The sequence below is a fragment of the Corallococcus macrosporus genome, from assembly GCF_017302985.1.
Taxonomy (GTDB): domain Bacteria; phylum Myxococcota; class Myxococcia; order Myxococcales; family Myxococcaceae; genus Corallococcus; species Corallococcus macrosporus_A.
In genome coordinates, this window is the sequence record NZ_JAFIMU010000005.1 from 1 (window position 1) to 57,671 (window position 57,671).

A 57,671-nucleotide genomic window follows, 5' to 3' on the forward strand; every position below is an offset into this window, starting at 1 on the left:
CTGGAACGAAGGCGCACCCATGGCACCCTCGTTGAGGTTCGCGGCGATGCCCCAGCCCAGCAGCGTGTAGACGACACCCATGAACGCGCCGAACCACGGGTTGAGCACCGGGAACAGCAGGTTGCGCCAGGTCATCCGCCGCGACGTCCGCTTCGGCGGGAAGCACTCCTTCAGCTCGAAGCCGCCCGGCGACTGGTCCTTCTTCGGCAGGTGCGTGGGGTGCAGGAAGGCCCCTCCCCCACCCGCGACAATCTTCTGCCGCCCAGCCGCGTCCTGGTGCCGGCGGTAGTGGTGCAGGTCTCCCGCGAGGAAGACGCTCACACTCTTGCCCAACACCCTGCGCTCCAGGAAGTCGATGTTGTTGTCCAGGAAGCCTCGGCCCGCGTGGGGCGTCACCTGCTGTTTGATCCACGCCGGCTCCGCGTTGCAGAGGATGATGCGATCCGTGGGTGCCATCTTCTTCCGGGCCACCTTCTGGAAGAACCTCACCTGCGGCAGGTCCAGGTCGGATTGCAGCTGCATGTCCGTGCCCAGCAGCCACCAGCCGTGCGGCAGCTTCAGCGCGAAGTAGCTGCGCCGCTGCCGCGTGTGCCAGCCCTTGGAGTGGCGGCCCTGGCAGAACAGGCGCGTGAAGGACACCAGCCCGTCGTACCAGTCATGGTTGCCGGGCACCGCGAACAGGTGCGGCCGGGGACGCCGCCTGTTCAAGGCGGCCTCGTAGGGCACCACCGTGCGCGCCTGGTACTCCTCCACGCTCGCGGTCGGATAGACCTCATCCCCACCGAACACGAGCACGTCACCGCCCTCCGTGGAGTGCGTCTTCCCGCAGGCGTCCGTCAGCTCGAGCTTCGGCGCCATCACCGTGGAGGCCACCGCGTAGGTGGAGTCCCAGCCGTCGCCCAGGTCCGACACGTAGTCCAGCCACAGCTCGTCGCGCGGGTGCTCCGTGTTCGTCTCCGAGTAGTCGAAACACAGCGGCTGGGGCTGCGACACGGCGTCCAGCAACCGCCGGTCCGCCTGCCGTCCGAACGTCCCCGACAGCAGCGCCTTCACGCCGGACTTCGCGAGCACGGCCGGGTCGAACCACGACACCATCGGCTTGCCCGGAGGCGTCCGCGGCTGGGGCGCGGGCTCCGTGCGCCGGCCCGGCATGCGGCTCACATCGGAGGCGCGGACGGCCATGTTCCCTCCTCGGGTGCCCGCGACGCATGTCCCCGCGTGGCACGGTGGTGCGAATCAATGAGCGCATCCGCGAAGCGGTCCGCGAGCGCCGCGATGGTGAGGCTCGGGTTGGGCCCGGTGGGGCCGGGCATCATCGAACCGTCGGCGACGTACAGTCCCGGGTGGCCGAAGGCCTGGCCCGTCGCGTCCACCACGCCCGTCTCCGGCCCGTGCCCCATGGGGCAGCCGCCCAGCGGGTGCACGGTGATGACCCGGCTCAGGTAGCTGAGCGGGTTCTGCACCAGCTTCCCCTCCAGCGTGCGGGCGATGTCCGCCATCGACTGGCGCAGCTCATCGAAGTACTCGCGCGAGCTGCCCATCCGCCAGTCGATGTCCAGCATCCCGTCCGCTGTCAGCCGCATGTGGCCATTGGGGATGTCGCGCCCCATGCCCAGCAGCGGCAGCGAAGTCGCGGAGCCCAGGCAGTCGCCCAGCAGCTCGGAGATCTCCTCGCTCACGTCGGAGTCGCGCGTGAGTCCCGTCCACCCGCGGATGAGGCGCCACGCCAGCTGCAGGCCCCGCTTCATCAGCGGCACCTGGTGCGCGCCCTCGTAGAGCCAGTTGACGAACTCCGGGTAGCCCGCGTCCTCGATGTAGTAGCCCCGGCCCGTGCCGCCCTCCTCCCTGGCCCGGAAGTGCAGCGCGCTGGTGATGACCGGGCCGTGCCCGCCGTCCAGGATGCGCGGCAGCTGCTTGCCGGTGCTCGAGTCATGGCACTGGCGCATGAAGCCCAGCAGGTCCCCGTTGCCGCAGAAGCGCGTGCCCAATTGTCCGCTCAGCCCGGGGAAGTGCCGCCGGTTCTTCAGGAGCAGATACGGGGTGCCGAACGTGCCCGCCGCCAGCACCAGCCGGTCCGCCGTCACGGTGGTCCGCGGCAACATGGACCGGGGACCTTCGCGCGGCACGTCCTCCGGGGTGTCCGAGTGGTCCAGGTACTGCACCACGTAGCCGCCCCCTTCCGCGGGCCACATCTCGGTCACCTCCGCGCGAGTGCGCAGCACCGCCTCGGCGTCTTTCGCCGCGGACAGGTACGTGTAATCGAGCGTGTTCTTGCTGCCCGTGTTGCAGCCGATGTCGCACTCACCACACAGGTGACAGGTGGTGCGCTTGCGGCCGTGGAGGTTGAGAAGTTCCTCGCGGATGGGCTCGCCGGGGACAGGCACCTCGCCCGGGTTGCCGAACGTCACCGCCAGCGGCGGCAGCTGCCAGTCCCCCGCGCGGCCCAGGCGCTCGGCCGCGAGCTTCATGGCCAGCGTCTTCGCCGTCGTCGAATAGGGCGCGTGCTCCAGCGGGTAGCGCTGCACGCGCATCATCCGCTCCACGGCGTCGTAGTGCGTCTCCAGGTCGGCGCGGGTGACGGGCCAGTCCTCGTAGCCGCCGCGCCGCAGGTCCTCGTGGATGAAGGTCTTCTCGTCCTTGCGCAGGAGCACGTTGGCGTAGATGAGCGACCCGCCGCCCAGCCCCGCGGACACCACGCCGCCCAGCCCCTTGAAGGACCAGAGGTTGAACAGGCCGTGCATGCCCTTGCTCGGGTCCCAGAAGTTGCGGCGCATGGCGTGCGGGCTGCGAGGGAAGGAGCCCGGCGGATACGCCTTGCCCCGCTCCAGCACGCACACCCGCAGGCCCGCGTCCGCCAGCCGCCACGCCATCACCGATCCGCCGAAGCCGGACCCCACGATGACGACGTCGAAGTGCTCAGCCCTCGTGGCCATGCGTGGCCTCCCCTTCCCGCTCGCGCACCGGCGCCTCCGGCGCGTAGAGGTCCCAGAGCGCTCCCAGGAACAGGTGGCCGAAGCGGGCCACCATGCCCGCGCCCTCCACGCCCCCGCGCGACGAGCGCATGCTGGAGACCAGGTGCAAGAGCTCCCGCATGCCCAGCACCAGCACGCCCGCGCCCACCACCGGGCCGCGCGCGTCCGGGCCCTCGTGCAGGTAGCTGTAGAGGCGCGTGGTGTCGCGCCAGAGGTCGGGCCCCGGGTCGTCATGCAGCGTCTTCGTGCCGTCCAGGTAGTAGTCCTGGCCGTTGGCCTGGAAGCGCAGGCCGTAGGTCATGATCTTCGTGCGCGGATCATCCGTGGAGCGGAAGAGGTTGAAGCGCCCCTCGCGCACCGGCAGGTCCATGCCCAGCGGCTTGTATTGCACGTGCGCCACCAGCCGGGCCGAGTGGTCGGCGTCGCGGATGAACGCCTCCATGTCGTCGATGGTGATGGTGCAGTGCATGGTGAAGGGCGTGGAGCGCCCGTCATGCGCGCCAGCCTCCGGGTCGGTGGTGCCCATCGCGAGGGGGCCGGACATGGTCTCGCGGAAGGTCAGGTCATTGGCGGGTTCGGTCATCTGGGTGATCTCCGGGGTGAGGGGCAGGCCCTGGGCGCCCGCCACCGTCAGGTAGCGCCAGGCGTCCGAGTAGCCCTGGTCGATGAGGGTCGCGGCCGTGACGTGGCCCGCGTAGAAGTCCGGGTCCAGGGGCAGCGGGTGCTCCGGCTTGATGAGGTGCACGGTGATGGGCCGCGCGTGTCCCGGCACGTGCTCGCCCGCGAGGATGCGCGCGTTGAGCTCGCGCACCTGCTCCAGCTCCGCGAAGAGCGCGCCGTTCGCGCTCAACTCGATCATGTGGACGTACTGCCGGAAGAAGCCGTCGTGGTAGCGGGGCGTGTTGCCGATGCACCAGACGATCCACACCTCGTCCGCGCCCCGGCGCACGGCCTCCATCACGTTGGCGTCCTGGATCCACACCGAGTCCAGGTACAGGTGGCCGTCCCTCGCCACGGGGGGCATGAAGAGCGGCAGGGAGACGCCCGCCACCAGCAGGTCTCGGTCCACGTCCGTGTGGGGGATGACCTCGTTCGTCTTCCGGGCGAAGTCGCAGACGTTGAAGGTGCCCGCGCGCTCGCGGTTCGCGCGGATGGCGTCCACGTCCACGCCCAGGTGCGGGAAGACGTGCTCGATGATGCCGTCCGCGTCCCCCATCGCGTGGAGCCTCCAGGGGCGCGTGTAGTCGTCCAGCGGCATCAGCGACACGAAGTCCTTCACGTCCAGCGTCCGCCACCGCTCGCACATCTCCGCGGGGGACAGGCCGGACAGCCACATCGCCAGCGTGATGATGCCGCCTGACGTGCCGTCCGCGTGGCTGAAGGAGAGCCGCGCGTCCGTCAGCGCGCGCAGCACGCCCGCCTGCCACGCGACGCGCATGCCACCGCCCGCGAGCACCAGCGAGCGCCGGGGTGCCTCCGCCGGCGAAGCCTGGACGCCGTGATTCTCCCCGAGCGCCCGGAGCGGCCGGCCCAACGGCTTGGGCTCGCGGGTCGCGTCCGCCACGCGCAGCGTGCTGACGGAGGGGCTGGTGGATTCCGGAGACGGTTCGTCCACCGTCTGGGGCTTGAGCACGGAGATGATCTGCTCGCGCTGGCGCAGCGAAGCGTAGAACCCCAGCACCAGCGCGGCGCTCAGCGCGTCGAACGCCGCCACGCCCAGCGCCAGCGGTGACAGCAGGCCGCGGCCCACGCCGATCGCCACCATCGCGCAGGCCCCCACCTTCTGGAGGCCCGTCCACAGGAAGGCGGCCGGGTTCGCGCGGGGCTCGTGCAGGCCGTGCAGGAGCAGGCCGCCGAACAGCACCATGAACATGCCCACGATGCGGAAGAAGTGCGCGGGCGCGGCGGACGCATCCGCGCGCAGCAGGCGCAGCTCCACCCCCGGCAGGAGCATCTGCGCCGCGCCGGTCACCAGGGTGATCCACCCGATGGCCGCGAGCGTCCAGCGCCAGGGACGCCCGTTGACGCGGGCCTGGCGCTCCAGCCATCGCGAAGCGGCCGGGCTCATGCGTGGGCCTCCCGGCGCGGCGGCACGGCCAGCCCGTAGCGCACGCGCGCCCCCGCCGGCTGCTCCGCGCGCAGCACCCGGTGCACGAAGTAGCCCAGCGTCAGCAGCCACTGCACCGTCCACAGCCCCACGCGGACGCGGTTCATCCGCATCCACGCGCCCAGCACCTCGCCCAGCCGCTCAGGCGACGTGATGCCGGCCGCCATCTCGTCGTTGTACGGAAAGATGTAGATGCGCGTGAGCAGCGTGGCCGCCACCACCGCCAGCAGCACGCCCAGCGGATACCAGCGCAGGGACGTCTTGCGCTCCCGCCACGCCAGCACCCCGGACGACAGCAGCATCACCGCCGTCATCCAGGTGAAGAACCGCGTGGCCGCCTGCACCTGAGGCACGAACTGCAGGGAGTAGTTGTCCACCGTGAGCTGGGGCGCGATGGGGAACGAGAACAGGATGAGCGACCAGCCCGTGCCCAGGTACATGGACGTGCACAGCAACAGCAGGCACGCATTCACCAGGTCGAAGAGGCCGCCGCGCTTCATGGCCGGGCTTCCTCGCGCGAGCGCACCTCGTGGACCGGCAGGGCCTCCTGGAGCGTCCCCGCCAGCGCGCCGTCGGACTCCGGGGGCGGCATGGGCGTCTGGTCCTGGCCCAGGTCCACCACGCTCTCCAGCCCCTCCGGGTACGTGGCCTCCGGGAGCGTGGGCTGGGTGAGGAACCACGCCTCGAAGTGGTCATCCAGCACACCGCTGGACGACGGGAAGAAGCCGGTGAAGAACGCGCGCGGGGAGATGCCCAGGTCCCTCAGCATCTGGATGCGCGGATGGTCCCCCAGCTCCAGCGTGCCCCACGCGCGCTTGCCCAGCCGGAAGCCGAACCGGCCCCGGAAGTAGATGGTGGACTTCATCAACATGCCCCGGAAGGCGCAGTAGTTCACCGCCGCCATCCGCAGCGGCAGCCACGCGAACCTCGGGCGCTCGATGCGCACGCGCACCGCCTGCTGGCCGCCCTCCTCGTAGCGGCTGCTCACGGAGCCGTCCTCCATCCGGAAGTCCAGCCGGGCCAGGTGCTTGGGCATGCCCCAGATGCCCTTGCCGCCCTTCACGGACACCTCCGTGTTCACCGGCAGGTCCACCACGTACTGCCCCACGCCGAAGTGCTTCTGGAGCAGCAGCGGCAGGAGCGGCGGCGCGGGCCGGCGCCCGTGCGTGCACGCCAGCGCGATGCTGAACTCGATGTACGCGCCGATGTCCGTCTGCTTGTAGTCGATGACGGAGATGAGCAGCACGGCCCGGTCGCGCGACACGCGCAGCGGGTGCAGCTCGTTGCCGGGCAGCAGGTTGGCCGCGCGGCGGGCGTCCACCGTGAAGGCGGCCATCAGCGCCGGGGCGCCTTTTGAATCCACCGGCAGTGCGTACGGGATGCCGTCCACGCGCGAGTAGCGGCCGGTCTGTCGCTGGATGCGTCGGGGGAGGAACATGGCATTGCCTTTCGTCAGTGCGGCAGCGAGCGATCCAGCTCGGAGAGGATGAGGGGGAAGACGTCCTGGGACGCGCGCTTGCCCATGAAGACGTCCAGGTGGCCGTAGCCCGGCAGGAGGTGCAGCGCGTGCCGGCCCGGGTGGAAGCGCTCCAGGTGCTCGAAGCTGCGGCGCTGGCTCTCCGCGAGGAAGCAGCGGTTCTCCTCGCCCGCGAAGAAGACGAAGCGCGCGTCCGTCTGGGGCTCGCGCTCGCCCAGGTCCTCCGGCAGCGCGCGGAAGCCCTCCACCGGCACCAGGTGGCCCGCGCGCACGCACTCCTCCATCTGGCGGAAGAACGTGAAGGGCACGGGGCCGAACTCGTGCTGGAGCCAGTCGTGCGTCCGGGCGTTGAGGTTCTCGTGCCGCCACAGCACGGGGAAGCCCGTGCCGTAGGTGAAGCTCGTCCAGCGGCAGACGAGATTGTCGCACTCGTGATGCGTCGCCTTCACCACGCGCGTCAGCACGCGCGCCGTGCGCGTGGGGCCGCCGTAGGCCCACTGCGGATCCAGGTACGGCGTGAAGCTGGAGACGAGCGGGACGGCGTAGCGCAGCTTCAGCTTCGCGGTCGCGGGCACCACCGGGTGCAGGGACACGGCGTTGGTGAGGATGAGGTCCACCTGGGGCAGCAGCCCCGCCACCGCGGCCATGGTGAAGCTGGTGGAGCCCTGGCAGTGGATGATGGCCTTGACCTTGTCCGCCCCCGTCTTCTCCACCACGGTGCGGATGGCGGGTGGGTGGTCCAGGACGGCGGCCTGGTCCAACGTCCACTCGCCCGGCTCCACGTCGATGCTGGCGCGCCAGTTCTCCAGCCACACGTCGTAGCCGTCCGCAATCAGCGCATCCACCACCGTCTGGCGCACCGGGGCGCGGAAGATGTTCCCGCGCACTCCCGCCCCATGCACCAGCACCACCGGCCCCTTGTCCGCCTTCTCGACGCCGCGCAGGTGCACCAGGTGCAGCGCGCGGCCGTCGCCCGCGAGGAAGGGCACGATCTCCTCGGAGTAACGCGGCTCATGGATTGTTTCCGCGGACATGACGGCATCCCCCCACACCGCAAACGTTGGTCGGTGCGGAAGGGGCGACAACCGGCGTGCAACCCCACGCCAGGCGCCGCTCCCCCCGCCTGACAGGAGCCACGGGCAACGGCGCTGCGCCTCCCTGTCACTCCGCCCGGGTCAGCCTCCGGAGTGCTATGCGTGAGGCCATGCACGCGGACACGGGTTGGAGCGACTACGAGGGCGGCGCGACGCTCGGGGGCATGGGCAGCCAGGGCGGCACCATCGTGCGGGACGAGGGCTTCCGCGGCCTCCTGCGCCTCACCTACGAAGCGGACGACTCGCGCTCCTTCCACGTCGTCACCTGCGGCGTGTCTGGCTGGCTGTCGCATCCGCGCTTCTTCGACAACGCGGCGGACGCGCTCCACGCCTTCGAGTCCATGAAGCCCGCGCTGGAGGAACTGGGCGCGGCGCTCCCGGAAGGTGGGCCCAGGTCCACCGCGGACGGCTGGGCAGCGGGCCCGCTGCTCGCCGCCTTCCGCGTGCGCTTTTCCTGAGTCGCGGTCTTCCCGCGCAAGGATTGCTTAAGGTTCTCCCGCGATAACCCGGTTCACCGTCCATCAGCCCCGGACGGTCCTCGAGCGGCACCCCCGCCGCTCCTGGCTCCGCAGCTCCCGGAGGAACCCCGGATGAAGAGCGAATCCCCCCAGGACCCTTCCCCCAAGGTCATCACGCGCCGGAGCATCCTGCGCGGCATTGGCCTGTCGCTGGCCGCGGTTCCCGTGGCGAAGCTGCTCGTGGCCTGTGGCGACGACACGACCGGCGGCGACACCGGCGCCGACGCGGGCACGGTGACGGACACGGGCACGGACTCCGGAGTGGTGGATCCGGGTGTCTGGGCCACGGGAGGCACCGCGGCGATGACGGCCGCCGCCACGTACCCGGATCCGTTCGCCTCGGGCATCGGCACCGTATGCAACCTCACCTGCGAGGCCACGCTGGGCCCCTGTTACGCGACCACGGTGGACCGCAAGGACATCAGCGAGGGCCATGACGGCCTGCCGGTGCGCCTGGCGTTCCTCATCGTCAACGAGTCGTGCGCGCCCGTCCCGAACGCCACGGTGGACATCTGGCACGCCGCGCCGGAAGGCCTGTACTCCGGCGAGGACGCGAGCGACTTCTGCACCTCCGGTGACGCGACAGCCCGCGCGGCGCGCTGGTTCCGAGGCGTGCAGACCACGGACGCCAACGGGCGCGTGGACTTCGACACCTGCTTCCCCGGTTGGTACAGCAGCCGCACCATCCACATCCACTTCACGGTGCGCGTGAACGGCCAGGAGTTCGTCACGTCGCAACTGTTCTTCGACGACACGACGAGCGACGACATCGTCAACCACCAGCCGCTCTACAACACGCGCGGCGCGCGCGACACGACCAACGCCAACGACACGGTCATCTCGGCGGACTCCGTGGGCAACTACCTCTTCGCCACGCAGCGCATGTCGGACGGCGCGATGCTGGCGTCCAAGACGCTGGTCATCCGCTCCTCGCGGGAGAGCGCGTCGTGCGCCGTGCCGGGAGGCAGCGGCGGTGGTGGCCCTGGAGGTCCCCCGCCGGGCGGCGACGGTGGCATGGGTCCCCCGCCTGGCTGGGATGGCGGCATGGGGCCTCCGCCGCCAAGCTTCGACGGCGGCATGCCCTGAACTAGGGTGGCGTGTCCGAAGGGAGGCATGGCGCATGGGCGAGCGCATCCTGCTGGTGGAGGATGACGACCAGCTCGGGTCCCAGATTGTCGGGCACCTGAGGGGCGCGGGCTTCGAGCCCGTGTGGTGGCGCGAGGGCCGCCTGCTGGTGTCCGGCGACCTGCCGGACGTGAGCCTCGTGGTGTTGGACCTGATGCTGCCCGGCACCTATGGCCTGGACATGCTCAAGGCGCTGCGGACCTTCTCGGAGGTCCCGGTGCTCATCCTGAGCGCGCGCAACGACACGCTGGACAAGGTCCGTGCGCTGAAGCTGGGCGCGGACGACTACATGACCAAGCCCTTCTGGCCGGAGGAGCTGGTGGAGCGAGTGCGCGCGCGCCTGCGCCGCCCCACCCTCCAGAAGGAGCAGGTGGTGGTGGAGGTGGGCCCGCTGCGCATCGACCTGCAGGGGCACACCGTGCAGGTGCAGGGGCGGCCGGTGGAGCTCACACGGGTGGAGTTCGAACTGCTCGCGGCACTGGCGCGCAGGCGCCAGGAGGCGGTGACGCGGCAGTGGCTGGTGGAGCACGTATTGGACCCGGAGCGTGAGGGCACGGAGCGCACGCTGGACGTCCACGTGTCGAGGCTGCGGCGCAAGCTGGGACCGGTGAAGTGCGTGGAGACGGTCTGGGGCGTCGGCTACCGGCTGGTGCCCGGGGAGGATGCGTGAAGCTGCGGTTGCGCCTGGCGCTCACGGCGGTGGCGGTGACGGTGCCTGCGGTGTTCGCGCTGGTGCAGGTGGAGCACTCGGTGCGCCGCCGCACGACGGACGAAGTCATCATCGAGTCCACGCTGTCGCAGATGCAGTCCGGCGGCCGCGAGCGCTGCGAGGCCGCGCCGGAAACCTGGATGGTCCGCACCCGCGCCCAGCGCCCGCCCTGGGAGCGCGAGGGCCTGCCGGACGGCAGCGGAGGGCCGCCATCGGGCACCGTCGCACCGAACGAACCCCCAGGCAGCGGGCCCGGCCCTGGAGGCCCCAGGCCCGGGGATGAAGGCCCGCCGCGAATGGGAAGCCAAGGTCCGCTGGGACGGCGCCTGCCACCGGTGAACCTCTATCCGTTCGACGGACAATTCGCCTCACGCAACCCGCAGGCACCGGCGTTGGACGACGAGCTTCGCAAGGGCGTGCTGGAAGACGGAGTGGGCGTACGCCGCTACTCGAAGACGGACGGCGCGCTGGTGCAGGACCTGCTGATGCGCATGCCCTGGGACGGAGGCCCATGTGAGTACGTGCTCGCGCGTCGCGTGGAGCCCGCGGAGTCGCCAGAGGTAGGGCTTCCGCCGCTATACGTCTGGGGCGTGCCCACGCTGCTCCTCCTGTCCGCGATGGTGGTGGCGCTCGGACCGGTCGTGCAGCGCCTGCGCCGTCTGACAGAGGAGGTACGGGCCTCGTCGCGCAGCGGCTACGAGCAACCCGTCACGGTGAACGGCAGCGACGAGATCGCGGAGCTGGCCCGGGCCTTCCAGCAAGCGAGAGCGGAGATTCAAGCGCAGATGGCGCACCAGCAAGCGCGCGAGCAGACGCTGCGAGACTTCCTGGCGAACACGACGCACGACGTGATGACGCCGCTCACGGTGTTGCAGGGCCACCTGGCCGCGATGCAGCAGCGAATGCGCACGGGAGAGCCGCTGGAGTCGGGCCTGATGTTGTCTGCGATGAGCGAGGCGCACTACATGGCCTCACTGGTGCACAACCTGGGAGCGGCGGCGAGGCTGGAGGCAGGAGCACCGCAGGTGCAGCACGCACCGGTGGACCTGAATGCGCTGGTGTCACGGGTGCTCGGCCGTCACCAGCCCATCGCGAGGCCGCAGCGCATCGCACTGGAAAGTGGAGTGCCAGCGACGCCCACATGGGTGATGGGCGACGAGACGCTGCTCGAGCAGGCAGTGAGCAACGTGGTGCTCAACGGCATCCGCTACGGGCGCGAGGACGGCCACGTAGCGGTCGTGCTGGAGACGACGCGACAGCAGACCTTCAGCCTGCGAGTCATCGACGACGGCCCCGGCATCTCCGAGGAGGAGCGCTCAAGAATCCTGGAGCGCCGCTTCCGGGGTAACGCGGCCCGGACGAGGGAGCCGCAAGGCCAGGGCCTGGGCCTCCACATCGTGCACAACGTGGTGGAGCTGCACGGCTGGAAGATGACCCTGGCACCGTCGGAGTACGGAGGCCTGGAGGTCGCATTCACCGGCCCGCTGGCATCGCCACCAGGGTGACGGAGAAAGAGGTGATGCAGCGCGCGTCACCACATTCTGGACCGTCGCCAGCTGACGCGCGGGCTCGAACCGCTCGACCACAGCCATCCCCAATGCGCGTGGCCAGGACCTGCGCATGCTCCGCTTCCCAACCAGGTCGTCAGACGCTCGTCAGCAAATCCCGTGCCCTGAATCCCCCCGCGAAGACCCACGTCGTGCGAGGCGCAACGGTAGGCCGCGACGCCATGCACGCGAGGGCGGCGACGCGAGACCAGGGACAGAGGTGCCGTCGGGTGCCGTCTTCCACAAACCTGTCCGACTGTCGGACAGGTTTGTGGCGTGGGGCACCCAGGGGTGGACGGCCACGAGGGCCTCGGTCCCACGAGTCCATGTCAGACCCCTCTGGTTGGATGCGCGTGGCGTGGGCGAGGAGGAGGACGGTGATGGAGCGGGTGGGACGCGTGGCGTACGTGGAGGAGCAACTCGAGCGCTACATTTCGCTGGGGATGCTGCCGCGGGGGCAGTTCGCCTCGGAAGAGAAGCTGGCGGGTGAGTTCAACTGCTGCCGGGGCACCGTGCGTGAGGCGTTCCGGCGACTGGCGGCGCGAGGCCTGGTGGTGCAACACCCCGGTCGAAAGACGCGCGCGGTGGCGCTGGATGAGTCGCTGACGCTGGAGAACCTGGGCCTGGCGCTGCATCACCGGCACACCGAGGCCGGCCGGCGGCTCTTGGAGGGCTTCTTCAGTCTCAGGCGGCAGGTGCTGGTGGACCTGCTGGCCGAATGCTGCACGAAGGCCTCCGCGTCACAGGTGGACCGGTTGGAGTCCGTCTGTTACGCGCTCTCGGACGCGGCGCGCTGGGAGCCCGGTGCCCGCTGCGCGCAGTTGGAATTCGAGTTGCTGCGGCTGGCGGCCCACACGGCTTCACGTCCCGGGCACATGCTCCTCGTCCAGTCGCTGCAACGGGCCATGAGGGGCAATGCGATCCGGCTGCTATCCCTCATGGGTGGCGAGTCGCTGAGTGCATGGGCCAGGTGCGCGATGCACGCCCTCAACGAGCGGGATGTGCGGACGATCCAGCACCAACTGCCGGCGCTGCTGGAGGCGTGCGATGAGGGCTTGTTGGACGCCTTCTCTCCTGCCACTCGGAAGCATTCATCACCCGCTACCGGACCGGATTCCGCGCGGGACGCACGCAACTGCATGGCGGAGCACGGTCCCGGTGGCCTCACGCCAGCTGAGGAGGAACACAAAACGTTTGAGGTTCCACCCGCCCCTCATGCGGAGGCTGTCCCCGTGGAAACGGAGACAGTCAGCGATGCGCTGTTGGCTCCCACCGTCGTGAGCGAATCCCCTGATGACAATGGTGGGGAGCGCGTCACAGGGAACGTGCCGGGAAACCTGCTCGACGGGCGGACCCGTGCGTGCGGCTTGTCAGCGGAGGCAGACCTGAAGCCCGAGCATCCACCCGCTAGAGACTACGGACGTCCCGGCGGGTTCGTGCGCGAAGAGGACGAGCCGCGTCATGTCCCCTTGGACACTCCCACCACCTCGCCACCGGACTGAGCATCGGATTGCCCGTGCCCATGGGGTGGGACGAAACTCGACGTGCGCATCTTCTGAACTCGCGAACATCGCGCCCCCGACCCGCGCCCATCCCCACCGTGTCCGCCCTGACGCAGGGCGGACACAGTCCAGCTCCCCTCCCCTCGCCGGATCACGAGCTGGACGCGGTCCGGCTTCCCTCCTCCGAAAAGGAGCTACCGCGTCGCGGTTCGACGCGTCGGCATCCGCGTCTTCGTGGTCCGGTGCGCCTGCGTCTTCATCCCCGGCATGCGACGGGGCGTGTTCGCACGCGCCTTCATCCCCGGTATGCGACGGGGCTTGTGCGTCCGCGTCTTCACCGGCCCCCGGCGCGCGTAGCCCGCGGGCTGCATCGCCTTCTTGGACGTGATCGCCTTCTTGCGCGTCACCGGAGTGGTACGGGCCGCGGGCCGCATTGCCTTCTTCGCCGTGGGACGCTTGCGCATCGTGGGCCTCGCCTTGCGCGCGGGCGCCTTCTCCATCCGGCTCAGTTGAGCTTCGAAGCGCGTCAGCGCCGTGCGGAACAGCGCCGCCTTGCGCCGCGTGTCCAGGCTCCCGCCCATCATGCGGCTTCCCATGGGGACGCGCCTGGCCTCACGGCGCAGCCGGTCCGCCAGCTTTTCGTACTGGGTCACCATGCCGCGCGCGCGCCGCACCATCCCCATCAGCTCGCGCCGCGACAGCTCCATCAGGTTGCGCGGCGCACTGGCCAGCACCAGCCGCATCTCCCGCGCGTTCATCAACGCCGTCCCCGTCTCCCGCATCTTGCGCATGTCCGCCCCCTCCCTCGGGTTCGCCAAACAGACGCAAGGTTTGGGGGCCCACCGGGTGACGGCAAGGCGGACACGGGCCAAGCCTGCTTCACCGCCCATCCCCTCGGAACAGGGCCACTGTCCTGCACTCAGCCGGATGCGCTTTCGGGCCGCGCTTCCAGCAGCAGCGACAGCTTCTCCAACGCCAGCCGCGCACGCGTCTTCACCGTGCCCAGTGGCTGGCCCGTCTTCTGCGAAATCTCGCTCTGGGACAGCCCGTCGAAGTACGCGAGCAACACCACCTCGCGCTGCTCCGGCGGCAGCTGGGCCATCGCCGCTCGCACCCGCGCCTGGTCCTGCGCCGCGGAGGCGGAGTCGTCCGGCGAAGGCGGCGTCGCGCTCACCGGCGGGGGCTGCTGGGCCACGCCCTCCACCATGCGCGACACCGTGCCCAATGAGCGCAGCCGGTCGATGGCCCGCGTGCGCGCGATGGTCGTGACCCACGTCTCCAGCCCGCCGCGCGCCGGATCGAAATCTCGCGCGCGGCGCCAGACCTCCAGGAAGGTCTCCTGCAGCACCTCTTCCGCGTCCGCACGCGTGGGCAGCAGCCGCACCATGATGGCGAACGCTCGCGCCGAGCACCGCGCGTAGACATCCCGCATGGCCGCCGCATTGCCGAGCGCCACCTGCTTCAGCAGGTCGCGATCGGCCGACAGGTCACTCGCTTGCTGAGCAGCGGAGTCGGTTGGCGCCATGTTCGTCCCGGATACCGCAACCGGAGGGGCGGATCCCAGCTTCAACTATCGGGAGCCATCCACCCAGCCCGTCGGGGTGGGCGACCGCTCACTCCGTTCCTAACGTTGACAGGCCAACGCGACCGGGCGGTCGCCATCTTCAATCCACCACACCCGCACATTGCCGCCTGGAGCCACTGACTCAGAGTCCTATAAGGGGCCGCCAGCCGATATGACCGAACGACTCGGAAGCGTGTTCATCGAGAACGTCCAGCCGGAGCTGGACGCGGGGCGCTACGCCATCAAGCGCGTCGCCGGAGAGAGCCTCACCGTCCGGGCGGACATCTTCAAGGAAGGCCATGACGTGCTCGTGGCCGTCGCCCGCTGGCGTCAGGTGACTCCCGCCGCCCAGAAGACCGAATGGGCCGAGGTCCCCCTCACCTTCAAGAACAACGACGCCTGGGAAGGCTCCATCCCCCTCGCGAACAATGGCCGATACGAATTCACGATTGAAGCCTGGCCGGATCTCTTCCGCACCTGGGCGCATGAGCTGAAGCGCAAGGTGGACGCCGGCCGCGACGTGAAGAGCGAGCTGCTGGAAGGCGCCGCGCTGCTGGAGGGCGCCGCGGCTCGCGCCAAGGGCAAGTCCGCGGAGGACCACCGCGTGCTCGCCGAGGCCGGGGCCCGCCTGCGCACGCCGCCCACGCCGGACCACCTCCTCGCCGCGCTGTCCCCCGACCTGGCGGACGCGGCGTCACGTCATCCGGACCGCACGCTCGCTCGCACGTACGACAAGGTGCTGGAGGTGTTCGCGGACCGGGAGAAGGCGCGCACCGCCGCCTGGTACGAGTTCTTCCCGCGTTCAGCGAAGCGCGACGGCAAGACGCACGGCACGTTCAAGGACGCACAGGGCTGGCTGCCCTACGTGCAGAAGCTCGGCTTCGACACCGTCTACCTTCCGCCCATCCACCCCATTGGCCGCACCGCGCGCAAGGGCAAGAACAACAGCCTGCGCGCGGAGCCCGGTGACGTGGGCAGCCCGTGGGCCATTGGCGCCGCGGAGGGTGGCCACAAGGCGGTGCACCCGGAGCTGGGCACGCTCGCGGACTTCCGCGCGTTCGTGGACTCGGCGAAGGCGCATGGCATTGAAGTGGCGCTGGACCTGGCCTTCCAGTGCTCGCCGGACCACCCGTACGTGAAGGAGCATCCGGAGTGGTTCCAGCACCGCCCGGACGGCACCATCAAGACGGCGGAGAACCCGCCCAAGCGCTACGAGGACATCGTCAACTTCGACTGGATGGGCCCCGCGCGTGACGCCCTCTGGAAGGAGCTGAGGTCCGTCGTCCTGCACTGGGTGGACAACGGCGTGCGGACCTTCCGCGTGGACAACCCGCACACCAAGCCCATGCAGTTCTGGCACTGGCTCATCCGCGAGGTGCAGGACCTGCACCCGGACGTGCTCTTCCTGTCGGAGGCCTTCACCCGCCCGAAGGTGATGAAGGCCCTGGGCAAGGTGGGCTTCACCCAGTCGTACACGTACTTCACCTGGCGCCTCTTCAAGGACGAGCTGCGCAGCTACCTGGAGGAGATCACCAGCCCGCCCGTGTCGGACTACTTCCGCGGCAACCTCTGGCCCAACACGCCGGACATCCTCCCGGAGAACCTCCAGAACGCGGGCCCCGGCGCCTTCCGCCTGCGCGTGGCGCTGGCCTCCACGCTGTCGTCGGTGTGGGGCATGTACTCGGGCTACGAGCTCTGCGAGGGCCGCCCGGTGCCGGGCAAGGAGGAGTACCTGGACTCGGAGAAGTACCAGCTCGTTGCCTGGGACTGGGACCGGCCGGGCAACATCTCCGGCTGGATCGCGAAGCTCAACGCCGTCCGCAAGGCGCACCCCGCGCTCCAGCAGTACCAGGGCCTGCGCTTCTTCGAGTCCGACAACGACCGCGTCATCTTCTACGGCAAGCGCTCGCCGGATGGCCTCAGCACGGTGCTGGTGGCGGTGAGCCTGGATCCGTACGCGCCGCAGGAGGCGCTGCTCCACGTGCCCATGGAGTGGCTGGGCGTCAACGCGGAGGAGACCTATCAGGTGCATGAGCTGATGGGCGACCAGCGCTCGCTGTGGCAGGGCCCGGACGTGCAGGTGCGCCTGACACCCGAACAGCCCGCGGCCATCTACGCCGTGTACCGCTACCGCCGCACCGAACACGCGTTCGACTACTTCGAGTGACCCCTTCCGAGAGGCGTATGGACCTGGATCCGCTTTGGTACAAAAAAGCGCTCATCTACGAGCTGCACATCCGCGCATTCCACGACTCCAACGGGGACGGCCACGGGGACATCCCGGGCCTGATTGAGAAGCTGCCGTACCTCCAGGACCTGGGCGTGGACTGCCTGTGGCTCCTGCCGCACTACCCGTCGCCGCTGCGTGACGACGGCTACGACATCGCGGACTACTACGGCATCCACCCGGACTACGGCACGCTGGCGGACTTCCAGCGGCTGGTGGAAGAGGCGCACAAGCGCGGGCTGCGCATCATCATCGAGCTGGTGGTCAACCACACCAGCGACCAGCACCCCTGGTTCCAGGAGGCGCGGCGCGACCCGAAGAGCCCCAAGCGCAACTGGTACGTGTGGAGCGACACGGACGAGTCCTACAAGGGCGCGCGCATCATCTTCACCGACACGGAGCGCTCCAACTGGACGTGGGATCCGGTGGCCAAGCAGTACTTCTGGCACCGCTTCTTCAGCCACCAGCCGGACCTGAACTACGACAACCCCGAAGTGCAGGAAGCCATGCTGGACGTCATGCGCTTCTGGCTCAACATGGGCGTGGACGGGTTCCGCTGCGACGCCGTGCCCTACCTCTTCGAGCGCGAGGGCACCAACTGCGAGAACCTCCCGGAGACGCACGCGTTCCTGAAGCGCCTGCGCAAAACCATCGACTCCGAGTACCAGGGCAAGGTGCTGCTCGCGGAGGCGAACCAGTGGCCCGCCGACGTGCGCGTGTACTTCGGCGAGGGCGACGAGTTCCACATGGGCTTCCACTTCCCGGTGATGCCCCGCCTCTTCATGGCGGTGCGCCGCGAGGACCGCACGCCCATCGTGGAGATCATGCAGCAGACGCCGGACATCCCGGAGTCCTGCCAGTGGGCCATCTTCCTGCGCAACCACGATGAGCTGACGCTGGAGATGGTGACGGACGAGGACCGGGACTACATGTACCGGGAGTACGCCACCGACCCGCGCATGCGCATCAACCTGGGCATCCGCCGCCGGCTGGCGCCGCTGATGGACAACGGCCGCCGTCGCATCGAATTGATGCACAGCCTGCTGTTCACCCTGCCCGGCACGCCGGTCCTCTACTACGGGGACGAGATCGGCATGGGCGACAACATCTACCTGGGCGATCGCAACGGCGTGCGCACGCCCATGCAGTGGACCGGTGACCGCAACGCGGGCTTCAGCCGCGCGGACTACGCGCGCCTCTTCGCGCCCGTCATCGCGGACCCCGTCTACGGCTACCAGTCCATCAACGTGGAGGCCCAGGAGCGGCAGAAGTCCAGCCTGCTCCAGTGGGTGAAGCGGATGATTGGCATCCGCCAGCGCTACCCCGTGTTCGCCATGGGCACCCTGCGCTTCCTCGCCACGGAGAACCGCAAGGTGCTGGCCTTCGTGCGCGAGTGGGAGGGCCAGACGGTGCTCGTCGTGTGCAACCTGTCGCGCTTCGCGCAGCCGGGCGTGCTGGACCTGCGCGAGTTCGCCGGCAGCATCCCCGTGGAGTTGATTGGAGAGACCGCGTTCCCCCGCATCAGCGACCTGCCCTATCAGCTGTCGATGGGGCCCTACATGTTCCTGTGGTTCCGGTTGGACAAGCCGCTGCAGGCGAAGGAGTAACCCCGCGTGACGCCCCTGGACCTGACCAAGCTGCCTGATTTCCTCAAGACCCAGCGCTGGTTCGCTGGCAAGGCCTGGCCCATCAAGAGCGTCAGCGTGGTGGACCACGTGACCATGAACCTGGGCGCGTGTTCCTTCACCCTGGCCATCATCGAGGTCGTCTACGAGCTGGGCCAGCCGGAGCGCTACCAACTCCAGGCCCGGCAGACCGCGGACGGGCTGGTGAGCGCCCTGGAGGACGACGACTGCGTGCGCGCCGTCTTCAACCTGGCCCGCGAGGGCCGGGTGGTGTCGTCCGGCTCCGGCCGCGTCGTGGGCGAGTGGATCGCCTCCACCGACAGCGGCGTGGCGCTGCCGGATCCGCTCGGCGTGCGCCGGCTCAACGTGGAGCAGAGCAACACGTCGCTGGTGCTGGGCGAGCGCATCATCATCAAGGTCATCCGCAAGCTCGAGGCGGGCGTGAACCCCGAGTACGAGGTGGGCCGCTTCCTCGCGACGAAGACGGACTTCCGCGCGACGCCTCAGCTGGTGGGCGCGCTGAACCTGGAGGGGCCCGCGGGCGCGACGCTCGCGGTGGCGCACCGCTTCGTGCCGGACGCCGTGGACGGCTGGAAGTACACGCTGGAGCGGCTGCGCCAGGAGAAGGCGCTCTCCGAGCGCTTCCTCGGGGAGATGCGGGAGCTGGGCGCGCGCCTGGGCGAGCTGCACAAGGCGTTCGCCTCCGCGGGGCCGGAGGACCTGGCCTTCTCCCCGGAGCCGCTGCTCCAGGAGGACCTGCAGCGCTGGAGCGCGTCCATCGTGGGCGAATTGGGCGTGACGCTGGCGGACGCCGGGCGGCTGCACGCGGACCTGGAGAACCGGCGCGAGGGGCTCATCGCGTACGCGAAGCGGCTGGCGCAGGTGGCGCCCTCCGGCCAGAAGATCCGCATCCACGGCGACCTGCACCTGGGCCAGGTGCTGCGCTCGCAGAACGAGTGGCTCTTCTTCGACTTCGAGGGCGAGCCGTCCCGCTCCTTCACCGCGCGCCGGGAGAAGTACAGCGCGCTGCGCGACGTGGCGGGGATGATCCGCTCGTTCGACTACGCGGAGGCCACCGTGTCGCTGGAAGGCGGGCAGCCGCGCGGGCGCGTGGGCCCCACCCGCGACGCGTTCCTGGAGGGCTACCGCCAGGCGACGCGCGGGGCGGCCTTCCTGCCCGACAGTGACGAAGCCTTCGACGTGATGCTGCGCGCCTTCGAGCTGGAGAAGCTGTTGTACGAAGTGCGCTACGAACTCGCCAACCGGCCGGACTGGGTGCGCATCCCCGTCGAGGCCCTGTTGCGGATGGAGGATGCCCAGTGAGGAAGCCGGCGGACAGAGCACAGGTGGACGCGGAGCTGCAACGCGTGGTGGAGCTGCGCCATCCGGAACCCCACTCCATGCTGGGCGTCCATCCGGACGGCGACGCGGTGGTGGTGCGTGCCTACCGCCCGGAGGCCGTGGCCATCCATGTCCTGCCGGAGTTCGGCGGCAAGGTGCCCATGGTGCACCGCACCGGCGGCGTCTTCGAGGCGCGCATCAACGGCCGCACGGAGCCCTTCGGCTACCTGCTGGAGGTGGAGTACCCGGGCAAGAAGGTCTTCACGCTGCGCGACCCGTACAGCTTCCTGCCCACCATCGGTGAGATGGACCTGTACTTCGCCGGCGAGGGCCGCCACGAGCGGCTCTGGGAGCGCATGGGCGCGCACCTCATCCACCACAACGGCGTGAAGGGCACGTCCTTCGCCGTCTGGGCGCCCACCGCCCGCGGCGTGTCCGTGGTGGGCGACTTCAACGGCTGGGACGGGCGCCTGCACGCCATGCGGCGCATGGGCTCCTCCGGCATCTGGGAGCTGTTCGTCCCGGAGGTCGGCGAGGGCACCCGCTACAAGTTCGAAATCCGCCCCGGCCACGGCGGCGGCGCGTTGCTCAAGGCGGACCCCTTCGCCTTCCGCACGGAGACGCCGCCGGCCACCGCGTCCGTGGTGCATGACCTGCAGCGCTACGCGTGGGGCGACAGCGCGTGGCTGGAGGCGCGCGGCAAGCACGTGGACGCGGCCCACCACCCGTGGAGCGTCTACGAGGTGCACCTGGGCAGCTGGCGCCGCGTGGTGGAGGACGGCGACCGGCCCATGACGTACCGCGAGCTGGCGCCGGAGCTGTCCCGCTACGTGAAGGAGACGGGCTTCACGCACGTGGAGCTCCTGCCCGTGTCCGAGCACCCCTACGGCGGTTCCTGGGGCTACCAGGTGGGCGGCTACTACGCGCCCACGTCGCGCTTCGGCCACCCGGACGACTTCCGCTACCTGGTGGACTACCTGCACCAGGAAGGCATCGGCATCATCGTGGACTGGGTGCCGGGCCACTTCCCGCGCGACAGCCACGCGCTGGGCAACTTCGACGGCACGTCCCTCTACGAGCACGCGGATCCGCGCAAGGGCGCGCAGCCGGACTGGGGCACGCTCGTCTTCAACTTCGGCCGCAACGAGGTGCGCAACTTCCTCATCGCCAACGCGCTGTTCTGGCTGGAGGAGTACCACATCGACGGGCTGCGCGTGGACGCGGTGGCGTCCATGCTCTACCTGGACTACAGCCGCAAGCAGGGCGAGTGGATCCCCAACCGCTGGGGCGGCCGCGAGAACGAAGAGGCCATCCAGTTCCTGCGCGAGCTCAACGACACCGTGCGCCGCAAGCACCCGGGCGTGGTCGTCATCGCGGAGGAGTCCACCGCGTGGCCCAAGGTGTCCCAGCCCGTCAGCGAGGGCGGCCTGGGCTTCCACTTCAAGTGGAACATGGGCTGGATGCACGACACGCTGTCGTACTTCTCCAAGGACGCCGTCTACCGGCAGTACCACCACAACCAGCTCACCTTCGGCCTGCTGTACGCGTTCAGCGAGCACTTCATGCTGCCGCTCAGCCACGACGAGGTGGTGCACGGCAAGGGCAGCCTCTACGGGCGCATGCCGGGCGATGAATGGCAGAAGCGCGCCAACCTGCGGGCGCTGTTCGCGTGGATGTGGGCCCACCCGGGCAAGAAGCTGCTCTTCATGGGCGGCGAGTTCGGCCAGCCGGCGGAGTGGAACCACGACAAGAGCCTGGACTGGCACCTGCTCCACGACCCGGGCCACAAGGGCATCCAGAAGCTGGTGGGCGACCTGAACCGCATCTACCGCGACCTGCCCGCGCTCTACGACTCCGACAGCGAGCCGGTGGGCTTCCAGTGGCTGCAGCCGGACGCCTCCGCTGCGAACGTGCTGGCCTTCGTGCGCCGCTCGCGCACGCCCGGGCGCCACGTGGTGTGCGTGGCCAACATGTCGCCGGTGCCGCGCGAGGATTATCGCGTGGGCTTCCCGCTCCACGGCCGTTACGTGGAGCTGCTCAACACCGACGCCGGGGAGTACGGCGGCAGCGGCCTGGGCAACCGGGGCCAGGTGCACACGGAAGCGACGGGCTGGGATGGCCAGCCGGCGTCCGCGGCGCTCACCCTGCCCCCGCTGTCGGTGGTGTGGTTCACGCCGGGGTAGGACGCCCCGGCCTCACCGAAAGGAATCGGGGCATGGCGGCGAAGCGGAAGCTGGGAACGACGGGCCTGGAGGTGTTCCCGCTGTGTCTGGGCGGGAACGTCTTCGGCTGGACGGTGGACGAGGCCACCTCGTTCGCCGTGCTCGATACTTTCGTGGAGGGCGGCGGCAACTTCGTGGACACCGCGGACGTGTACTCGCGGTGGATCCCCGGCCACGTGGGCGGCGAGTCCGAGACGGTGCTGGGGAAGTGGATTGCCTCGCGCAAGGCGAAGGACCGCCTCCTGGTGGCAACGAAGGTCGGCGCGGAGACGGCGCTGGGCAAGGGCCTCACGCGCGAGCACATCGAGAAGAGCGTGGACGCGTCCCTGCGCCGGCTGGGCGTGGAGCGCATCGACCTGTACTACTCGCACTACGACGACCCGAACACGCCCCTGGAGGAGACGCTCCGCGCCTTCGACGCGCTGGTGAAGGCGGGCAAGGTGAAGGCGCTGGGTCTGAGCAACCACTCGGCGGAGCGCGCGCAGGAGGCGCTGGACACGCAGAAGCGGCTGGGGCTCACGCGCTACACCGTCATCCAACCCGAGTACAACCTGGTGGAGCGTCCGAAGTTCGAGGGCGCGCTCCAGCGGGTGTGTGAGAAGGAGGGGCTCGCCGTGGCGCCCTACTTCGGGCTGGCCGCGGGCTTCCTCACCGGCAAGTACCAGGAGGGGCAGCCGCCGCCGGCGTCACCGCGCGCGGGCAACGTGCTCAAGAAGTACGGCAACGCGAAGGGCTGGGGCGTCGTCGCCGCGCTGAAGAAGGTGGCGGAGCGCCGGGGTGCCACGCCGTCGCAGGTGGCGCTCGCGTGGCTGGAGACGCGGCCCACGGTGGTGGCGCCCATCGCCAGCGCCACGTCCGTGCCGCAGGTGAAGGAGCTGCTCGGGGCCTTCTCCCTGAAGCTGGAAGCGGACGACCTGCGCGAGCTGGACAGCGCGTCTATGTTTCATCCGTGACGAGCACTGTCTTCAGCCGCTCCAGGATGGGCTCCGGCACGTCGATGAAGGACAGGCCGACTTCGAAGCGGGCCACCGCGTCCTTGGGTAACTTGATGGCCCAGACGATGCGCGCGGTACATTCCACCGAGCTGCCGTCGGGCAAAAACAGCTCCAGGTCCAGCCGCGAGCCCACGTCCTGCGGCTCGTCCGAGTAGATGCGCGCGCCCCCGAGGCTGACGTCGAGCACCTGCTTCTTGTCGCCCACCTTCATTCGCGCGGGACGCGAGTAGAGGGGCGCGTGGATGCGGGGAAAAGCGCGGCGATCGATGGGAGAGGTCATCTGGAGTGTCACGATCAGCCATCCTAGCGTGACTGTCACGAAAGGGCATATCACCCCACCGTCGCGGAGGTGACCCGTGGGGTCGGGCCACCTCCGCGTGGGTTCCGGCCCACCCTACCCGGGGCTACCGCCTGGCGCGTCGAGCCCCGGCGCATCCCGCGCCAGCTCGTCGCAGATGAGCGCCTGGATGCGGAAGGCCAGCCGCGCCTCCTGGACCACCTCCTGGGCCTCGCCCTCCGTCAGCGTCACCTCGTCCAGGCGGGCCGTCAGCCGGGCCTGGAAGGCGAGCAGCTCTCCGGCGGACACCGCGTTGTAGAAGGCCGTGCCCCGGCCGTTCTCCAGCTCGAACGCGCGCGCGATGAGCCCCGAGCGCTGGGGCGCGGTGAAGAGGTCCTGGACGCAGCGTGCCCAGGCATGGGCGATGAGCAGGTGCGGGGCCTCCGCCGCCACCTCGAGGATGCGCTCGGCGTGCAGCCGCGTCTCCGCGCAGGCGAAGGGCTTCGTGCGCGTGTCGCCGCAGAACCAGTCCAGGTCCGCCACCAGCGCGGAGGTCCGCCGCAGCTCCGGCAGCCGCAGCACCCGCGCGAGCGGGCCGTCCTTGAGCGCCGGCAGCACGGACTCCAGCGCCTCGTAGACGACGTGCAACTGGCGCAGGTGGTTCACGTAGTGACGGGCCCGCACGAACTGGCCGTAGACGCCGCCGTTCCACGAGCCGTGGAAGAGCGCCTCCAGGAAGGTCGACTGCTCCGCCTGGCGCCGCGCCATCCCCGTCCCCTCCTCCAGCCGCGACGACAGCCGCTGCATGGACGGGAAGTCCACGGAGGCCATGGCCGTGGCCGGCAGGCGCCGGTCCCTCGCGGAGCGCTCGAAGCCGCCCCAGCGCAGCGTGCCCCGGAGGCTCACTGCTTCCACCCACCGGTGGGCGCCCCGTGGGCGGCGGCGGGGGCCGGCGGCTCGGACACCTCGGCCTCGTGCGAGGGCGCGTGCGGCACCTCCAACTGCTGGATGGCCTCCACCAGGGTGTGGCCCAGCGCGCGCAGGACGTCCTCCTCCAGGCGAAGGGTGACAGGCCCCACCGCCAGGTGGATGTGCCCACAGCTGCACCGCGTCACCTCCGCGCACGGGCCTCGCGCCAGCACCGCCCTGCAGCATCCCTGACCGAGCATCGCGACCTCCATTTGATTTTGATTATCGAAATCAAATTCATGAGGCCACAACGCCCTTCCGCCGTCAAGCCCGGTCCGCGCCGTTCTGATCCGGAGCCCAGCGCCCGACACTCCAATCACAGACATGAAACATCAAAAACAAAGACAATCAATCACAAGCAAGACAAATGCATGCATTAAATGCATCAATGTTTCATGTGTCGACATGAAGCTGCTCTTGTGTTCATGTAGGCACGACCCTTTCGCGGCACGGCAAAACTGGCTGAAGGTTTGTTCAGGGCCGTCCGGAGGACCGCGAAAACTGGCTGAAGGTTTGTTCAGGTTCCGTTCAGTGGATCCAGGGCCCTTGGCCGCTCACCTTCCCTCGGAGCCCCCGGCTGGGAAGATGGGACCATGCGGCTACCACTCGTGCTGACGACCTTCCTGGGGTTGGCGTCCTTGCAGTCCGGCTGCCGGTCCAACGCCCCCGAGCCCTCCGCTCCCCAGGACTCGGGCGTGGTGGTGGACGCGGGCATCAGCGACGCGGGCGTGACGCCGGACGCCGGCCCGCCTCCCGGGTGGACGCTCCAGGCCACGGAGGTCCAGGTCCCCGAGGGCCTGCGGGGTGCGCCGTTCGACGTGCCGCGCTCCCTGAACATCCCATCAGGCATGACGGTGTCGGTCTGGGCGCGGGTGCCGGGGGCACGCTTCATCGCGTTCTCGCCGGAGGGCACCCTGCTCGTCTCCGTGCCCGGCCAGGGCAAGGTGATGCAGGTGCGTCCCCGCGCGGGCCAGGCGCCGGAGGTGACGCAGTGGGCGGGCGGACTGGGGCGGCCCCACGACCTCGTCTTCCACGAGCGCGACGGGCAGGTGTGGGTCTTCCTGTCGGAGAAGGACCGCGTCACGCGCTCGCGCTGGACGGCCGGTGAGGCGGCGCGCGGCGCGGTGGAGACCGTCGTCTCCGGGCTGCCGGACGCGTCCCTGCCGGAGCTGCAGGGCGCCTACGGCCACGAGCTCAAGAACCTCGCGGTGGACTCGCAGCACCGCGTCTACGTGTCCATCGCGTCCACCTGCAACGTGTGCCTGAGCGACACCACCAGCGACCCGCTGCGCGGCGCCATCTACCGGTGGGACTGGAGCGGCGGCTCGCGCGAGCTGTTCGCGAGGGGCCTGCGCAACGCGGAGGGGCTGGCGTGGGAGCCGGGCACGGACACGCTGTGGGTGGCGGTCAACAACCGCGACAACACGCCCTACCCGTTCGACGACGACACCGGCCAGTACGGCCAGGTGATTTCCGAGTACGTGGACAACCACCCGCCGGAGGCCCTCGCCTCCGTGCGCCAGGGCGGCCACTACGGCTGGCCCTTCTGCAACCCCAACCCGGACACGGCCAGCGGCCTGAAGCACATGCCCCTGGACCGCGACTACGACATGAACCGGGACGGCTCGAAGGCGGACTGCGCGGCGTTGGACCGGACGGACCAGGGCATCCAGGCGCACTCGGCGCCCCTGGGCCTGACGTTCTTCGACGACGGGGAGCTCAACCCGGAGTGGAAGCGCGGCGCGCTCGTCGCCTACCACGGCTCGTGGAACCGCACGGTGCGGACCGGCTACAAGGTCACCGCCTTCCCGTGGGACCTGGCCACCCACCAGCCCACGGCCGAGGTGGACGTCGTCACCGGCTTCATCAACCCCGACCAGAGCATCTGGGGCCGGCCGGTGGACGTGGCCCTGGCCCCGGGCCGGGCGTTCATCGTCAGCGACGACCAGGCCGGGGCGCTCTACCGCATCGAGCCCCTCCGCCTGCCGTAGTCCGTCAGCGCGTCTCGCCGCGCGCCAGCTTCTCCACGTAGTCCGCGGGCAGCCCGGCGCTCTTCGCGCCGCGCACCAGCGCCTCCACGAAGCGCGGGCTCACCGGCCCGTCCGACGAGGCGCGGCGCGGGTTGGTCACGAACGCGGTGGCCTCCACCTCCTGGCCCTCCACGCGCACGCGCACCGTGCGCTCCACGCACATGCTGGTGACGAAGCCCTCCTTGTGCTGGACGATGGGCCAGTCCTTGCCGGGAATCTCGAAGAGCCGGCCGTACACCCGCGCCCCCGGCGCGTCCGTGAGGCCCGCCACCCGGCCGCCCCACCAGCGCGACGGGAAGTCGTAGACGAGGTCCACGTCCAGCGCCTCCGCGAGCCGGCCCTCCGGCAGCTCGAAGAAGCCGTAGCTGTGCTGGTGCTTCCACTCGTCGAAGGCGGCCCGGTCCAGGATGGTCGAGTACGCGAAGTAGCGCCGGGGGGCGTTCGCGTCCGCCTGCTCGCGCGCCTTCATCACCTGGTCGTAGTGCGAATCCATGCGTGTGCCCTCGTCTTGCCTACCGCTCGCCCTTGCGCGACAGGGCGCCGTCGCGGAACGCGCCCAGCACCCCGCCCACGTCCAGGCGGGACGTCTTGATGAACAGCCGCAGCGCGCGCTCCACGTGCTCGGCCAGGACGGCCATGCGCTCCAACCGCCGCAGCTTCTCCGGCTGCACGCCGCCCGCGACCTCCGCCAGCCGGCGCGCTTCCGACAGGTCCGCGCGGATGCGGGTGACGAAGGACGCCTCGCGCTCCTCCACCACGTGCGTCACCATCCGCACCAGGTCCGTCTCCGCCGCGTAGCGCCACACCGTGTCCTGCGGCACGCGCACCCGCTGGACGACGCCCCAGTGCTCCAGGTCGCGCAGCAGCATGGACACGCCGCCCTTGGACAGGTCCAGCTCGCGTTCAATCTCACCGGCGGTCAGCGGCTCGCCCCGCAGGTACAGCAGGCCCCACACCCGGCCCTGGTTGCGCTTGAAGCCCCAGAACTCGATGACGTTGCCCACCGCCTCCACCGCGATGGCTTCCCACGGTGCCAGCCGCCCATTGTCCGGCGGCGCGAGGGTCTTCTGGCTCCCGGGATCCCCCCCTGTCCACAGGTAGCCCTTCACGCAGCGCGCCCCTTCACCTGCTGCGCGATGCCCTCCGACAACCGGTGCGCCCAGCTCATCAGCTCCGCACCCGCGGCGTCGTTGGCGAAGGGCCCCAGCTTGTCGAGCGCCGCGCCGATCTCCGCGTTCATCATGTCCATGGACGCCTCCACCGCGCCGGTGGCCTCGATGGCGGCGCCAATCTCCCGGGTGCGCTCCGGGGTGATGACGGAGAACGCCCACGCGTCCTTGAGCTTGCGGCGCAGGGACTCGTCCCGCGACACCGCCAGCAGGATGGGCAGCGACGGCGTGCGCGAGTGCACGTCCGCGTACCGGGGCTTGCCCACGTCCGTGCCCAGGATGTCGCGGATGTCGTCGGCGATCTGGAACGCCACGCCCAGGTGCCGGCCAAAGGCGTCGAAGCGGGCCTGCGCCTCCGGCTGATCCGCCAGCGTCGCGGCCGCCTTGCCGCACCAGCCGAACAGCGAGCCCGTCTTGCCCTCGGCGATGTAGCGCAGCCGCGTGAGCGGCAGGTTCAGGTCGCCGCGCGCCTCCACCTCCGCGATGGCCGCGCGGGTCATCTCCGTGACGATGGCCAGGCCGCTCTGCACCAGGCGCGCGTCCAGCATGGACAGCCGCGACAGCGCCGTGGACAGGATGAGGTCGCCGCTCATCACCGCGACGATGTTGCCCCAGCGCGCGTTCACCGTCGGGCGCCCGCGGCGGAACATGCCCGCGTCCACCACGTCGTCATGCAGCAGGCTGGCCGAGTGGATCATCTCCGCCGCCACGCCCACGTCCACCAGCCGCGCGGCCGGCACACCCACGACGCTGCCGAACAGGCGGACGAGCATGGGGCGCGCCCGCTTGCCCCCGGCGCCCAGGCACAGGTGGCGCGCCGCATCCATCAGCGTGTCGCCCTTCACGTCCGGCCCGACGTCGCCATCCGCGAGCAATTCGGTCAGACGCTGCTCCACCTGCCCCAGAAACTCCGTCAGCTCGTGAGCGACATCCATGTGCGCGGTCTCCTTCCGGGCCGTTCATATAGTTCAAGACCGCGTGAACTGCACCTGAATCCCTTCTGCCCACCAGGCGGGCGGACAGTGCGTCGAACGCAGGGGATAAGCCCGGTTGGTGTCCGGCCGGCCCTGGCGGACGCTTTGGGGTCCGATTGAGAGGGAATGCGCGGCCATGGGAAACGAATCCCAGTGTCCGCCGCCCTCCGCCGTCGCCTCGTCCAGAGCTTCGCTTCCCTCGCCACCGGCGTCCCCCTCTTCCGCCCTGGCGCCTCACTGCCCGGCTCGTCCGCGCCCCTGCTGGGAGCCCCCCCTCCCCCGGACGGTCGCCAGGGCCCGCCCCTCCACAAGCGGCTCCGCGCGTCCCTGCGGGTGTCCGTCGTGGAGGGGATGTTCGCGGAGGTGTTCACCGCGTGCGCGGGTCCCACCGTCCTCACCGCGTGGGCCATCGCGCTGAAGCTGGGGCCCTTCCTCGTGGGCGTGATGACGGCGCTGCCGTTCTTCGCGCAGTTCGTGCAGTTCCCCGCCGCGTGGCTCACCCTGTGTTTCGGCCACCGGCGCGTGGCGCTGACGGCGGTGTGCCTGTCGCGGCTCGCGCTCCTGCCCATGGCCCTGATTCCGTGGCTGGGCCTGTCGCTGGAGGGGCAGCAGCACCTGCTGCTCGCCGTGGCGGGGGCCTCCGCGCTGCTGGCCGTGGTGGGCAACAACGCCTGGGTGGCGTGGATGGGGGAGCTGGTCCCCAGCGCCGTGCGGGGCCGCTTCTTCGGCAAGCGCACCGCGCTCACCACGCTGATGGGCACCGCCGCGTCGCTCACCGCGGGCCTGCTGATGGACCGGCTCAAGGGGCTGGACGGGGTGGGCCTGGCGCTGCCGCTGCTGGCGCTCGCCGCGTGCGTCATGGGCGTCGTCACCACGCTGATGATGGCCGCGCAGCATGACCCCGCGCCCCCGGGCAGCGCGCCGAAGCTGGAGCTCAAGGCGGCGCTCCTGCCGTGGAAGGACGACGGCGCGCGCCGGGTGCTGCTGTATCAGGTGGCGTGGAACGCGGCGGTGGGCGTGTCCGCGCCCTTCTTCGCGCTGCACAGCCTGCAGAACCTCAAGATGACCTTCGTCATCATGGCGCTGCACGCGGCGGCGGTGGCGGGGGTGCGCGTGCTGACGGCGCCCCTGTGGGGCCGCGCCATCGACCGGCTGGGCGCACAGCCCGTGCTGATGTGCTGCTCGCTGGGCATCAGCGCCATCCCCATGCTGTGGCTCTTGCCCTCGGCGGGGACGCTCTGGCCGCTCTTGTTCGACGTGCTCCTGGCGGGCTCGCTGTGGAGCGGCCACGGCCTGGCCATCTTCGCGCTGCCCCTCACGGTGGCGCCGCGCCGGGGCCGGCCCTTCTACCTGGCGGCGTTCGCCACCGCGGGCGGGCTGGCCTACGCGGCGGCCGCGGCCCTGGGCGGGGCGCTGGCGGCGCAGGTGCCCCAGCAGTTCATGCTGGGCGGCCACCTGTGGGTGAACCTGCACGTGCTCTTCGTCGTGTCGTCGGTGGCGCGGCTGGGCGCCGCCTTCCTCGCGGCCCGGGTGAACGAACCCGGCGCCGCCACCACGCGCACCGTGGCCCAGGTGGTGGAGCGGTTCCTGCCCCGCCCCCGCGCGGTTACAGCCGGTAGTCGCGCACCATCGCCGCCACGCGCTCCGACAGGAGCTTGAGCGACACGGCGGACTCGCTGGTGGTGGAGATGCGCTTCACCGTGTCGCCCATCACCGTGTTGAGCTCGTTCACGGCGGTGAAGATCTGCTCGATGCCGGTGGCCTGCTGGTTCACCGTATTGGAGATCTGACGGGCGGACACCACGCTGTCGCGCACGATGGAGGACAGCTGGCGCAGTGTGTCCCCGGACGTGCGCACCTGGGCCAGGCCCGTCTCCATGCGCTGCGTGCCCGCGGCGGTGATTTCGACCGTGGCGAAGATGGCGGTGCTGATGTCCGCCAGGATGCCGCGCACCTGGTTCGTCGCGCGGATGGACTGGTCCGCCAGGCCGCGGATCTCCCGGGCCACCACCGCGAAGCCCTTGCCGTGCTCCCCGGAGCGCGCCGCCTCGATGGCCGCGTTCACCGCCAGCAGGTGGGACTGGTCCGCCAGGTCCTTCACCGTCTCCGTGATGCCGGAGATCTGCTCGGTGCGCTCGCCCAGCGCCATGATGCGCTCGGCGATCTGCTCCACCTGGGCGCGCAGGGCCACCATGCCCTCGATGCTCTCCGTGATGGCGATCTCGCCCGTCTTGCCCAGCACCTCCGCGCGCTCCGCCACGTCGATGACCGTCTCCGCCGCGCGGGACGCCACCACGGACGTCTGGCGGATCTCCTGCGCCGTCACCTGCGTCTCCTGCAGCGCGGCGGCGTGGCGGGACACCATCTCGTTCTGCCGGCCCGCGGAGTCGTTCAGGTGGTCCACCGAGCCGCGCAAGAGGTCCGACGACGCCTGAAGCTGCTGCAGCAGGTCCTTCACCTTCGACGTCATCAGCGAGAAGGCCTTCGACAGCTGGGCCACCTCGTCCGTGCCCTCCACGCGGACCGTCTCGCGCAGGTCGCCGTGCTCCGCGATGCGCTGGGCGGCCTCCGTCAGCTGCACCAGCGGCGCCGCCACCCGGCGCGCCAGCATGATGCACACCGCCACGAACGCCGCGAGCGCCAGCAGCATCACCACGCTCACCCCCGTGGTGATGGCCTTCACCTGCGCGCGCGCCGCCGTGCGGTTGAAGCCCACGTGCACGCTGCCCGCCCCGTTCGCGAAGCGTGAGCTCACGTCCAGCAGCTCCGCGTCCCGCACGTAGAACGTGGCCTCACCCTGCGCGCGCGCCAGCCGGTCGCGCAGCTCGCGCATCGCCGGGGCGTACTCGCCCGCCACCGCGCGCAGCTGACCGGACCCGTCGAAGACGGCCAGGTAGGCCACCTGGTGGTGGCGCGCCACCTGGTCCAGCACCGACTGGAGCGACTCCGTCTGGCCCCCCGGCATCGCCGCGGGCAGCGTGGCCGCCAGCGCCGCGGGCAGCGCCCCGCCGACGTCCCGTCCCTGCGCCTCGAAGGCGGCGCTGACGCGCGGGATGAGGTAGCCGAAGAAGAGGGCCGTGAAGAACAGCGCCACGAGCAGCGGCGCCAACGTGAGCTTCTGGGACAGGGAGAGTCGCATCCGGGAGCGGCGCCAAATCCAGAGGAAGTCTGGGAAACGTAGCCCCCCTGGACCATCCAGTGAGGTGGCGCATTGTGGACATTCCAGAGGAGCCGGCGCAATGGCTCCGCGTATCCCAGCGCTTGAAAGTCAGACACCGCGCCCTGGGTAGACATGACCCCGGGGCGCGGGGGTCAGCCCGGCGTCAGCCGGCCTTGAGGTTGGAGGGGGCGCTCTCGTCCCACTTCTCCATCAGGGTGTTGGACGGGAGGGTCTCATCCAGCAGCTTGCGCGCGGCCTCACCGCCGGTGACGGGCAGGCCCTTGCGGTCGATGAGGCCCAGTTGCACCAGCACCGACGCCTGATCCCAGTAGATGTGCTCGTGGTAGAGCTTGTCGCCGCGGAAGTTCACCACCGCCACGAAGGCCGCCTCCACGTACTTCCCGGTGGGCGGGATGCCCGGGAGCATCCAGTCCATCTCGATGTCGTGGGTGAAGCTGAAGATGAACTCGTCCACCACGCGGTCCGCACCCACGGTGCGGGACAGCAGGGTCATCTTCGTGTCCTTGGGGTTCGCGTTCACGAAGTGGTTCGCGTAGAAGCGGTGCAGGTACTCCGCGCCCACACCGCCCGTCATCACCGGCACGCTGTTGACGTACGGGTGCGACACCATGGTCTTCATGGTCGCGTCCGCGTCCCGCGCGGCGAACTCCAGCTCCGTGTGCTTGTCCCACAGCGCGGCCAGGTCGTAGCGCGGCCCCATCACCCGCTTGAGCAGCGCGAGCGTGCGCGTGTGCGCCGTCATCTGCGAGGGCCGGTGGTAGGCCGGGGACCCCTCGCGGAAGAAGCCGTGACGCACGCCCTGGTACACGTAGAGCTCCACGTCGACGCCCACGTGCTGCTTCACCCGCGCCACCGCGGCCGGCGGCACGAAGCCGTCCCACTCCGCGTAGTGGAGCACCACGGGCGCCGCGTTCTCACCGCCCTGCACGAGCACGTCCTCCATGCCCGGCGCGCAGAAGGCCACCGCGCAGTCCACGTGCGCGTGCACCGCCAGCTGCGCGGCCAGCGTCCCGCCCAGGCCATAGCCCAGCGCGCCGACCTGCTTCTTGCCCCGCAGCCCCACCACCTCCGGCAGCGAGCGCGTCCACGCCACCACCGGCTTGAGGTCCATCTCCTCCGGCTCACCCCGGGAGGCGAGGTCCGGCACCACCACCACGTAGCCCTCTTCACTGAATCGCTCGGCCATCAGCTTCAGGTGGGCGTTTCCCTCGAACGCCTCCACCATCAGCAGCAGCAGGCCGGGACCCGTCCCAGAGGCGGGGCGTCGCACCCACGCACGAATCGGGTCGCTTCCATCCACGGGAATCCACGTCGAGTTGTCGTTCATTGTCGCGCACCCTCCCCAAAGCGGACACTCTTGCGTCCGGACGGATCACCTCCCGGACGTCTGGCATTGTAGCAAACCCTCCACATACCTGCCTCATGTAATGAGAGGTTTTGATGTGGACGGATTGTTGTATGGCTTTCAGGTGGAGGAATCAGCCATCACTGCAATGCATTGCCCGTGACGCGACAGGCCTTGTGTTTCAGGCCGTCATCGGTGCAGCGAAGCTTCCACAGGGAGAATGCGCGCGCCCGTCCGCCAAAGCCTGACGTGGCAGGCAGAGGGAGAAAACCGTACCCACCTCCGGGGCTGATTCCACCCGGAGGGTGCCGCCGTGAGCCTCCACGATGCTGCGCGCGATGTAGAGGCCCAGGCCCAGGCTCTCGCGCTGCCCCGGACCGTCGCCGCGGCGGAAGGGCTGGAAGAGCGTGGGCAGCACGTGCGCGGGGATGGGGGCCCCGGCGTTCTGGACCTCCAGGTAGACGGTGTCCACGCCCTGCTCGTACGTGCGCAGGCGCACGGGGGTGTCGCTCGGGCTGTACTTGAGCGCGTTGTCCAGCAGGTTGGCCACCACCTGCGCCAGCCGGTCCAGGTCCCAGACGCCCGGGAGGCTGTCGTGGGCGAAGTCGCAGTGGATGGCGCGCTCGGGCCTCGCCGCGCGCAGCTCGTCCGTGACCTTGCGGCACAGCTCGTTGAGGTCGCCAGCGCCCGGCACCACCGGGATGCCGCCGCCCACGCGCGCGCGGGTGAAGTCCAGCAGCTGATCCACGATGCGCTGGATGCGCTCCCCGCCCCGCGCCACACGCTCGAACGCCTTGCGCTGCGCGTCCGGCAGCACCTCGCGGGACAGCTGGGCGTTGGCGGTGGTGAGGATGGCCGCCAGCGGCGTGCGGATGTCGTGTCCCACGATTCCCACCAGCTGCTGCTCCAGCTCCGTCGCGCGCTGCAGCTCCTCCTCCACGCGCCGGCGCTCCGCCAGCTCCAGCGCCTGCCGCCGCAGCTTCTCCCCGCGCAGGTACAGCTCCACGAACACCGACACCTTGGCGCGCAGGATGTCCGGATCCACGGGCTTGAGCAGGTAGTCCACCGCGCCGTACTCGTAGCCGCGGGTGACGTAGGCCGCCTCGCGGCTGAGCGCGGTGATGAAGAGGATGGGCAGGTGCTTCGTGCGCTCGCGGGTGCGGATGAGCCGCGCCGTCTCCAGCCCGTCCAGCCCCGGCATCTGCACGTCCATCAGCACGCACGCGTACTCGTCCAACAGCAGCGCCTTCAGCGCCTCGTCGCCGGAGCGCACGGACACCAGGTGCTGGCCCAAAGGCTCCAGGATGCCCTCCAGGGCGAGCAGGTTCGCGGGGACGTCATCCACCAGCAGGATGCGGGCGCGAGCCTCATCGGCGACGGGAGGGAGGCGGGGCTCGTCGGAGACGGCGGTGAGCACGGGCGTCCTGGCAACGGAGGGCTTCAAGGCGGCGTTCACTCGGGCGTTGGGGTGGAGCGGCTCGGGCGGCGGGCAGGCAGCCGGGGCTTCGCTGGTCCGCCGGACGTCGAGCGCCTGCTTCCAACACCGCCCCCGCTTCGCGTTGTTCCCTGCACCTGTATCCAAAAGACACAGCGAGACAGGAATTCGTGTTCAAAACTGACCCATTGCAATTCCTGTCAGGGGCGTAGACTCCGCGTACATGACTCACCCGGCTCCTCTCACCCTGCTGCTTGGCCCTCCTGACCTGCGCGCGCTCGTGGAGGGCGTGGGTCTGGACGTCCTGATGGACGAACTCATCCAGGCGCTCACCGTGGCGCTGCGGGAGCTGGACGAATCCGTCCTGCAGGTCCCCAAGCGGGAGGGCTTCCAGGTGGTGAGCCAGCCGCGCCCGTCCGGGGTGATTGGCTGGATGCCGGCCCTGCGGCGCGGGGACAGCCTGACGGTGCGGGTGGCGTCCTCCCTGCCTGGCAACCGGGGGGACTCGGGACTGCCCACGCTGGTCGCGTCCCACAGCGTCTACGACGTGAAGACGGGCCACCTGGTGGCGGTGATGGACGGCGTGTTCGCCACGGCGCTGCGCACCGGGGCCGCGTCGGCGGTGGCCAGCCGCTACCTGGCGTCTCCGGACAGCCGGGTGCTGGGGCTGGTGGGCTGCGGCGCGCAGGCCGTGTCGCAGCTGCACGCGCTCAGCCGCGTGTTCCGGCTGGAGCAGGTGCTGGTGCACGACATCGACGCGGACGCGGCGCGCTCCTTCGTGCGGCGCGTGGCGTTCCTGGGGCTGGACGTGAGGCCCACGCTGCTGCCGGACCTGGAGCAGCGCGCGGACATCCTCTGCACCGCCACCACCGTCGCCCCGGGGGCCGGGGCCGTCATCTCCGGCCACGCGCTCCAGCCGCACGCGCACGTCAACGCGGTGGGCTCGGATCAGCCGGGCAAGGCGGAGCTGCCCCTGGCGCTGCTGCGCCGCAGCCTCGTCGTGCCGGACTTCCCCGCCCAGGCGCGCCTGGAGGGCGAGTGCCAGCAGCTCCACCCGGATCAGATTGGCCCGGACCTGGCCACCGTGGTGCAGCAGCCGGAGGAGTTCCAGGGCTGGCGCGAGCGCAACACGGTGTTCGACTCCACCGGCCACGCGCTGGAGGACCACGTGGTGACGCGCCTGCTGTTGGAGCACGCGCGGCGCATGGGCCTGGGCACCCTGGTGGCGCTGGAGTCGCTGGGCGGGGATCCGCAGGACCCGTACAGCCTGGTGCACGGTGAGGCCGGCGCACGCTCCGAGCCGCCGCGCCGCGCCGCGGGAAGCTGACGCCGGGCCGGTTTCGTTTCACTCCCGGCACACAACTCCGGGAGCCCCGGGCCGATAATCGCGAGAGCAACAGCTATCCACTATTCCTGGGATTTTTCGCTATGACTGTTCGCACCACGGCCCCCCGCGCCTCCACCGCCGCGCCCGTGAGCACCGGCAAGGCCCCCAGCGCCAACGCCGTCGCCCCGCGCGTGGCGGCCGCGTCCACCGCCCTCACGGCGCCGCCCGCCGGCCTGGGCAAGGGCGACTCGGGAGCCAAGGTGAAGCAGCTGCAGCAGGGCCTGGTGAAGCTGGGCTACCTGACGCAGGCGCAGATGAACACGGGCACGGGCAGCTTCGGGCCCGCCACCGAGGCGGCGGTGAAGAAGTTCCAGGGCGACCACAAGGTGCCCACCACCGGCTACTACGGGGAGCAGACGGCGGCGGCGCTGAAGAAGGCGCTCGCGAAGGCGACGACGCCTCCGCCCACGCAGCCCGGGAAGTTCACCAAGCCCGCGGTCATCAGCGCGCCCTCGCCCAACAGCGACTCGCGCAACGGCGCGGACATCGACACCATCGTGTTGCACCACACCGGGTCCAACAAGGGCTCCGCGGACATGGCGTGGATGCGCAACCCGGACAGCAAGGTGTCCGCGCACTACATGCTGGACCGCGACGGGAAGATCTACCAGCTGGTGGGTGACTCGAAGCGCGCCTGGCACGCGGGCAACTCGGAGCTGCACGGCAAGCCCACGGACGTGAACGCGCGCTCCATCGGCATCGAGATCGTCAACGACGGCAGCGGCAAGACGGCCTTCACCGACGCGCAGTACAAGGCGCTGACGCAGCTCGTGGGCTACCTGAAGCAGGAGTACAAGGTGCCCGCGAACAACATCGTCGGACACAAGGACGTGGCCGTGCCCAAGGGCCGCAAGGACGACCCGGCGTCCAACTTCGACTGGTCCCGGCTGCGCAAGGGCATTGGCGGCTGAGCAGCGCTCCTCGCGCCGCTCGCCCTGCTCTCGGGGTGTGTTGACTTCCGCCGGGGCGTGCTAGAAGACCGCCCCGGTGCTCCGACTCTGGCTCTTCATCTGCCTGATGCTGCTCGCTCCCGTGGGGGGCGGAATCGCGCATGCCCTCGGGCCGGCGCGGCAGGCGGAGACGTGCCTCACCGGCTGCGCGGATGACGACGCGCAGGGCCAGTGCGCTCCCACCTGCGTGGACTGCGCCTGCTGCTCGCACGTGAGGCCCCTGGCCGTCGCGTCGCCGCTGCCGGGCCTGGTGGACTCCGCGTTCCGGGAGCCCCCCATCCCGCTCGATGACACCGAGCCGTCGTCCGCCGACGCGGATGACATCCTGCATCCCCCCATAGCTCCTCTCGTCTAGGCCCGCGTCCGCCGTCGTTCGCACGCGCCCCGCCACCGGTGTGCCCTGGCTGCTCGTCCAGGTGCATGGGTGCGCGCGGCCCGCCTTTTCCGAAGAGGTCTTCCTCCGTGTCCATCCGTTCCGCGACGGCCGCCCTCGGGCTGGCCGCCGCCCTGCTCTGTCCGCGTCCAGGTGGCGCGGATCCATCCCGCATCACCCTCCAGGACGCCTTCGTCCTGGCACGCCAGCACGCCCCGGCGCTGGTGGAGGCCCGAGCGCGCGTGAAGGCCGCGCAGGGCCCCCTGGCGAGCGCCGCGCCGCTGCTGCGTGAGAACCCCCAGCTCGACTTCCAGGTCGGGCCACGCCGGCTGGCCAATGGGGACTCCGGGCTGGACGTCGCGGTGGGGCTGGCGCAGCCCTTCGAACTCGGAGGCAAGCAGGGGCTGCGAAGGGAGGCCGCGCGCGCCGGCCTCTCCATGGAGGAGGCCCGCCTGCGCGACGCGGAGCGCCTGGTGCTGGGGGACGTCGCCGCCGCCTACCTGCGCCTGCTGGAGGCCCGGGAGCACCTGAAGCTGGTGAGCGCGTCGGCGGAGGCGACGGCGCGCACGGTCCAGGCCACGGAGCGGCGCTACGAGGCCGGTGACGTACCGGCGGTGGACGTCAACGTGGCGAAGGTGGCGCATGCCCGCGCCCGCGCGGAGGTCCAGGTCGCGCAGGGCGAGGTCTCCGCGCTGCAAGCGGAGCTGGAGGGACGGCTGGGCTACCGCGCGGGCAGCCCCGTCACCTACGAGGATGATCTGCGCGGCCTCGCGCGGGCGGCTCCACGCACGGCGCCGGAGGGCGCGGGAGCGCGCGCGGACCTGGTGGCCCTGGAGCAGGAACAGGCTCGGGCACGGGCCGCCGCGACGCTGGGCCGGCGGCAGGTGCTGCCGGACGTGACGCTGGGCGCTCGCTACCAGAAGGAGGCGGACGAGACGGTGTTCCTGGGGACGCTCAGCGTGCCCCTGCCCCTCTTCGCCCGTGGGCAGGAAGCGCGCCTCGTGGGGGAAGCGGACGCCCGCCGCGCGGAAGGCGAGCTCCGCGCCGCGCGCATCGTCGTGCCCGCGCAGGTCCAGGCCGCGACGGACCGCTACCGCGCGAGCCGTGATGCCCTGGGCGCATTGGAAGAGATCCTGCCGCTGCTGGACGACAACGAAGCGCTGGCGCAGCGCTCCTACGACGCCGGCGAGATGGACCTCGCCGCGTTCCTCCTCATCCGTCGCGACACGCTGGAGGCGCGGGCCGCGTGGCTCGACGGTCTCCTGCGCGTGGCGCTTGCCCGTGTGCAGCTCGAAGTGGAAACCGGAGTCCTGCCATGAAGCCCACCCTGCTGCTGCTCGCCGTCCTCGTGGGCCTCACCGCCTGCAAGTCCTCCAAGGCGGAGCATGAAGACGAACACGGACACGGGAACGAAGAGGCGTCCCCGGAGAAACTCCACGTCGAGTCCGGCGACGTCATCCACGTGCACGTCCCGCAGGAGATGCTCCGCGACCTGCGCGTCACCACCGCGAAGGTGGAGGCGCGTCCGGGCGGAGAGAGCGTCACCGCGCTGGGCGAGCTGACCTTCAGCGAGGACGCCTACGCGGAGGTGTCCTCGCCCGTCTCCGCGCGCGTGGGCTCCGTCGCCGTGACGACGGGCCAGGCGGTGAAGCAGGGCCAGCGGCTGGCGGAGCTCCAGAGTCCGGAGCTGGGCCGGGCCCGCGCGGACCTCCAGGCCACGCAGGCCCGCGCCACCGCCGCCCGCCAGACCGCGGACCGCAAGCGCACGCTGGCCGAGGAGCGCATCGTCGCGCGCAAGGACGTGCAGGCCGCGGAGGCGGACGCCGCGGCGGCGGAGGCGGAGGTCGCCGCCGCGAAGGCCGCGCTGACGGCCCTGGGCGCGGGCAATGCCGGAGGCGATGGCACGTCCGGCTTCGTGCTCAAGGCGCCCATCGACGGCACCGTCGTGGAGCGCACCGCGCGGCTGGGACAGATGGCGGATCCCTCCCAGCCGCTCTTCCACATCGGCGACCTGTCGTCGCTGTGGCTCGTCGTCCACGCGTTCGAGCGGGACGCCGTGCGCCTGAAGCCCGGCGCGGAGGCGCGCGTCACCTTCGCCGCGTTCCCGGGCCAGGAGTTCGCCGCGAAGGTGGGTCACGTGGGGCAGCGGGTGGATCCGCGCAGCCGGACCATCCCTGTGCGCCTGGAGCTGGACAACGGCAAGGGACTCCTGCGGCCGGGCATGTCCGCGTCCGCTTCCATCCCGCTGGGAGAGCCGGGCGCCACGCTCACGGCGGTGCCGGCGGCGGCGCTCCAGCGGCTGGCGAACGGCTGGGTGGTGTTCCTGCCCACGGCGGAGGCCGGCGTCTTCGAGCAGCGCGAGGTGGGCCGGGGCCGCAGCCTGGGCACGCAGGTGGAGGTCCTCTCCGGGCTCGTCGTGGGTGACGAGGTCGTGGTGGAGGGCGCGTTCCTGCTCAAGGCCGAGGTGGAGAAGTCCGAGGGCGGAGGCGACGAACATGGCCACTGATCCACGCACGACGCTGCCGGGGCGCATCCTCCGCGCGTCCTTCACCCGGCCCGGGCTGACGGTGCTCATCGTCCTGGCGCTGGCGGCCTTCGGCGCGGTGGCGCTGCGCAACCTGCGCCAGGACGTGTTCCCGGACCTGTCCGCGCCCATCTTCAACGTCATCGTGCAGAACGCGGCCATGGGCGCCGAGGAGCTGGAGACGGCGGTGGCCATCCCCATGGAGGTGGCGCTCGCGGGCCTGCCCCAGGTGCGCCGCATCCGCTCCACGTCGCAGCTGGGCGTGACGCAGGTGACGGTGGAGTTCGAACCGGACGCGGACTACTTCCGCAGCCGCCAGTACGTCGTGGAGCACGTGGCGCAGGCGGAGCGGGAGCTGCCGCCCGGGACGGATCCGCCGCTCGTGTCCAGCCTCACCGGCCGGCTCAACGAGGTCTTCGAGTTCACGCTGGAGGCGGACCCCGGCAGCTCGGACCTGATGTCGCTGCGCGACCTGGCGGAGTTCGACATCAAGAACCGGCTGCTCGCGGTGCCCGGCGTCGCGGGCGTGGAGCGGCTGGGCGGCTACCTGCGCCAGTTCCAGGTGCTGCTGGATCCGGATCAACTGGTGGCGCGAGGCATCACGCTGGACGAGGTCCAGCACGGCCTGGAGGGCGCCAGCGTCAACGCGTCCGGAGGCTTCGTCACGCAGGGCCCCATGGAGTGGGCCGTGCGCGCGGTGGGCCGTGCGGAGACGGTGGAGGACCTGAACAACACCGTGGTCGCGCTGCGGGACGGCACGCCGGTGCTGCTGGGGGACGTGGCGGACGTGCGTGAAGCGCCCGCGCCGCGACGGGGCATGGCGCACCGGCTCCAGGGCGAGGTGGTGAGCTGCCGCGTGAGCAAGCAGTTCGGCGCGGACACCGTGCGGGTGGCGGAGGGCGTGCGCGCGGCGATTGAAGAGCTGAGCCGCTCGCTGCCGCCGGGTGTGAAGCTGCGCATCGTCTATGACCAGTCGGAGCTGGTGGGCTCCGCGCTGGGCGGCGTGGGCCGGGCCATCCTGCTGGGCGCGTTCCTGGTGGTGGGCGTGCTCTTCCTGCTGCTCGGGGACTGGCGCGCGGCGCTCATCGTCACGCTCACCCTGCCCCTGTCTCTGGCCCTGGCGGGACTGCTGCTCAAGGCGGCGGGCATCGGGTTGAACACGATGACGCTGGGCGGACTGGCCATCGCGGTGGGCCTGCTGGTGGACGCGGCCATCATCGTCGTGGAGAACGTCATCCACGACCTGCGCGAGGGCAAGGGCCGCCGCTCGGTGCGCGACGAGGCGCTGGCGGCGGCGACGGAGGTGGGCCGTCCCATCGCCTTCGCCACGCTCATCGTCGTCGCGGTGTTCATCCCGCTGTTCGCGATGACGGGCATCGAGGGCCGCATGTACCAGCCGCTCGCGGCGGCGGTGGTGGCGTGCCTGGCCGCGTCGCTGGCGCTGGCGCTCACGCTGGTACCGGTGGTGTCGGGGCTCCTGCTGCGCGCGCCGCGCGAGGGCACGCCGGAGGACGTGTGGCTCATCCGCAAGGTGAAGGCCGCGTACGCGCCGCTCTTGGAGACGTGCATGCGTCACGCGGGGCGGGTGCGCGTGGTGGCGCTGGCCATCACCGTGCCCGCGCTGGGCCTGGCCTTCATGGTGGGCAGCGACTTCATGCCCCGGCTGGACGAAGGTGCGTTCCTGCTCCAGACCGTGCTGCCGTCGGAGACGTCGCTGGACGAGGTGGACCGCCTCAACCACCGCGTGGAGGACGTGCTGCGCGAGTTCCCCGAGGTGGAGGACGTGGTGCGCCGCACCGGCCGCGCCGAGCGCACCGAGGACCCCATGCCCCACACGCTGTCGGACGTGCTGGTGGTCCTCAAGAAGGACTCCCCTGGCGGCCGCGAGGCGCTGGAGTCGCGGATGCGCGAGGCGGTGGAGAAGGTGCCCGGCGTGTCGGTGCTCTTCACCACGCCGCTGGGCATGCGCATCGACGAAGGGCTGGGAGGCAGCCCCGCGGATCTCTCCGTGCGCGTCTTCGGGCCGGACCTGGACACGCTGGCGGAGCTCGCGGAGCGCACACGCGCGCTGATGGCGAAGGTGGACGGCGTGGAGGACCTGCGCGTGGAGCGGCTGAGCGGCCTGCCGCAGCTGCGCATCGCGGTGAACCGCGCGGCCGTGGCCCGCGTGGGACTGACGCCCGGGGACGTCATCCGTGCTGTCCGTGTGGGGCTCGTGGGCGAGGAGGCCGCGCAGATCTGGCGCGGGCAGCGCCGCTATGACCTGGTGCTCCGGCTGGCGGATCACCGCCGGGGCGACGTGAACGCCCTGCGCAACCTACTGGTGGACGGGCACGACGGCACGCGCATCCCCCTGAGCCAGTTGGCCACCATCGAGGAGACCTCCGGCGCGGGGAGCGTGCGCCGCGAGGCGGGCAGCCGGCGCATCGCGGTGGAGGCGGGCGTGTCCGGCCGCGACCTGGGGAGCACCGCGGCGGAGGTGCGGGAGGTGCTGGCCACGCAGCTCAAGCTGCCCACGGGCTACTTCGTGGACGTGGGCGGCAAGGTGGAGAGCCAGGAGCGCGCGGCGCAGGCGCTGACGGCGGCCATCGCCGTGGCGCTGCTCGCGGTGTTCGTCCTGCTCTACCTCGCGCTGGACTCGGTGGCGGAGGCGCTGGTCATCCTGGCCACCTTGCCGGACGCGTTCGTGGGCGGCATCCTCGCGCTGCTGCTCGCGGGAGAGACGTGGAACGTGTCCAGCCTGGTGGGACTCATCGGTCTGTTCGGCATCGCGGTGCAGAACGGCCTGGTGCTCGTGGCGCAGACGAAGGACCTGATGGGCCGGGGCAAGCCCTTCGCGGAGGCCGTGCGCGAGGCGAGCCTCGGCCGCGTGCGGCCCAAGCTGATGACCGCGGGCACGGCCATCCTTGGCCTGCTGCCGCTGCTGGTGCTGCCGCTGCACGGGACGGAGATCGAGCGGCCGCTGGCGGTGGTGATGGTGGGCGGGCTCGTCACGTCCACCCTGTTCACGCTGCTGGCCCTGCCCACGTTCTACGCGCTGGTGCACGGCTTCCAGGAGCGCATCGCCGCGCGCAGGGCGGCCCGGAAGGCCGCGGCATGAGCCTGTCCCCGGAGGCGCTCGACACGCTGCTGCGCCATCACCACGCGTTCCTGGCGTTCCTCACTCCACGCGTGGGGAGCCAGGAGGCGGCGCGCGAGGTGCTCCAGGCCGCGTTCGTGAAGGGCATGGAGCACGGAGAGTCCCTGCGCGAGGACCAGAGCGCGGTGGCCTGGTTCTACCGGCTCCTGCGCAACGCGCTGGTGGACCGCCATCGCCGGGGCCAGCGTGAAGTCACGGCGCTGGAGTCGCTGGCCCAGGAACAGCCGCTGTCCACGGACGACGCCTCCGGGTTGGAGGCGACGGTGTGCGGCTGCGTGGCGGGGCTCGCGGGGACGCTCAAGCCCGAGTACGCGGAGGCCGTGCGCCGCGTGGACCTGGAGGGGCTGTCCGTGGCCGCGTACGCGAAGGAGGCGGGCATCTCCGCCAACAACGCCGCCGTGCGGCTGCACCGCGCGCGGCAGGCCCTGGGCCGGCAGCTGGTGGAGCTGTGCGGCCACTGCTGCGCGCAGGGCTGCGTGGACTGCGCCTGCGCGCCCGCTTGAAAATGCAGGTGTAAGAGCGCGCGGGGCCGGGCGTCAGCGTGGGGGAACGCAGCTGGAGGTTCCCATCATGGACGTCACCACCTTCACCCGGCCGGCCCTGCCCGCCGCCACCCTCGCCTTCCTCCTCTTCGCCATGGTGCTGCCGTCGGTGCGCCTGCGCCGCCGCACGGGCCGCCCGGCGCTGGTGCTGCACCGTTCGGGGCCGCCGCTCCAGCGCGTCATCGGCGTGGGCATGGGGCTGTTCATGGGGGCCATCGTGCTGTGGAGCGCGGCGCACCTGGCCTTCGGCGAGCCGGCGCTGGGCGTGTGGCACGTGCCGGATGCGCTCCGGTGGAGCGGCTGGGCCCTGGTCGCCGTCGGGTTCGCCGTCACGGTGCGGGCCCAGGTGGAGATGGGCGCGTCGTGGCGCATCGGCATCGACTCCGAACGGACGGAGCTGGTGACGGGCGGCCTCTTCGGCGTCGTGCGCAACCCCATCTTCAGCGGGATGCTCGTCGTGGTGACGGGCATCACGCTCGCGACGCCGAGCGCCTGGACGGTGATGGGCTGGCTCGACTACCTGCTGCTGGTGTCGCTCCAGGTGCGGCTGGAGGAGGACCACCTGCTGCGCCTGCACGGTGGCGCCTATCAGCGCTACGCGGCGCGCGTGGGCCGCTTCATCCCGGGCGTGGGCCGGCTCGAGTCACCGGGCCTGGACACCGCGCCGCGCATCACAGTGTGACGTCGACGGTCACACCCCACCCCCAACGCCGATGAGAGCGTGCGCCTCCGGACGCCGTCATTCCGGGGGCTTGCACTACCTGACGCCATGGCCCGGCCCTTGCTCGACAGGCGCCGGTGTCCTGGCTGCCGTACGGGCACGTCCATTTTCGAGGTCTCGTGTGCACTGGAAACTCCCCTGGCTCCCCGCAGTTCTGCTGCTCGGTGGCTGCGCCTCCATCCAGAAGGAGCGCGGTCACCTGGAGGTGGCGGCACTCGTGGAGGAGCGGACAGGCTTGAAGACGCGCTGGAACCAGGGCACCCCCGAGGACGCCCGGGTTCAGCAGCACCTGGACGCCCTGCTGGCCGGCGACCTCACGTCGGATCACGCGGTGGAGGTGGCGCTGCTCAACAACCCCGCGCTCCAGGGGACGTACGAGGAGCTGGGCGTGTCGCAGGCGGACATGGTGCAGGCCGGGCTGCTCACCAATCCATCCTTCGACGGGAGCATCGGCTTCCCGCTGTCCTCGGACGGCGGCATCGAGCACGAGTTCTCCATCGTGCAGAACTTCGTGGACCTGTTCACGCTGCCCCTGCGCAAGCGCGTGGCGAAGGAGCAGTTCCTGGCGGACACCCTGCGCGTCGCGCACGAGGCCCTGGCCACGACGGCGGAGGTGCGCCAGACGTTCACGGAGGTGCAGGCCCTGCAGCAACTGGTGGCGCTGCGCCGCGAGGTCTTCCAGGCCGCGGACGCGGCGGCGGACCTGTCCCAACGGCAACGCGCCGCGGGCAACGTCACGGTGCTGGCCCTGGCCACCGAGCAGGCCGCGCTGGAGCAGGCGCGACTGGAGCTGTCCCAGGACGAGCTGGCGCTGTTCGAAGCGCGCGAACACCTCAACCGCCTGATGGGCCTGTTCGGCCCAAGGATCCAATGGACGCTGGCGCAGAAGCTGCCCGAGGTCCCCGCCACCGAGGCGTCGCTGGAGCACCTGGAGACGCTGGCCATGAAGCAGCGGCTGGACATCGACGCGGCCCGCAAGCAGGTGTCGCTGTTGTGGAACGCGCTGGAGCTGGCGCGCAGCACGCGCTTCTTCGGCCGCGTGGACGTGGGCGTGCACACGCACCGCGACGCGAACGGGCCGCGCCTGCTGGGGCCCACGCTGTCGCTGGAGCTGCCCATCTTTGATCAGCGTCAGGGGCTCATCGCGAAGCTGGAGGCGCAGCACCGCCAGGGCGAGGACCGGCTGACGGAGCTGGCGGTCAACGCCCGCTCGGAGGTGCGCGCCACGAGGGCGAAGCTGATGACGCTGCGGAACATGGCGGAGCGCTACCAGAAGGTCGTGCTCCCGCTGCGGAGCACCATCCTCGAGGAGTCGCAGCGCCAGTACAACGCCATGCAGATCGGCCTCCCCGCGCTCCTCATCGCACGACGCGAACAGGTGGAGGCCTGGAGGGCCTACCTGGAGACGGTCCGCGATTACTGGATGGCGCGCGCCGACCTGGAGCGCCTGGTGGGCGGACGCCTGCCCGGGGCCTCCGCGCCCACGCCCGCCACTCCCCCTTCCCCCGAGCCCACCCATGAGCACCATGAAGCCCACTGACGAAACCCAGGGCCCCTCCGAGGACACGCGGTCCGAGGCCCCCGAAACCCTCACCTCGCTCAGCCGCCGCGGCCTGCTCGCGCGCACCGGTGCCACGCTGGCGACAGGCGCCCTGCTGATGCACGGCCGCGCCGCCCAGGCGCAGTCCAGCGTGCCCGGCGCGCACGGCCCGCGTGAAGGCTCGGCGGCGGACACGGGCGGCAAGGTCGCGCGGCAGTCGCACCTGCCCCCCGGAAAGGAAGGCCGCGACTACCGTCCTGTCGTCGTGCCCAACGGCGCGAAGCTGCCGTGGAAGGTCGTGGACGGCGTGAAGGTGTTCCACATGGTGGCCGAGGAGGTGGAGCACGAGTTCGCGCCCGGCCTCAAGGCCATGTGCTGGGGCTACAACGGCCATGTGCACGGGCCCACCATCGAGGTGGTGGAGGGAGACCGCGTGCGCTTCTACGTCACGAACCGGCTGCCCGCGTCCACGACGGTGCACTGGCACGGCATCCTCCTGCCCAGCGGCATGGACGGCGTGGGTGGGCTGAACCAGAAGGCCATCGCGCCGGGAGAGACGTACCGCTACGAGTTCACGGTGCGTCAGTCGGGGACGGGGATGTACCACTCGCACCACGACGAGATGACGCAGATGGCGCTGGGCATGGTGGGCCTGTTCATCATCCACCCGCGCAAGCCGGTGGGGCCGCGCGTGGACCGGGACTTCGCCATCATGCTGCATGAGTGGCGCATCGACCCGGGCACGCGGCGTCCGGACCCGAACGAGATGACGGACTTCAACGTGCTGACGATGAACGCGAAGGCGTTCCCGGGCACGGAGCCGCTCGTCGTGCGCAAGGGCGAGCGGGTGCGGATCCGCTTCGGCAACCTGAGCGCGATGGACCACCACCCCATCCACCTGCACGGCTTCCAGTTCCGCATCACGGAGACGGACGGAGGCCGCATCGCGGAGAGCGCGCAGTGGCCGGAGACGACGGTGCTGGTGCCCACGGGAAGCACGCGCACCATCGAGTTCGTCGCGGACGAGCCTGGCGACTGGGCGATGCACTGCCACATGACCCACCACGTGATGAACCAGATGGGCCACGACCTGCCGAACATGGTTGGCGTGAAACCCGGCGGCCTGGACGCGAAGGTGCGGCCCCTGCTGCCCGGCTACATGACGATGGGGCAGACCGGGATGGGAGACATGGCGGGCATGCACCACATGCCCATGCCCGCGAACTCCATCCCCATGGTGGGCGGCAAGGGCCCCTACGACGAGATCACCATGGGAGGCATGTTCACGATCCTCAAGGTCCGCGACCGCCTGGACGGAGAAGGAGACCCGGGCTGGTACACCCCGCCGCCGGGCACGCAGGCGCAGCTCGCCAACGCGGACGAACTGCGCCGGGACGGCATCGACGTGGGGGCGCCGCCGCCCACCCCACCCACGGGCCACCAGCACGGCTAAGCTCGGACTCCGAGATGACGAACGGCTTCTGCTGGTACGAGCTCAGGACCTCCCGGCCCGACGACGCGCGGCGCTTCTATTCGAGCGTGCTGGGAACACCTGCCGTGGGGGAGATCACCGTCCTGCCGGAAGCCGCGGCGGCCCGGGGCGCGCCCAGTCACTGGCTGGGCCACCTCGACGTTCCCGACCTGGAGCCCGCCGTGCAGCGCTTCATCGCACAGGGCGCCGAGCGGCTGGGACCGCCTCGCAGGTCCGCGGAAGGCATCCTGTCCACCGTGCTGCGGGATCCGTTCGGCGCCGTGGTCGCGCTGACGTCACGAATGGGGCGCGAGACGCACGCGGAGCTGGCGTGGCATGAGCTGCACACCCTCGACCAGGAACGCGCCTTCGCGCTCTACAGTGGCTTGTTCGGCTGGCGCCCCACCGAAACGCTTCAGCTGTCCCCCGAAGTCGGGACGTATCAGCAGTTCACCTGGCGCGAGGACGCGCGGAGCGTGGGCGCGGCTTGCAGCACCGCGCGCCTCCCGCACATCCATCCGCACTGGCTCTTCTACTTCGCCGTCGACGACCTGGACCGGGCCCTCGCGGCGGTCGAAGCCGGCGGAGGGCTCGTGGCTGGTGGCCCGCATGTCATGCCGGGCGGATCCCGCGTCGCCCCCTGCGAGGATCCGCAGCGGGCCGCGTTCGGCCTGTGTCAGCGCCTGTAGCAGCATCTTCAGGGCAGGGATCCAGCGGAATGGACGAATGAGGTAGATTCGGGATTCCCCGGAGGACATCCCATGACCGCCCCTCTGCCGACGCTGGAACGCCTTCCTCGCGGAGCGCTCACGTTGTTCCGCATCCGTGCGCTCCTGCGCATGGGCATCTACGGGGCAATCACCTTCGCCGTGGCGCTGGGGTTGAGCTTCGCGGGCAACGAGCGCTGGCCGTTCCTGCTGCCGTGCGCGGTGGTGCTGGGGCTGAGCGTGTTGACGGCGTGGTATCCGCAGCGCGCGCACGAGCGCTGGGGTTGGGCCTTGCGCGATCACGATCTGGTCATCTCCCACGGAGTGCTCCTGCAAGAGGTGGTGTCCATCCCAGCGGGGCGCATCCAGCACGTGGACGTGCACCAGGGGCCCATCGAAAGGTCGCTGGGGCTCGCGCGCCTGCAGATCTACACGGCGGCGGGCAGTGGCGCGGACGGAGAGATTCCGGGCCTGGCGCGCGAGACAGCGGATGCCCTGCGCGAGCGGTTGGTGCGGCGCGAGGCCGACGATGTCGTCTGAGCCGGTGGCGCTGGCCTCCCCGGAGGAGGTCCCCTGGAAGAAGTTGAGCCCGAAGGCCCCGCTCGCGGCGCTGCTTCCTCTGTCCGGGATGATCGGGCGCATCTTCCTGGGCGCGCTCCTGCCCACGTTCTTCGCGCGCGAGCAGGGCCTGCCCATCATCCTCCTGGTCATCGTGGCGAGCGTGGCGGTGCTGATGCTCGCCGCCGGACTCTACGAGGTGGCCACGACGAGCTACCGCGTGGTGGGCGCCCAGCTGGAGATCCGCTCCGGCATCTTCACGCGCACGTCGCGCTTCATCGAAGCCGCGCGAGTGCAGAACACGGAGGTGTTGCAGCCCTTCGTGTCGAAGTTGCTCGGGCTGGTGGAGGTGAAGGTGGAGACGGCCTCCGGAGGCAAGGCGGACGGCCACCTGCGCGGGCTGACGCCGGAGGACGCGCAGGCGCTGATCCACGCGCTTCAGGCCGTGCGTCGCGAAGGAGCAGCGGTGCTCCTGCCCGGCGACGCCGCGCCCGAGGAGCGAGTGCTCTCCGAGGCCCGCCTGGGAGGTCTGCTGCTCTACGGCGCGACCGCCCTGGGCCTCGGCGTGCTCGCGGTGGCGATGGGCGCGATGCATGAAATCGCCGAGACGTTCCACAAGCTGTTGCTGCCATGGATGGAAGCCCATTGGGAGGCGCTGGCGGCACCGGGCATGGTGTGGCTGTCCGCGACGGTGGCGGCGATCGCGGGCCTGTTCGGCCTGTGGCTGGTGAGTGGGGCGCGAGCGGTGTTGCAGTTCCACGGCTTCCGGCTGGTGGACACGGGCACGCACCTGCGAGCGGTGGGCGGGCTCATCACGCGCCGCCAGGTGACGGTGCGGCGGGCGCGAATCCAGCAGGTGGTGCTGGATGAACCGCTCCTGCGCCGGGCATTGGGCTTCGGTTCGGTGGAGGTGGAGACGGCAGGCGTTCGCACGGGCAGGCAGTCCGAGGACCGCGCGGAGTTGCTGGTGCCGGTGGTGCCCACGGCGCGAATGCCGGAGCTGTTGAAGGACTTCGTCCCGGAGCTGCCCGACGCCATGTCCTTCCAAGGAGCGCATCCTAAGGCGCTCCTGCGAGCACGGATCCGAGCGGTGGGCCTGAGCGTACTGGTGGCCGCACCCGCGACCTGGTTCTGGGGAGCGTGGGGAGCGGTGGCATGGCTCCTGTTGCCAGCGCAGCTATTCGGAGCGTGGTTCGACTGGCGCTTCCAGGGATGGCTCGTGACGGAAGCGTTGGTGGTGGTGCGCCAGGGTTTCTGGCGCCGGCGAACGACGGTGGTGCAGCGCTCCCGCATCCAGTCCGCCCGAGCGAGACAAGGCCCTCTGGAGCGAGGCTACGGAGTCGCGCACGTGCGAATCGACGTAGCAGGTTCACACGTGATCCTGCCAAGCGTGAGCTGGGCGGAAGCGCAGTCGCTCATCGACGTGCTCCCCGCGCGAAGGCCCACGCGTCATGCGCCGCTCGCAACGCTCCCGGACGTACGGCTTCCCGGGTAGCTGCGGGGCCCGCTGGGAGAGGCTGATGCACGAAGGCGTCGTGGCGCTGTGCATGCTGTTGCTGCTCTCGGGTTGCGCAGGTGTCGAGCCGCAATCCCGTCGGAGCGGCCCAGGGGTCTTCCGTCAGGGGGCGGCGTACACGCCGGAGGAAACCCAGGAGCGTCGGCGACCCGCGGCCCCAAGGTCCGGGAGCCGGGCTGTGCCTCCTGCGAATGCCGCTCCGACCTACCGGGCGATCATCGCGGCGCTTGGGGAAGTGAAGGGCTCGGTGGAGGGCATGGTCCGTGAGTTCCCCAGGCTCGCGGAGAACCCGAAGGGCCTCGGGGGCTCTGACGGCGTCTTCACGCGGAACACCGACTACGGCTCCATCCAGGTGCCATGGCTGCGGGGTGCACTCACGCGAGCCACGTCACTCGCCGAAGCATCAGGAACAGTAGGGGATCCCGACATGCAGCTGGGAATCCTCCGGCTCACGGGGACGCGTCTTCAGGCCGCAACGTCCGGCGCGATGCTTCTGGCGACATGGCTCGACTTCTTGCGGCTCGCGGAGGTCATCCGGCAGGAGTGCCCATTCTACGGAGCCGAGCGGCTGTTCGTGGACCTGGACCGCGTGCAGAAGCGAGTGGAGCCCGCCATGACGGCGTTCGCCTCACTGGACCCGGACGAGGTGGAGGCCGCGGCCATCGCGATGCCTCAACTGATGGGTCACCTCACGCGCGAGTTCCAATCCATCCAGGAGGGGGCGCGCATCGCGATGGAGCGCGGTGGAAGGGTCGTCGCAGCAGCCCAGTTCCTGGAGATGGTCACACTGGTTTCGACGCTGAAGGCGACGCTGCCCAGACCACCACCCGCCGCGCCCGTAACCCTGGGCACAAGCCTCGTGATGGGCTCAGGAGGCCTGATGATGGGCACCCGCATCGTCGTCAGCGCCGAGTGGGTGGAGCAGATGCGCCGGCTCGTCCAGGCCGGAGTTCTCTCCGCCCCCGTTGTCAGCGCGGCGGTCCGCATCCATGCAGGTCAGGTGCTGATGGCGCAGGAGAAGCAGGACCTGCCCAAAGGCGTGCGCGAGGCACTGGGAGACAGCCCCGAGGTTCGCGCCATGCACGAGACCGGCAGGGCCGGAGCCGGGATGTCCAGCGCACCGAAGCACCACGTCCTCCCGCAGGAACACCGCGAGTGGTTCGAGAAGCGCGGCTTCAAGGGCGAGATGGACATCGACCAGTTCTGCGTCCGGCTGGAGCAGTCCCACCACGAAGCCATTCACGGCGGCGGCGACTGGCGCCTGGGCCGCACATGGCCCAGGGAGTGGAACCGGCACGTCATGAATCTCCTCCGAGACGGCGAAGCCAACACAGGCCGCTTGTTGACGCGAGATGAGATCCTGAAGATCGTCGCGGTGGAAATGCGGCGCTTCGACATCCCGATGGCTTTCAGTCCTGGAAGGAAGCGATGACCGACGGGCGTTCGTGGCAAGGAGATTGGAAGAGCCGCCTGTATGCGCGCGTCCGTGAACGCGGCTACGACTCCCTCACAGCCTTCGCGGATGCGCGCCCTACAGCCTCACTGGTGCAGCTGGCCGAGGAGTTGGGCAAGGACGACATTGCCGGAGTCCAGGTGTTCACCGGCCTGGTAGCAGAAGCCGAGCGAAGCAAGCGCCTCACCAGACTGGTTCGTAGCCAACTGGTGCGCGAGCTGTCAGAGGATTTCCCAGCGGGCTGGCCGGCGACAATGACCGACGACACTCGGTTCACGATTGGCCATGCACTCGCACGGTGGTGTAGCTACACGCCGCAGACACATGAGGCACGCGTCAGGCGGGTCCGTGATGCCCTCCTTGCGTCACCACCACCGTCCGGCTGGCGTCCACTCAGTCCCGACGACACGTTGCTTCTCACACTCCTCCCCGACGACGAGGCATGATCCTCGGTGGCTGATGGACGCGCATGGATCGGCAACTGGATTGTGCGTCTCCACGAGCGGGTCCGCGAGCGTGGCTACGCTTCCATCACCGCGTTCGCCGATGCGCGTCCTACCGCTTCGCTGGTGGACCTGGCGGAGGAGCTGGGAAAGGACGACATCGCAGGCGTTCAGATCCTGAACGAACTATTCGCTGAGGCGGAGCAGCGCAGACAGGTCACACGTTTCGTGCGGGATGTACTGGCGCGCCTGCTGTCACAGAGTCTCCCCAACGGCTGGCCGGCTGTCGTGGACGACGTGACTCGCTTCCAAATCGCCAAGGCCCTCGGTTCGTGGTCCGTCTACATCCCTGATGCGTATCAGGACCGTGCGGATCAGGTCATGGAGACCCTTCGCGCTCAGCCACCTCCCACCGGCTGGCGCCCGCTAGGTCCCGACGACGAGCTGCTCCTCACGCTCCTGCCTGACGACGAAGCCTGACCGCTTCAGCCCCGAAGCCCGCTCAGCGCCTTCATCCAGATGACGACCGCCACCGCGCCCGCGTCCGGAATCCCTTTCGCGCGATCTCCCAGGTAGCTGGCCCGGCCCAGGCGCGGCGACATGCTCGCGGTCGCTTCGGCGCCCTGCTCCGCCGCTCGCGTCGCCTCCGTCCATCCCTCCGCCAGTGACCGTCCCTCGCGAACGGCACGCGTGAGCGCCACCGCCGCCGGGTGCAGCGCGTCCACCATCGTCCGGTCTCCCGGCCGCGCCCCGCCCAGCTCCGACACCGCTTCCACTCCCACCTCGAACGCCTTCGCCCAGGCCGCCGCGTCCACCGGCTTGCTCGCCAGGTAGCGCGCTGCCCGCAGCAACGCCGTCGCGTAGAACGGCCCGGAGCTGCCTCCGATGTTCCGGCGCAGCGCCTGCCCCAGCTCCGTCAACGCACCGGACGGCATGGCCCATGCCCGCTCCGGCAACGCACGGATCGCCGCCGCGCCTCGTGCCAGGCTCAGGCCCAGGTCGCCGTCTCCTGCCTGGCTGTCCAGCTCCGTCAGCCGCGCCTCGGCCGCGTCCCAGGCGTCCGCCACCGCCAGCGCTGCCTCGCGCACCCGCGCCATCACGGGCTGGGGCTTCGGATGGCCTTCCACCGTCGGCAGCGCCTCGCGCGTCGCCACCACCTTCCGGTCCAGCACCACCTGCCCACGCCCCGGCCACGCCGGCGCCTCCGTGGGCGCGTCCAGCCTCGCGAGCCGCGCGTCATCCACCTTCAACAACGTCAGCGAACACCCCGGCATCTCCAGCGCCGACAGGAACGTGCCCTGCCATGCGCGCTCCACCTTCACGCCCCGCTCACCCAGGAACGCCAGCGCCCGGCGCATCACGATGGCCAGCTCCATGGGCGGCGTGCCTCCCAGCCCGTTGACCATCAACGCCACACGGTCGCCCCGGCCCACCTTCCGGTCCTCCACGATGGCCGACAGCAACGTGTCCACCAGCGCGTCCGCCAGCTGCATCGCCACGCGGCGCACGCCCTGCTCGCCGTGGATGCCCAGCCCCAGCTCCACCTCTCCCTCCCCCAGCGTGAAGCCCGGCCGGCCCGCCGCCGGCACCGTGCACGGCCCCAGCGCCACGCCCATGCTGCCCAGCATCGCGGCAGCCTCCGTCGCCTCGCGCGCCACCTCCGCCAGCGACGCTCCCGCCGCCGCGGCGGCCCCCGCTATCTTGTGCACCAGCACCACGCCCGCGATGCCCCGGCGACGCTCGGGCGCCACCGTGTCCCGCAGAGCCACGTCGTCCGCCACCACCACCACTTCCGTGGGGATCCCCTCCGCCCGCGCCAGCTCCGCCGCGAGCCCGAAGTTGAGCCGATCCCCCGTGTAGTTCTTCACGATGAGCAGCGCCCCCGCCGTCCCCGCCACCGCGCGGATCGCCGCCAGCACCGCGTCCGTGCTGGGTGACGTGAACACGTCCCCCGCCACCGCCGCGTGCAGCATCCCCGTCCCCACGTAGCCCGCGTGCGCCGGCTCGTGCCCGCTGCCGCCGCCCGACAGCACCGCCACCTTCCGCGCCCCCAGTGCCGCCGGCACGTCCGCGCGCACCACCACCGTCTCCCCCTCCAGCAACGCCTGCCCCGGAGCGAGCGCCACGAACCCTTCCAGCATCTCCTGGACCACTGCGCGCGGCGCGTTGACGAGCTTCTTCACCATCGACTCCTGGGCGGAAGGGAAACGGGAAACGGCGCTCGACGCCCACCCTTCCGCCCCGCATCCACCCCGTCAAGCCACACGAAGGATGCAAGCCCGCCGCCAAACGATTCCGTACCGCAACCCGCTTTCCCATTGACTCCCGGAGTTTTCTGAAGATGATTCTCATTATCATTCGCTGAGCAGCAACAAATCACGGCGGTCCGGCGCGAAGCGCGCCCGGGCCTGGCCGAGCCCTGTCTGGCATTGGCCGGTCAGGTCAGGGCCGACGTGTGTCTGGATTCAGGTGATTGTCTTGAGTGCTCCATCCCCCGCCGCGCGAGAGCGCACGCTGCTGTGGCTCCTGGCGGCGGTGCAGTTCACCCACGTCGTCGACTTCATGATGCTGATGCCGCTGGGCCCGCTGCTCATGCAGCGGCTCTCGCTGTCAGCGACGCGGTTCGGAGCGCTGGTGTCCGCGTACACGCTCGCGTCCGCGGCCATGGGCGTGCTGGGCGTGTTCTGGTTGGATCGCCTGGAGCGCAAGCGCACGCTGCTCATGCTCTACGCGGGCTTCATCGCCGCCACGCTCCTGTGCGGAGCGGCCACCGGTGCCACGGGCCTGCTCATCGCGCGCACTGTCGCAGGCGCCTGCGCGGGACTGATGGGCGCGGTCGTCATCGCCATCGTCAGCGACATGGTGCCGGCGGAGCGCCGGGGCCAGGCCATCGGCACCGTGATGACGGCCTACGCTTTGTCCGCCGTGGCGGGCGTGCCGCTGGGACTGGGGCTCGCGAACCTGGGCGGCTGGCGCTCGCCGTTCATCGTCCTCGCCGGGGTCGCGGGGCTCGTGTGGCTGCTGCTCCTGCGCTTCCTCCCCCGCGTGGACGGACACCTGGCCCAGACCTCCGGCGCCGCGTCCCCCATCTCCGGCTTCACGCCGCGACTGGCCCTGGGCTGGGGCCTCACCTTCACGGTGGTGTTCGCCAGCTTCCTGCTCATCCCCTACCTGGGCGCCTTCATGGTGGGCAACGTGGGCCTGACGCTCACGGACCTTCCATGGGTGTACCTGGTGGGCGGCGCGGCCACGTTCGTCAGCTCGCACTGGATTGGACGGCTGGCGGACCGGATGGGGCCCGCGCGCGCGCTGGCGCTGCTGCTCGTCGCCACCATGGTGCCGCACCTGCTCTTCACGCACCTGCCGCCGTCCCCCCTGCCGGCGGTGACGCTGGTGTTCGTGCTCTTCATGACGCTCACCTCCGGCCGCGCCATCCCCACCATGGCGCTCGTGGCGTCGCAGGTGCCGCCGTCGCTGCGAGGCCGCTACCTCGCGGTCAACATGGCCGCCAGTGACGGCGCCTCCGGGCTCGCCGCGTGGATGGGGGGCCTGGTGCTCACCACCGCGCCGGACGGCACGCTCATCGGCTTCGCGCAGCTGGGCTGGCTGGCGGTGGGCATCTCCGCGCTCGCGCTCGGGCTCCTGTGGAACTTCGCCGGCCGCGCCGTGCGGCTGGACGCCACGCCCGCACCCTGAATCCCTCTCAAACCCCTCACCAGGACCCGCCATGTCCCAGACAGCACCGCGTCACCCCTCCCTGCCCCGCCCCATCGTGGGTGACATCAAGCTGGAGCGCTCCAACCAGCTGCTCGCCGAGGCCCGCAGGTGGGTCCCCGGCGTCACCCAGACGATGATGAAGAAGCCGGACCACTTCGCCCCCGGCGCCTTCCCCGTGTTCCTCGCCAGGGGCAACGGCGCGCTGGTGGAGGACGCGGACGGCCAGGAGTACATCGATTACATCCAGGCGCTGGGCGCCAACATGCTGGGCCACAACCACCCGGCCGTCGCGGAGACCATCCGCAAGCACCTGGCGGAAGGCATCATCCACTCGCTGCCCACGCCCGTGGAGGTGTCCTCCGTGAAGGCGCTGGTGGAGGTGATTCCGGGCGCGGAGATGGCCCGCTTCTTCAAGACGGGCGCGGATGCCACCTCCGCCGCCGTGCGCCTGTCGCGCCACCTCACCGGCCGCGAGCACATCGTCACCGTGGGCTACAACGGCTGGCACGACCACTTCATGTATGACACGCCGGGCGTGCCCCCGACGGTCGCGAAGCTCACCACGCGCCTGCCGCTCTTCACGCCTCCGGACGAGCCCGCGCTCCTCGAGCACATCGAGAAGCACGGCGCGCAGCTGGCCTGCGTGTTGCTGGCCATCCCGTACAACCGCACCGTCACCCGCGAGTTCCTCCTCCAGGTGAAGGAGACCTGCGCGAAGCACGGCGTGCTGTTCGTCCTGGACGAGGTCGTCACCGGCTTCCGCCTGGCCCTGGGCGGCGCGCAGCAGTACTTCGACGTGCGGGCGGACTTCGTCACGCTGTCCAAGGGCATCGCCGCGGGCATGCCCCTGTCCGCCATCGCGGGCCCGGAGAAGTACCTCTCCCGCCTGAGCGAGTTGCAGGTGTCCACCACCTTTGGCGGCGAGATGCTCTCCCTGGCCGTGTGCGAGGCCGTCATCAACGAATACCGCCGCACGAACTACATCGAGCACATCGCCAGCCTCGGCCGCCGCCTGCGCGACGGCGTCAACGCCCACGCACGTGAGACGGGCTCCAGCCTGGAGGTCATCGGCTACGACGCCGTGCCCTTCTTCCGCTTCAGCAAGGTCATCCCCGAGCACATCGAGAAGATGATCCCCTTCCAGGCCGGCATGGCCCGCCGGGGCGTCATCCTCCGCCGCGACCTCAACTTCATCAGCGCCGTGCACACCGTGGAGCAGATCGATCACACCATCGCCGCCGCCGGCGAGGTGCTCCGCGAGCAGGCCGCGAGCGCGAAGGCCAGCGCCGCCTGAGCCTGAAACATCCGCGTGCCCCGCACTGCTGAAGCCAGACACCGGACGGTTCCGCGTTTGAGCCTTCTTGACAGGAATTCATGACCATGGCACTTCCAGGCCCTGAAAATGAGAATGGTTCTCATTTTCATTCAAACAATCGGAGCGAGCGGGTGATGGCTTCGACGACGGGACACGCGGTGGTGACGGGCGCGGCGCAGGGCATTGGCGCGGCGGTGGCGCGCAAGCTGGCGCGCTCGATGCCGGTCGCGGTGTTCGATCAGAACGCCGCCGGGCTGGAGCTGCTGGTGGCGGAGCTGCGCCAGCAGGGCCTGAAGGCCACGGCGTTCCCGGTGGACGTGCGGGACAAGGACGGCATCGAGGACGCCATCGCGCACGTCGAGTCGAAGCTGGGCCCCATCCAGGTGCTGGCCAACGTGGCGGGCATCCTGCGCGTGGGCTCGGTGCTCACGCAGAGCGACGCGGACTGGATGTCCACGTTCGCGGTCAACACCCACGGCGTGTTCCACGTCTCGCGCGCGGTGGCGAAGCACATGGTGCCCCGCCGCTCGGGCGTCATCGTGACGGTGGGCTCCAACGCGGCCGGCGTGCCGCGCATGCAGATGGCGGCCTACGCGGCGTCCAAGGCCGCCTCCACCATGTTCACCAAGTGCCTGGGGCTGGAGCTGGCCCAGTACGGCATCCGCTGCAACGTCGTGTCCCCCGGCTCCACCGACACCGCCATGCAGCGGGGCATGTGGACGGATGACTCCGGCCCCGAGCGTGTCATCGCGGGCTCGCTGGACACCTTCCGCACGGGCATCCCCCTGCGCCGCATCGCCACGCCGGACGACATCGCGGACGCGGTGGTGTTCCTCACGTCCGACCAGGCCCGGCACATCACGATGCACGACCTGTGTATCGACGGCGGCGCCACGCTGGGCGTCTAGCG

49 protein-coding genes are annotated in these 57,671 nt (G+C 70.4%); 31 read left to right on the forward strand and 18 right to left on the reverse strand.

What is annotated here, in order from left to right; all coding sequences use genetic code 11:
- From JYK02_RS09680 to JYK02_RS09705, 6 genes are all read right to left on the reverse strand, one after another.
- A partial coding sequence (locus JYK02_RS09680; protein WP_207050617.1) for a metallophosphoesterase occupies positions 1-1,182 on the reverse strand: 1,182 nt, incomplete at its 3' end.
- On the reverse strand, positions 1,158-2,933 hold the full coding sequence (locus tag JYK02_RS09685) for a GMC oxidoreductase (protein WP_207050618.1): 1,776 nt from the start codon (positions 2,931-2,933) through the stop codon (positions 1,158-1,160). The genes JYK02_RS09680 and JYK02_RS09685, both read right to left, overlap by 25 nt.
- Positions 2,917-5,040 carry a patatin-like phospholipase family protein gene (locus JYK02_RS09690; RefSeq protein ID WP_207050619.1) on the reverse strand — a complete coding sequence of 708 codons (2,124 nt, stop codon included), beginning with the start codon at positions 5,038-5,040 and terminating at the stop codon, positions 2,917-2,919. The genes JYK02_RS09685 and JYK02_RS09690 overlap by 17 nt, the downstream gene beginning before the upstream one ends.
- Complete coding sequence (locus JYK02_RS09695; protein ID WP_207050620.1) at positions 5,037-5,579, reverse strand: hypothetical protein; 543 nt, start codon at positions 5,577-5,579, stop codon at positions 5,037-5,039. Before JYK02_RS09695 ends, JYK02_RS09690 begins: the two co-directional genes overlap by 4 nt.
- Positions 5,576-6,517 (reverse strand): acetoacetate decarboxylase family protein, encoded by a 942-nt coding sequence (locus tag JYK02_RS09700; protein ID WP_207050621.1) that lies wholly within the window; start codon positions 6,515-6,517, stop codon positions 5,576-5,578. Before JYK02_RS09700 ends, JYK02_RS09695 begins: the two co-directional genes overlap by 4 nt.
- Positions 6,518-6,531: 14 nt before the next feature.
- On the reverse strand, positions 6,532-7,590 hold the full coding sequence (locus JYK02_RS09705) for an esterase/lipase family protein (protein ID WP_207050622.1): 1,059 nt from the start codon (positions 7,588-7,590) through the stop codon (positions 6,532-6,534).
- Between the two features lie 170 nt (positions 7,591-7,760).
- Here JYK02_RS09705 and JYK02_RS09710 point away from each other — a divergent pair, with 170 nt between their 5' ends.
- The 5 genes from JYK02_RS09710 (at position 7,761) to JYK02_RS09730 (ending at position 13,051) form a co-directional block, all read left to right on the forward strand.
- Positions 7,761-8,108 (forward strand): hypothetical protein, encoded by a 348-nt coding sequence (locus JYK02_RS09710; protein ID WP_207050623.1) that lies wholly within the window; start codon positions 7,761-7,763, stop codon positions 8,106-8,108.
- A gap of 132 nt (positions 8,109-8,240) precedes the next feature.
- A complete protein-coding gene (locus tag JYK02_RS09715; protein ID WP_207050624.1) occupies positions 8,241-9,254 on the forward strand; it encodes a protocatechuate 3,4-dioxygenase in 1,014 nt (337 codons plus the stop codon).
- A 34-nt stretch (positions 9,255-9,288) separates the two neighbouring features.
- On the forward strand, positions 9,289-9,963 hold the full coding sequence (locus JYK02_RS09720) for a response regulator transcription factor (protein WP_207050625.1): 675 nt from the start codon (positions 9,289-9,291) through the stop codon (positions 9,961-9,963).
- Positions 9,960-11,507, forward strand: a complete 1,548-nt coding sequence (locus JYK02_RS09725) for an ATP-binding protein (protein ID WP_207050626.1) — start codon at positions 9,960-9,962, stop codon at positions 11,505-11,507. The genes JYK02_RS09720 and JYK02_RS09725 overlap by 4 nt, the downstream gene beginning before the upstream one ends.
- Before the next feature lie 422 nt (positions 11,508-11,929).
- Positions 11,930-13,051 (forward strand): FadR/GntR family transcriptional regulator, encoded by a 1,122-nt coding sequence (locus JYK02_RS09730; protein WP_207050627.1) that lies wholly within the window; start codon positions 11,930-11,932, stop codon positions 13,049-13,051.
- A gap of 194 nt (positions 13,052-13,245) precedes the next feature.
- On the opposite strand, the gene JYK02_RS09735 is transcribed toward JYK02_RS09730, so the two are convergent.
- Complete coding sequence (locus tag JYK02_RS09735; RefSeq protein WP_207050628.1) at positions 13,246-13,842, reverse strand: hypothetical protein; 597 nt, start codon at positions 13,840-13,842, stop codon at positions 13,246-13,248.
- Between the two features lie 128 nt (positions 13,843-13,970).
- Positions 13,971-14,576 (reverse strand): sigma-70 family RNA polymerase sigma factor, encoded by a 606-nt coding sequence (locus JYK02_RS09740; protein ID WP_207050629.1) that lies wholly within the window; start codon positions 14,574-14,576, stop codon positions 13,971-13,973.
- Positions 14,577-14,787: 211 nt separating this feature from the next.
- Between JYK02_RS09740 and JYK02_RS09745 the strand changes: the two genes are divergently transcribed.
- The 5 genes from JYK02_RS09745 to JYK02_RS09765 are packed head-to-tail and all read left to right on the forward strand — an operon-like array spanning position 14,788 to position 22,983.
- Positions 14,788-16,782, forward strand: coding sequence for an alpha-1,4-glucan--maltose-1-phosphate maltosyltransferase (locus JYK02_RS09745; protein WP_207050630.1), 1,995 nt, complete (start codon positions 14,788-14,790; stop codon positions 16,780-16,782).
- 17 nt (positions 16,783-16,799) lie between these two features.
- Complete coding sequence (gene treS, locus JYK02_RS09750; protein ID WP_207050631.1) at positions 16,800-18,449, forward strand: maltose alpha-D-glucosyltransferase; 1,650 nt, start codon at positions 16,800-16,802, stop codon at positions 18,447-18,449.
- A gap of 6 nt (positions 18,450-18,455) precedes the next feature.
- Positions 18,456-19,790, forward strand: a complete 1,335-nt coding sequence (locus JYK02_RS09755) for a phosphotransferase (protein WP_207050632.1) — start codon at positions 18,456-18,458, stop codon at positions 19,788-19,790.
- A complete protein-coding gene (gene glgB, locus JYK02_RS09760) occupies positions 19,787-21,991 on the forward strand; it encodes a 1,4-alpha-glucan branching protein GlgB (protein ID WP_207050633.1) in 2,205 nt (734 codons plus the stop codon). The genes JYK02_RS09755 and glgB overlap by 4 nt, the downstream gene beginning before the upstream one ends.
- A 32-nt stretch (positions 21,992-22,023) precedes the next feature.
- Positions 22,024-22,983 (forward strand): aldo/keto reductase, encoded by a 960-nt coding sequence (locus tag JYK02_RS09765; RefSeq protein ID WP_207050634.1) that lies wholly within the window; start codon positions 22,024-22,026, stop codon positions 22,981-22,983.
- Here the strand turns inward: JYK02_RS09765 and JYK02_RS09770 are convergent.
- The 3 genes from JYK02_RS09770 to JYK02_RS09780 all read right to left on the reverse strand — a co-directional run bounded on the left by JYK02_RS09770 (position 22,967) and on the right by JYK02_RS09780 (position 24,471).
- Positions 22,967-23,317: a PilZ domain-containing protein gene (locus JYK02_RS09770; protein ID WP_347402459.1), complete on the reverse strand. Its 351-nt coding sequence runs from the start codon at positions 23,315-23,317 to the stop codon at positions 22,967-22,969. The two genes, JYK02_RS09765 and JYK02_RS09770, sit on opposite strands and share 17 nt — an antisense overlap.
- Before the next feature lie 102 nt (positions 23,318-23,419).
- Positions 23,420-24,208, reverse strand: coding sequence for a biliverdin-producing heme oxygenase (locus JYK02_RS09775; RefSeq protein ID WP_207050635.1), 789 nt, complete (start codon positions 24,206-24,208; stop codon positions 23,420-23,422).
- A complete protein-coding gene (locus tag JYK02_RS09780) occupies positions 24,205-24,471 on the reverse strand; it encodes a hypothetical protein (protein WP_207050636.1) in 267 nt (88 codons plus the stop codon). The genes JYK02_RS09775 and JYK02_RS09780 overlap by 4 nt, the downstream gene beginning before the upstream one ends.
- Positions 24,472-24,864: 393 nt before the next feature.
- Here JYK02_RS09780 and JYK02_RS09785 point away from each other — a divergent pair, with 393 nt between their 5' ends.
- The gene (locus tag JYK02_RS09785) at positions 24,865-26,262 is read left to right on the forward strand and encodes a PQQ-dependent sugar dehydrogenase (protein ID WP_207050637.1); all 1,398 of its coding nucleotides are present in this window, start codon (positions 24,865-24,867) and stop codon (positions 26,260-26,262) included.
- A gap of 4 nt (positions 26,263-26,266) precedes the next feature.
- Here JYK02_RS09785 and JYK02_RS09790 read toward each other — a convergent pair whose 3' ends face one another.
- From JYK02_RS09790 to JYK02_RS09800, 3 genes are read right to left on the reverse strand one after another with little or no spacing between them, the layout of a single operon-like run.
- Positions 26,267-26,794: a gamma-glutamylcyclotransferase gene (locus tag JYK02_RS09790; RefSeq protein ID WP_207050638.1), complete on the reverse strand. Its 528-nt coding sequence runs from the start codon at positions 26,792-26,794 to the stop codon at positions 26,267-26,269.
- A 19-nt stretch (positions 26,795-26,813) separates the two neighbouring features.
- Complete coding sequence (locus JYK02_RS09795; protein ID WP_207050639.1) at positions 26,814-27,410, reverse strand: MarR family transcriptional regulator; 597 nt, start codon at positions 27,408-27,410, stop codon at positions 26,814-26,816.
- Positions 27,407-28,405 (reverse strand): polyprenyl synthetase family protein, encoded by a 999-nt coding sequence (locus JYK02_RS09800; protein ID WP_207050640.1) that lies wholly within the window; start codon positions 28,403-28,405, stop codon positions 27,407-27,409. Before JYK02_RS09800 ends, JYK02_RS09795 begins: the two co-directional genes overlap by 4 nt.
- A 165-nt stretch (positions 28,406-28,570) precedes the next feature.
- On the opposite strand from JYK02_RS09800, the gene JYK02_RS09805 reads away from it, so the two are divergent.
- Positions 28,571-30,103 carry an MFS transporter gene (locus JYK02_RS09805; protein WP_207050641.1) on the forward strand — a complete coding sequence of 511 codons (1,533 nt, stop codon included), beginning with the start codon at positions 28,571-28,573 and terminating at the stop codon, positions 30,101-30,103.
- On the opposite strand, the gene JYK02_RS09810 is transcribed toward JYK02_RS09805, so the two are convergent.
- The 3 genes from JYK02_RS09810 to JYK02_RS09820 form a co-directional block, all read right to left on the reverse strand.
- Positions 30,051-31,583, reverse strand: a complete 1,533-nt coding sequence (locus tag JYK02_RS09810) for a methyl-accepting chemotaxis protein (protein ID WP_207050642.1) — start codon at positions 31,581-31,583, stop codon at positions 30,051-30,053. The two genes, JYK02_RS09805 and JYK02_RS09810, sit on opposite strands and share 53 nt — an antisense overlap.
- Positions 31,584-31,767: 184 nt before the next feature.
- Complete coding sequence (locus JYK02_RS09815; protein ID WP_207050643.1) at positions 31,768-32,952, reverse strand: dienelactone hydrolase family protein; 1,185 nt, start codon at positions 32,950-32,952, stop codon at positions 31,768-31,770.
- A gap of 199 nt (positions 32,953-33,151) precedes the next feature.
- Positions 33,152-34,414 carry a hybrid sensor histidine kinase/response regulator gene (locus tag JYK02_RS09820; protein ID WP_242588612.1) on the reverse strand — a complete coding sequence of 421 codons (1,263 nt, stop codon included), beginning with the start codon at positions 34,412-34,414 and terminating at the stop codon, positions 33,152-33,154.
- Between the two features lie 214 nt (positions 34,415-34,628).
- Here JYK02_RS09820 and JYK02_RS09825 point away from each other — a divergent pair, with 214 nt between their 5' ends.
- From JYK02_RS09825 to JYK02_RS09900, 16 genes are all read left to right on the forward strand, one after another.
- Positions 34,629-35,732, forward strand: a complete 1,104-nt coding sequence (locus JYK02_RS09825; RefSeq protein WP_207050644.1) for an ornithine cyclodeaminase family protein — start codon at positions 34,629-34,631, stop codon at positions 35,730-35,732.
- 101 nt (positions 35,733-35,833) lie between these two features.
- Positions 35,834-36,703 carry a peptidoglycan recognition protein family protein gene (locus JYK02_RS09830; RefSeq protein ID WP_207050645.1) on the forward strand — a complete coding sequence of 290 codons (870 nt, stop codon included), beginning with the start codon at positions 35,834-35,836 and terminating at the stop codon, positions 36,701-36,703.
- 76 nt (positions 36,704-36,779) lie between these two features.
- Entirely contained in the window at positions 36,780-37,097 is a 318-nt protein-coding gene (locus JYK02_RS09835) for a hypothetical protein (protein WP_207050646.1), read from the forward strand.
- A gap of 107 nt (positions 37,098-37,204) precedes the next feature.
- On the forward strand, positions 37,205-38,434 hold the full coding sequence (locus JYK02_RS09840; RefSeq protein WP_347402460.1) for a TolC family protein: 1,230 nt from the start codon (positions 37,205-37,207) through the stop codon (positions 38,432-38,434).
- Positions 38,431-39,621: an efflux RND transporter periplasmic adaptor subunit gene (locus tag JYK02_RS09845; protein WP_207050648.1), complete on the forward strand. Its 1,191-nt coding sequence runs from the start codon at positions 38,431-38,433 to the stop codon at positions 39,619-39,621. Before JYK02_RS09840 ends, JYK02_RS09845 begins: the two co-directional genes overlap by 4 nt.
- Positions 39,611-42,739: an efflux RND transporter permease subunit gene (locus JYK02_RS09850; protein ID WP_207050649.1), complete on the forward strand. Its 3,129-nt coding sequence runs from the start codon at positions 39,611-39,613 to the stop codon at positions 42,737-42,739. The genes JYK02_RS09845 and JYK02_RS09850 overlap by 11 nt, the downstream gene beginning before the upstream one ends.
- Positions 42,736-43,281 carry an RNA polymerase sigma factor gene (locus JYK02_RS09855; RefSeq protein WP_207050650.1) on the forward strand — a complete coding sequence of 182 codons (546 nt, stop codon included), beginning with the start codon at positions 42,736-42,738 and terminating at the stop codon, positions 43,279-43,281. Before JYK02_RS09850 ends, JYK02_RS09855 begins: the two co-directional genes overlap by 4 nt.
- Before the next feature lie 67 nt (positions 43,282-43,348).
- Positions 43,349-44,002, forward strand: a complete 654-nt coding sequence (locus JYK02_RS09860; RefSeq protein WP_207050651.1) for a methyltransferase family protein — start codon at positions 43,349-43,351, stop codon at positions 44,000-44,002.
- 274 nt (positions 44,003-44,276) lie between these two features.
- A complete protein-coding gene (locus JYK02_RS09865; protein ID WP_242588613.1) occupies positions 44,277-45,581 on the forward strand; it encodes a TolC family protein in 1,305 nt (434 codons plus the stop codon).
- Positions 45,559-47,034 carry a multicopper oxidase family protein gene (locus JYK02_RS09870; RefSeq protein WP_207050652.1) on the forward strand — a complete coding sequence of 492 codons (1,476 nt, stop codon included), beginning with the start codon at positions 45,559-45,561 and terminating at the stop codon, positions 47,032-47,034. Before JYK02_RS09865 ends, JYK02_RS09870 begins: the two co-directional genes overlap by 23 nt.
- A 14-nt stretch (positions 47,035-47,048) precedes the next feature.
- Positions 47,049-47,741 (forward strand): VOC family protein, encoded by a 693-nt coding sequence (locus JYK02_RS09875; protein ID WP_207050653.1) that lies wholly within the window; start codon positions 47,049-47,051, stop codon positions 47,739-47,741.
- A gap of 72 nt (positions 47,742-47,813) precedes the next feature.
- Positions 47,814-48,299 carry a PH domain-containing protein gene (locus JYK02_RS09880; protein ID WP_207050654.1) on the forward strand — a complete coding sequence of 162 codons (486 nt, stop codon included), beginning with the start codon at positions 47,814-47,816 and terminating at the stop codon, positions 48,297-48,299.
- Complete coding sequence (locus JYK02_RS09885; protein ID WP_207050655.1) at positions 48,289-49,812, forward strand: PH domain-containing protein; 1,524 nt, start codon at positions 48,289-48,291, stop codon at positions 49,810-49,812. The genes JYK02_RS09880 and JYK02_RS09885 overlap by 11 nt, the downstream gene beginning before the upstream one ends.
- A 448-nt stretch (positions 49,813-50,260) precedes the next feature.
- Positions 50,261-51,265, forward strand: coding sequence for a DUF2380 domain-containing protein (locus JYK02_RS09890; protein ID WP_347402461.1), 1,005 nt, complete (start codon positions 50,261-50,263; stop codon positions 51,263-51,265).
- Entirely contained in the window at positions 51,262-51,732 is a 471-nt protein-coding gene (locus tag JYK02_RS09895) for an NUDIX hydrolase (RefSeq protein WP_207050657.1), read from the forward strand. The genes JYK02_RS09890 and JYK02_RS09895 overlap by 4 nt, the downstream gene beginning before the upstream one ends.
- Before the next feature lie 6 nt (positions 51,733-51,738).
- Positions 51,739-52,209: an NUDIX hydrolase gene (locus JYK02_RS09900; protein WP_207050658.1), complete on the forward strand. Its 471-nt coding sequence runs from the start codon at positions 51,739-51,741 to the stop codon at positions 52,207-52,209.
- Between the two features lie 5 nt (positions 52,210-52,214).
- Here JYK02_RS09900 and JYK02_RS09905 read toward each other — a convergent pair whose 3' ends face one another.
- Entirely contained in the window at positions 52,215-53,912 is a 1,698-nt protein-coding gene (locus JYK02_RS09905) for a dihydroxyacetone kinase family protein (protein WP_207050689.1), read from the reverse strand.
- 286 nt (positions 53,913-54,198) lie between these two features.
- Here JYK02_RS09905 and mxcK point away from each other — a divergent pair, with 286 nt between their 5' ends.
- The 3 genes from mxcK (at position 54,199) to JYK02_RS09920 (ending at position 57,669) form a co-directional block, all read left to right on the forward strand.
- Positions 54,199-55,425 (forward strand): myxochelin export MFS transporter MxcK, encoded by a 1,227-nt coding sequence (mxcK, locus tag JYK02_RS09910; protein ID WP_207050659.1) that lies wholly within the window; start codon positions 54,199-54,201, stop codon positions 55,423-55,425.
- Between the two features lie 31 nt (positions 55,426-55,456).
- Complete coding sequence (mxcL, locus tag JYK02_RS09915) at positions 55,457-56,740, forward strand: myxochelin B biosynthesis transaminase MxcL (protein WP_207050660.1); 1,284 nt, start codon at positions 55,457-55,459, stop codon at positions 56,738-56,740.
- A 155-nt stretch (positions 56,741-56,895) separates the two neighbouring features.
- Positions 56,896-57,669 (forward strand): 2,3-dihydro-2,3-dihydroxybenzoate dehydrogenase, encoded by a 774-nt coding sequence (locus JYK02_RS09920; RefSeq protein ID WP_207050661.1) that lies wholly within the window; start codon positions 56,896-56,898, stop codon positions 57,667-57,669.
- Positions 57,670-57,671: the final 2 nt, after the last annotated feature.

Bases quoted from the DNA above. Each gene is read 5' to 3' on its own strand.
- JYK02_RS09830 (WP_207050645.1), top strand. From the start codon at position 35,834: ATGACTGTTCGCACCACGGCCCCCCGCGCCTCCACCGCCGCGCCCGTG.
- JYK02_RS09705 (WP_207050622.1), bottom strand. From the start codon at position 7,590: ATGTCCGCGGAAACAATCCATGAGCCGCGTTACTCCGAGGAGATCGTG.
- JYK02_RS09700 (WP_207050621.1), bottom strand. From the start codon at position 6,517: ATGTTCCTCCCCCGACGCATCCAGCGACAGACCGGCCGCTACTCGCGC.
- JYK02_RS09690 (WP_207050619.1), bottom strand. From the start codon at position 5,040: ATGAGCCCGGCCGCTTCGCGATGGCTGGAGCGCCAGGCCCGCGTCAAC.
- JYK02_RS09745 (WP_207050630.1), top strand. From the start codon at position 14,788: ATGACCGAACGACTCGGAAGCGTGTTCATCGAGAACGTCCAGCCGGAG.
- JYK02_RS09885 (WP_207050655.1), top strand. From the start codon at position 48,289: ATGTCGTCTGAGCCGGTGGCGCTGGCCTCCCCGGAGGAGGTCCCCTGG.
- JYK02_RS09845 (WP_207050648.1), top strand. From the start codon at position 38,431: ATGAAGCCCACCCTGCTGCTGCTCGCCGTCCTCGTGGGCCTCACCGCC.
- JYK02_RS09740 (WP_207050629.1), bottom strand. From the start codon at position 14,576: ATGGCGCCAACCGACTCCGCTGCTCAGCAAGCGAGTGACCTGTCGGCC.
- JYK02_RS09710 (WP_207050623.1), top strand. From the start codon at position 7,761: ATGCACGCGGACACGGGTTGGAGCGACTACGAGGGCGGCGCGACGCTC.
- JYK02_RS09765 (WP_207050634.1), top strand. From the start codon at position 22,024: ATGGCGGCGAAGCGGAAGCTGGGAACGACGGGCCTGGAGGTGTTCCCG.
- JYK02_RS09890 (WP_347402461.1), top strand. From the start codon at position 50,261: ATGCAGCTGGGAATCCTCCGGCTCACGGGGACGCGTCTTCAGGCCGCA.
- JYK02_RS09870 (WP_207050652.1), top strand. From the start codon at position 45,559: ATGAGCACCATGAAGCCCACTGACGAAACCCAGGGCCCCTCCGAGGAC.
- JYK02_RS09875 (WP_207050653.1), top strand. From the start codon at position 47,049: ATGACGAACGGCTTCTGCTGGTACGAGCTCAGGACCTCCCGGCCCGAC.
- JYK02_RS09790 (WP_207050638.1), bottom strand. From the start codon at position 26,794: ATGGATTCGCACTACGACCAGGTGATGAAGGCGCGCGAGCAGGCGGAC.
- JYK02_RS09850 (WP_207050649.1), top strand. From the start codon at position 39,611: ATGGCCACTGATCCACGCACGACGCTGCCGGGGCGCATCCTCCGCGCG.
- JYK02_RS09805 (WP_207050641.1), top strand. From the start codon at position 28,571: ATGCGCGGCCATGGGAAACGAATCCCAGTGTCCGCCGCCCTCCGCCGT.
- JYK02_RS09825 (WP_207050644.1), top strand. From the start codon at position 34,629: ATGACTCACCCGGCTCCTCTCACCCTGCTGCTTGGCCCTCCTGACCTG.
- JYK02_RS09860 (WP_207050651.1), top strand. From the start codon at position 43,349: ATGGACGTCACCACCTTCACCCGGCCGGCCCTGCCCGCCGCCACCCTC.
- treS (WP_207050631.1), top strand. From the start codon at position 16,800: ATGGACCTGGATCCGCTTTGGTACAAAAAAGCGCTCATCTACGAGCTG.
- JYK02_RS09735 (WP_207050628.1), bottom strand. From the start codon at position 13,842: ATGCGCAAGATGCGGGAGACGGGGACGGCGTTGATGAACGCGCGGGAG.
- JYK02_RS09815 (WP_207050643.1), bottom strand. From the start codon at position 32,952: ATGAACGACAACTCGACGTGGATTCCCGTGGATGGAAGCGACCCGATT.
- JYK02_RS09730 (WP_207050627.1), top strand. From the start codon at position 11,930: ATGGAGCGGGTGGGACGCGTGGCGTACGTGGAGGAGCAACTCGAGCGC.
- JYK02_RS09695 (WP_207050620.1), bottom strand. From the start codon at position 5,579: ATGAAGCGCGGCGGCCTCTTCGACCTGGTGAATGCGTGCCTGCTGTTG.
- JYK02_RS09780 (WP_207050636.1), bottom strand. From the start codon at position 24,471: ATGCTCGGTCAGGGATGCTGCAGGGCGGTGCTGGCGCGAGGCCCGTGC.
- JYK02_RS09895 (WP_207050657.1), top strand. From the start codon at position 51,262: ATGACCGACGGGCGTTCGTGGCAAGGAGATTGGAAGAGCCGCCTGTAT.
- JYK02_RS09685 (WP_207050618.1), bottom strand. From the start codon at position 2,933: ATGGCCACGAGGGCTGAGCACTTCGACGTCGTCATCGTGGGGTCCGGC.
- JYK02_RS09920 (WP_207050661.1), top strand. From the start codon at position 56,896: ATGGCTTCGACGACGGGACACGCGGTGGTGACGGGCGCGGCGCAGGGC.
- JYK02_RS09800 (WP_207050640.1), bottom strand. From the start codon at position 28,405: ATGGATGTCGCTCACGAGCTGACGGAGTTTCTGGGGCAGGTGGAGCAG.
- mxcL (WP_207050660.1), top strand. From the start codon at position 55,457: ATGTCCCAGACAGCACCGCGTCACCCCTCCCTGCCCCGCCCCATCGTG.
- JYK02_RS09785 (WP_207050637.1), top strand. From the start codon at position 24,865: ATGCGGCTACCACTCGTGCTGACGACCTTCCTGGGGTTGGCGTCCTTG.
- JYK02_RS09720 (WP_207050625.1), top strand. From the start codon at position 9,289: ATGGGCGAGCGCATCCTGCTGGTGGAGGATGACGACCAGCTCGGGTCC.
- JYK02_RS09715 (WP_207050624.1), top strand. From the start codon at position 8,241: ATGAAGAGCGAATCCCCCCAGGACCCTTCCCCCAAGGTCATCACGCGC.
- JYK02_RS09880 (WP_207050654.1), top strand. From the start codon at position 47,814: ATGACCGCCCCTCTGCCGACGCTGGAACGCCTTCCTCGCGGAGCGCTC.
- JYK02_RS09855 (WP_207050650.1), top strand. From the start codon at position 42,736: ATGAGCCTGTCCCCGGAGGCGCTCGACACGCTGCTGCGCCATCACCAC.
- JYK02_RS09810 (WP_207050642.1), bottom strand. From the start codon at position 31,583: ATGCGACTCTCCCTGTCCCAGAAGCTCACGTTGGCGCCGCTGCTCGTG.